Genomic DNA, 57,052 nt, shown 5'->3' with positions numbered 1-57,052 from the left:
CCGCGAACTTCTCGCGCTTCAGCCGCACCTGGATCATGTGCGGGCAGCGGTGGTCGTCGTAATAGAGCTCCTGGCAGTGCATGCAGTAGATGCACTCATTGACGTTGATGTGCCCCTCGGGATGGATCGACTGCACCGGGCATTCCTTGGCGCAGCGTTGGCAGGGAGATCCGCATTCTTCCCAGCGCCGCAGCCATTCGAACGTCCTCAGGCGGCCGGGAATGGCAAGCGCCGCGCCGAGCGGGCACAGATAGCGACAGAAGAAGCGCTCGATGAAGAGGCCGATGACGAGAAGGGCGACGGCGTAGGCGACGAACGGCCAGCTGCGCGAAAACTTCAGGATGATCGCCGTCTTGAACGGTTCGACCTCGGCAAAGCGCTCGGCCATCTCAACGGAGTAGAGCGACAGGCCGAACAGCCCGAGGAAGATGATGTACTTGATCGGCCACAGCCGCTCGTGCAGTCCCCACGGCACCGTGATCTGGGGCACCTTCAGCCATTTGGCGGCCGTGTTGGTGAGCTCCTGGAGCGCGCCAAAGGGACACAGCCAGCCGCAGAACGGACCGCGGCCCCAGAACAGAAGCCCGCCGGCGGTAGCGGCCCACAGAATGAAGATTAGGGGAGCGGCGAGGAAGAACTCCCAGCGGAAGCCGGTCACCAGCGCATTGATGAAGGTGACGACGTTGACGACGGAGAGCTGCGCGTTGGCGTACCAGCCAAGCCAGACCAGAACGACGGCGAGATAGCCTCGTCGCACCCATGTGTACAACACCGGGCGGGCCACCAGCAGGTTCTGGAAGAAGAAGATGCCGGTGAGGGCGGCCAGCATGAATGCAGTGATGCCGATCGAGACCGTGCTCGACCGCCAGATCCGCATCCAGAGCGGCTCGTCTGCCTCCGTGGCCGGTGCGGCCGCAGCGCCTGCTTGCGAGGCCGGAGGCGCCGCACTCTCCGGCACCGTCACCGCGCGCTGCTCGCGACGTATGTAGCTGTCGGGCAGGGCGTAGCCGAGGTCGAAAGTCAGGAATGCCTTGTCGCGGCCGCCGAGGCTCCGCTGCACCAGCAGCTGAACCTGCCACGGCTGCGTCGGATCGAGGGTGAACTCGGGAGGGGTGACGAACAGGCCGATTTCCCTGAACTCGGGCGCGCCGATCGCGTCCACTGCACCAAGGCGTGTATGGTTGCGATCGCGGAAGCGGGTGCTGTTGCCTTCCTGCAGGATCTCGATGCGGTCGAAGATGCCGCCGCGGACATAGGCCGAACCCTTGAAAGAGTAGGGACCGTTGCCTGCGACGATGATCGCCTGCTGACCGGGCTTCAGGCCGTCCTTCAACCGTCGATAGCCGTCTTCGCCGAGCAGGCTGCGGCCGATTGTGGGCGCACTCACGAGCGCGACATAGAGGTCGATGAAGGTGTTGCTGGCCTCACCTGGTTCGGGGTACTGGGCCGCCGCCGCGCTGCCGGACTTTGCAAAGGCGTCGTTGATGTCGCCGATGCTGAGATGAAGCCGGCGTATCGATCCGTCGCCGACGAGACTCTCCCAGTCGCGGACTTCGCTCTGTTCGAGATCGAGCGTCTTGATGACGGGGGGCAAGGCTGCCGAAGCCGCAGCGGCGTCGCCGCCGCCAACGCGACCGCTTCGGATGAGCTTGGACGCCGCGCGGACGATACTGTCGCCCATCACCAGCACGGTGACGGTTGCGCCGCTCACGATATCGACCTGCGGCGGTCTCTCGGCCCCACTTGCGACAGGCTTCATGTCCTTGCCGATCAGACCATTCACGGCCGCGACGATGCGCGCTTCCGGAATGCCGACCAGCACGATCGGCTCCTTGTGATCGACCAGCTTGATGCCGGTGATGACACCCTTCGGGTCGATCCCGGCCAGCAGGTGAATGGGCTTGCCAGAATAGCCGACAGAGTTCGCGAAATCGGAGTTGAGGAAGACAAACCCCTGCAGCTGGTCGCCGCGGTACACCGGCACGATCGGCGGATCGCCTTGCGGGGGACCGAAGCGATCCGCTCCCGGGAAAAAGTCCGCAGGCGCAAGCTTCGGCAGATATGTCGGCAAATCACCGGCGGCGTAGACAGGCGAAATATATGTCAGACACATCAGCAGCAAGCCGGCGAGCGCTAACGCTGCAAGATTCGCGAAGGCGATCTCGTTACCCGGTCGCTTCGACATGTCGATTCAAATGCCATCTGCGCGGCCACCCGGACCGCGCATGCCTTGTGATTCTTCTTCGATGATTTGTCGCCGCTGACGTGCCACACTCATCGCGCACGTCGACCTCTGTCAAGCCGAACCAAGATATTTGTATTTGTGTCCTCGTGGAACCAAATCATCCGTTTGCATCGGGAACCCTCGCCATGCCGCTTTTGCGCACTTCATTGCTCAGCGCTGAGCCTGCTGGTGTATTGGAGTCTCTCGACGAGCTCTTTGCGCTAGCGCATGCAATGGAGCAGGAGGCCGCCGACAAGTACGATTCTCTTGCCGAAGACATGCGCGGGCAGGGCAAGGATGATCTGGCAGTGGTGTTCACACATCTCGCCGCCGCCGAGCGCGAGCACGTGGACAGTGTGACGCAGTGGTCGCAATCGCGCCGCGGCAAACGCCCGGATCCCGCCATGGTGCGCTGGGAGGCGCCGGAAGCGCTCGCCGCGGACGCTGCCGCCGAGGTGAAGACATCACGCTTGATGACGCCGTACCGCGCGCTCGCCATCGCAGTCCGCAACGAGGAGCGCGCCTTCGCCTTCTGGTCCTATCTGGCGGCCTACTCGCATGACCCCGAGGTCAAGAAGGCGTCCGAGGCGATGGCCAAGGAGGAACTCGGCCATGTTGCCACGCTGCGGAAGGAGCGGCGGCGCGCTTATCATCGCGAGCACGAACGGAGCAATGTCGAGACGGCGTTGCCTCAAATCGACGCGCCGCGGCTCGAACGTCGCCTGGTTGCGCAACTCGGCGATATGGAACAACGCCTGAGCGGGCCGGCGGCGGTCCGGATCCGGGACCTCCGCCAACAGACGGTCGAGATGGTCGACGCCGCCGCGGGTGTCGGGGGCTTTCCGGCGTCCATGGAACGCAAAGGCCCATTGGAGATCGCCGAAGCGCTCGTCGACGGCTACCTCGATGCCGCCGAGCGGTCGAACGACGCGGCCCATCTCGAAAGCCTGCAGCAGCTTGCCGAGCGCGCGATCTCAAGACTGGCCTGGCTGCGATCCCTTGCGATGGATTAGCGGCAGCCCGCCGCTCACGGCGGGTTTAGCTGCGCCGTTTAGGCGGCGGCGTTCCGGCCCAGATTCCATCCGCGTCCACCTTCGCCGAAAATCTGGTAGCCGCTATCCGTCACGGCAACCGTATCCTCGAGCTTGATGAAGCCGCGCTTTAGATGCTTCATCGTGGTCTCGATTGAGATCACCATGCCGGCTTCGAGAGGGCGGCGGGCGTCGCTGTCGTCATAGGGAACCGGACCCGTTGCGGTCAGGCGAGGGGCCTCGTGGCTGACGAGGCCCATGCCGTGGGCGAGGAAATCCGTGCAGTCGCGTTGGGTGATCTGCCCAAGCTGGCGTTCGGCCGCAACATAGATGTCGCCGCCCATCGCGCCCGGTCTGACCGCAGCAAAGGCGGCTCGCTGGACCGCCTCGATCTCGGCCAGATAGTCCTTCAACTCGGCATCCGGCTCGCCCAGAACCGCCATGCGCGCGACGTCGCCGATATAGCCGCGATAATTGCCACCGGAATCCAGCGACAACACCTCGCCGTGCTCCCAGCGCTGCGATGACGGGGCCCGATTATGGCTGCTGCCGCATGCAAGCAGGCAATACTCGAAGGTCAGGCCGCGGTTGGCTTCCGCAAGGCGCAACGCATCCGACAATTGCTGTTTGGTCGTACCCCGACCGTGACCACGGATCACTGCCAACATGGATGCAATGACGAGCTCGGACGCCGTCTTCAACTTCGCCAATTCCTCCGCCGATTTGACTGCTCGCAGCCGCTCCAGCACCAACACCGCGTCCTTGAGCTCGGCGCCGGGCAGGGCGTCGGCCAGCACCTTTCCTGCATCCATCGGCATGAACGGCATCTCGACCCCGACCCGCTTCGAGGGCACGCCCGCCTGACGCATTAGCTCTGCGGCGCGCTGGACGGCGTCCGTTGAGCCATTCGATTCGGTCCGGACCAGCGGTACCCAAGGCGGCGCGACGGTGCGCTGGTGGGTTTCCAGCCGGTGCCCGACATAGATCGACTTCTCCGGAGCGCCCTTGGCATAGACCAGCACCGGCAGATAGCGGCTGACGCCCAAGGCATCCATGTAGTCGAAGAAGATCGCCCGTTCGGCCCCCAGCAAGTATTGCACGTTGTGCTTGGAAGTCGCGATCAGGACGTCGAGGCCAGCCGCCTCCATGAGACGGTCAAGCTTGGCGGTATCGAACGGAATGGCGCGCGAGGCGGCACGAGCAACAGTTTCCTGCATGACGGACCTCCGGGTCGCCGCTGATCTGATCTTTCTTGGATTCCTGTCCGCGACCTCCGAGTTAACCGCCGGATGGTCGGTTGGCTCCAGATGTGGGCTGGAAGGAGGGTTCCTAATGGCTCAAGCAGCCGGCCGGTCGATCCACCTCACGCCCAATCCGTAATTCGCATAAGGTATATTATGGAATATCTTTATGTACAATCAGATCAATTATTTACACGAAACTCCTGCCATTTCGCCTTCACTGCCGCCGGCTTTCGGTCCGGGTCTCGAAGCCTGGTCCCGGTCCTCGGCGGCTACTGTGCATGGGGTTGTTTTTCAGATTTTGAATCGGCTCGATCTCTGCGAAGGCTGATATTGCCGTGACCATGGCCGGCTGCAATAAGCAGGACCTCGCGAGATCGCAGATGACCTTCTGGCCTTCCGTCCGTATAGGTTTGCGTCTCAGAACAACAACAAACCTTCCGAGGAAGCAGACCCATGGTCTTTTCGACGCGCTTTTCCCGACGCACGCTTCTCAAGGCCTCCGCCGCGACTGCGGTCCTGGGCGGCCTCAGTGCGCCCCATGTGGCCCGCGCCCAGAGCGCCGAGTTCACCTACAAATACGCCAATAACCTGCCCGACACCCATCCGCTGAACGTCCGCGCCAAGGAGATGGCCGCGGCGATCAAGAGCGAGACCAACGGCAAGTTCGACCTCCAGATCTTCCCGAACAACCAGCTCGGCTCGGATACCGACATGCTGAGCCAGATCCGCTCCGGCGGCGTCGAGTTCTTCACGTTGTCGGGCCTGATTCTGTCCACCCTGGTGCCGGCCGCGTCCATCAACGGCATCGGCTTCGCGTTCCCGGACTACGACACGGTCTGGAAGGCCATGGACGGCGATCTCGGCGGCTTCGTTCGCGGCGAGATCAAGAAGGCCGGCCTCGAGGTCATGGACAAGATCTGGGACAACGGCTTCCGCCAGACCACGTCGTCGACCAAGCCGATCACCGGTCCTGACGACCTCAAGGGCTTCAAGATCCGCGTGCCGGTGTCGCCGCTGTGGACCTCGATGTTCAAGGCGTTCGACGCCGCGCCCGCCTCGATCAATTTCAGCGAGGTCTATTCGGCGCTGCAAACCAAGATCGTCGAAGGCCAGGAGAACCCGCTGGCGATCATTTCGACCGCCAAGCTCTACGAGGTGCAGAAGTACTGCTCGCTGACCAACCACATGTGGGACGGCTTCTGGTTCCTGGCCAACCGCAGAGCCTGGGAAAAGCTGCCGCAGGACGTGCGCACCATCGTCGCCAAGAACATCAACGCCGCCGCGGTCAACGAGCGCGCCGATACCGCCAAGCTCAATGCCAACCTGCAACAGGAGCTCGCGACCAAGGGCCTGACCTTCAATCAGCCTGCGGTGGCGCCCTTCCGCGACAAGCTGCGGTCCGCCGGCTTCTATGCCGAGTGGAAGGGCAAGTATGGCGATCAGGCCTGGGATCTCCTGGAAAAGGCCGTCGGCAAGCTGTCGTAACGCGCGTTGGGGCCATCATGGCTCGTGTCGAGGTCGAGATGATCGCAGTGGTGGGCGAGGCGGCATTTGAGCCCCCTCGCCGACCATCGTTGCTGGCTTCGCTCGAGCGCCTGCTCGGTCTCGTCGTCGAAATCCCCGCCGCGATCCTGGTCGTCGCCGAGATCGTGATCCTGTTTGCCGGCGTGGTCGCGCGCTACGGCCTGCACCGGCCGCTGATCTGGTCGGACGAGCTCGCCTCAATCCTGTTCCTGTGGCTTGCCATGCTGGGTGCGGCGGTTGCGTTCCGCCGCTCCGAGCACATGCGCATGACCGCAATCGTCGCCAGCGCGCGGCCGGCCATGCGGGCCTATCTCGATCTGGTCGCGACCGCTGCGGCCCTGGCGTTCCTGCTCCTGATCGTCTGGCCCGCCTGCGACTACGCCTATGAAGAAAGCTACATCACGACGCCGGCGCTCCAGATCTCCAATATGTGGCGCGCCGCCGCGCTGCCGGCCGGCATCGGGCTGATGGCGGCCTTTGCCTTGCTGCGGCTGCTGCGCGCGGCCGATTGGCGGATGGTCGCGGCGGCCGTCGCCACGGTTGCCGTCGTGATCGGCCTGTTCTGGCTCGCCGAGCCGTCGCTGCGGCCGCTCGGCAATCTCAACCTCGTGATCTTCTTCGTCGGCGTCGCCGGCTTCTGCGTCTTTGCCGGCGTTCCCATTGCGTTCGGCTTCGGCCTGGCGATCTTCGGCTATCTCGCGCTGACCACGCGCACGCCCGTGATGGTCTTGGTCGGGCGGATGGACGAGGGCATGAGTCACCTCATCCTGCTCTCGGTGCCGCTGTTCGTCTTCCTGGGGCTGCTGATCGAGATGACCGGCATGGCGCGGGCCATGGTGGCGTTCCTGGCGAGCCTGCTCGGCCATATCAGGGGCGGCCTGCACTATGTACTGGTCGGCGCCATGTACCTGGTCTCGGGCATATCAGGCGCCAAGGCCGCCGACATGGCGGCCGTCGCGCCCGTGCTGTTTCCGGAGATGAAGCAGCGCGGCGCCAAGCCCGGCGACCTCGTCGCGCTGCTGGCGGCGACCGGCGCCCAGACCGAGACCATTCCGCCGAGCCTCGTGCTGATCACGATCGGCTCGGTCACCGGCGTGTCGATCGCCGCCCTCTTCACCGGCGGCCTTCTGCCCGGCGTCGTGCTCGCCATCACCCTCTGCATGCTGGTGTGGTGGCGCTACCGCCACGAGGACATGAGCCACGTCCGCCGCGCCACGGGTGGCGAGATCGGCAGGACCTTCGTCGTCGCCCTGCCCGCGCTCGCACTGCCCTTCGTGATCCGCTATGCCGTGGTCGAGGGCATCGCGACCGCGACCGAGGTCTCCACCATCGGCATCGTCTATGGTGCCCTGGTCGGCCTCCTCGTCTACCGCCGGTTCGACTGGCGGCGGCTGCTTCCGATGCTGGTCGAGACCGCGGCGCTGTCGGGCGCGATCCTGCTGATCATCGGCACGGCGACCGGCATGGCCTGGGGCCTCACCCAATCCGGGTTCTCGCGCTCGCTGGCCGCGGCCATGACCGGATTGCCCGGGGGAGCTGCGACCTTCATCGCCGTCTCGATCCTGGCCTTCACCATCCTCGGCAGCGTGCTGGAAGGCATTCCGGCGATCGTGCTGTTCGGACCGCTGCTGTTTCCGATCGCCCGGGCTGTCGGCGTGCACGAGGTGCACTACGCCATGGTGATCATCCTCGCCATGGGCATCGGACTATTCGCGCCGCCCTTCGGCGTCGGCTATTATGCCGCCTGCGCCATCGGACGCGTCGACCCGGCCGAGGGTATCCGGCCGATCTGGGGCTATCTGCTGGCGCTGCTGGCGGGATTGATCATCGTCGCGATCTTCCCCTGGATCTCGATCGGATTCCTTTGAGGCGCGGCGGTTTAAGGAGGGTGTCGATGAGCGAGCGGCAGAACCAGTACGATATCGGCCTCGACAAGACTCCCGCCAATTACGTGCCGCTGAGCCCGCTGAGCTTCCTCGCGCGCAGCGCCGCCGTCTATCCCGATCATGTCAGCACGGTCTATGAGGGCCGCAGCTTCAAGTGGGCTGAGACCTATGAGCGCTGCCGGCGGTTTGCGTCCTGGCTCGCGCGCAAGGGCATCGGCGTCGGCGACACCGTCGCTGCGATGCTGCCGAACATCCCGGCGATGAACGAGGCGCATTTCGCCGTGCCCATGACCGGCGCCGTGCTCAACGCGCTGAACATCCGTCTCGATGCGCCGTCGATCGCGTTTCAGCTCGACCATGGCGGCGCGAAGATCATCCTGGTCGACCCCGAGTTCTCGGGTGTCATCACCGACGCGCTGGCGCAGATGACGGGCCCCAAGCCGCTCGTGGTCGACGTCGACGATGCATCGTTCAAAGGCGGCAGCCGCATCGGCGAGATCGAATATGAAGCGGCCGTCGCCGCGGGCGATCCGAACTTCGCCGCGATCACGCCAAACGACGAATGGGACGCGATCGCGCTGAGCTACACCTCGGGCACGACGGGCAATCCCAAGGGCGTCGTCACCCATCATCGCGGCGCCTATCTGAACGCCGTCAGCAACATCCTTGCCGGTGGTCTCGGCCAGCATCCGGTCTATCTCTGGACGCTGCCGATGTTCCATTGCAACGGCTGGTGCTTCCCGTGGACCCTAGCGGCCGCCGCCGGCATCAATGTCTGCCTGCGCAAGGTCGAGCCGAGCAAGATCTTCGAGCTGATCAAGGCGCACGGCGTCACCCATATGTGCGGCGCGCCGATCGTCTACAACACGCTGATCAACGCGCCCGATGCGCCCAAAGGCAGCGGGGCCCGCCGCGTCGTCGGCCTGATTGCCGGCGCCGCGCCGCCGGTCGCCGTGCTGGAAGGCGCCGAAAGCATCGGCATCAAGCTCACTCATGTCTACGGCCTGACCGAAGTCTACGGCCCCGCCTCCGTCTGCGCCGAGCAGCCCGGCTGGGACGAGCTCCCCGCGCCCGAGCGCGCGCGCATGAAGCGCCGGCAGGGCGTGCCCTACCCGCTCGAGGAGAGCGTCACCGTCATCAATCCGCAGACCATGAGGCAAGTGCCGCGCGACGGCGAGACCATCGGCGAGGTCATGTTCCGCGGCAACATCGTGATGAAGGGCTATCTCAAGAACGAGAAGGCGACGAGGGAAGCGTTCGAGGGCGGCTGGTTTCACACCGGCGATCTCGGCGTGCTCGACGAGCACGGCTACGTCATCATCAAGGATCGCTCCAAGGACATCATCATCTCCGGCGGCGAGAACATCTCCTCCGTCGAGGTCGAGGACATTCTCTACAAGCACCCGGCCGTGCTGTTCGCCGCCGTGGTCGCAAAGCCCGATCCGAAATGGGGCGAAGTGCCCTGCGCCTTCGTCGAGCTGAAGGACGGCGCCAGCGCCAGCGAAGCCGACATCATCGCCTTCTGCCGCTCGCACATGAGCGGCTTCAAGACGCCGAAGGCCGTCGTGTTCGGACCGATCCCGAAGACCTCGACCGGCAAAATCCAGAAATTCCTGCTGCGCAACGCGGTCGGATCGGCGAAGGCGATCTCGGCCTGAGCTGATTGCGGAATACCTTCCGCCCGCACACCTGAAGGCGGCGGGCGGAAGGCCTCATCCTCACATCTTCTTGTAGGCGTCGACGATCGCCTGACCGTCGGCGCCGGCCTTCTTGAGCCAGTCGGCCGTGAGCTGCTCGCCGAGCTTCTGGAAGCCGGCCTTCAACGCCGGGCTCGGCGGCTCGACATTCATGCCCTTTGCCTTCAGCTGGTCGAGGTACCAGGTGCTCTTGTCCTGCCAGGCCTTCCAGCCGCGGGTTTCGGCCGTTGCCGCCGCATTGAGGATGGCCTCCTGGGTCGGCTTGTCGAGCGCGTCGAACGCGGCCTTGTTGACGAAGGTGTAGTCCTTGGGAATCCAGGCTTGAACGTCGTAGAAATACTTCAGCGACTCCCAGGCCTTCGCGTCGTAGCCCGTGCCGCCCGACGACATGAAGGAATTGACCACGCCGGTCGCCAGCGCCTGCGGCAGTTCGGCAGCCTGGATCGTGACAGACTGCGCGCCGACCAGCTCGCCGATGCGCGCGGTCCCGACGTTATAGGCGCGCCATTTCAGGCCCTTCATGTCCTCGATCGTCGCGAGCGGCTTGTTGACATAGACGCCTTGCGGCGCCCACGGCACGACAAACAGCAGCTTGAGGCCCTGCGCATCGAGCTTCTTGACGATCGCAGGTTTGGAGGCCTGATACAGCTTCATCGCGTCCGGGAAGCTGGTCGCCAGGAACGGCACGACGTCGATGCCGAACAGTGGATCCTCGTTCTCGTGGATCGAGAGCAGCACTTCGCCCATCTGCGCCTGACCGGTGACCACCGCGCGCTTGATGTCGGGTGCCTTGAACAGCGAGGCGCCGGGATGGACGGTGATCTGCAGCTTGCCCGACGTTGCGGCCTCGACGTCCTTGGCGAAGGCGACGAGGTTCTCGGAGTGCGGATTGTCGGCGGGATAGGCCGCCGGCAGATTCCATTTGGTCTGGGCCAAGGCGGGCGTTGCCGCCAGAATTGCGCAGGCCATCAGGCCCGCACCGATGAAACGAGACTTCATTGACTTCTCCTCCCGGTCAAATTGTGGCTTCGTCAGTCTGGAAAAGCGAGCTTGGGCAGGAACATCACGATTTGCGGATATTCCGTGATGATGAACACGGAGGCGAGCAGCAGCACGAAAAACGGGAAGGCCGCCCGTGCGACGGTGAACGTATCGCGGCCGCTCATGTTCTGGAGCACGAACAGATTGAAGCCGACCGGCGGGGTGATCTGCGCCATCTCGACATGTATGATGAGATAGACGCCGAACCAGACCAGATCGAGGCCGGCCTGCTTGACCATGGGCAGCACGATGACCGCGGTCAGGACGATCATCGAGATGCCGTCGATCAGGCATCCCAGGATGATGTACATGATGCTGAGATAAAGCGCGAGCATCCCCGGTGTGAGCTGCTGCCCCTGCACCCAGGTGGCGAGCGCCGCCGGAATGCCCGTATAGGCCATCGCAGCCGTGGTGTAGGCGGCGCCTGCCAGGATCAGCATGATCATGCAGGTCAGGCGCGTGGCGCTCATGATGCTCTCGAGGAAGTTTTTCCGCGTGAGCGTGCCGCTCCACCAGGCCAGCAGCAATGCGCCGGTGACACCCCAGGCTGCGCATTCGGTTGCGGTCGCAAAGCCAAGCACGAGCGAAAGGAAGACCGCGAAGATCAGCAACAGGCACGGTACGAGCTTGGCGGACTCCTGCAGCTTCCGGCGAAACGGCATCGGCGGATCGCGCGGTGGAATCTTGGTCGGGTTCAGCAGCGACCAGATGATGATGTAGCCGGAATAGAGCGCCATCACCAGCACGCCCGGCAGGAAGCCGCCGAGGAACACCTGCAGCACGGAGACATTGGCCGTGACCGCGTAGACCACCATGGGGATCGAGGGCGGGATCAGGAGACCGAGCGTCCCCGAGCCTGCGAGCGATCCGAGGCTCAGGCCCTTGTCGTAGCCGCGCTTGTCGAGCTCGGGCAGCGCGATCTTGCCGATCGTCGCACAGGTCGCCGCCGAAGAGCCCGACACTGCCGCGAAGATGCCGCAGCCGATCACGTTGACATGAGTGAGGCGCCCGGGCAGCCATTGGACCCAGGGCGACAATCCCCGGAACATCTCTTCCGACAATTTGGTGCGGAAGAGGATCTCCCCCATCCAGATGAACAGCGGCAGCGCGGCCAAGGTCCACGACGAGCTGGCGCTCCAGGTGGTGGTCGCAAGCACCGCGCCGAGCGGCAGGCTCGTGGTCAACGCCATCGCCACGAAGCCGACGAGCCCGAGCGAGACCGCGATCCAGACGCCGCTTCCGAGCAGCACGATCATGACGCCGAGCAGGATGAAGGACAGCTCGATCATGCCGAGATTGGCCATGGTCAACCTCCGCCGCCCTGCGAGATGCGCTCGATGAATTCGTCCGGCGTCTCGTCCGGCGAGCCCTTCTCGTAGCTTGGGCGGCCGCCGCCGACGACATTGACCATTTCGTCGATGAGCGCGATCGACAGGATCGCAAGCCCGCCGGCGAAGCCGAGCTGGGGAATCCAGAGCGGAAGCGCGACCACGCCCTGCGCCATATCGTTGAAGCGCCAGGAATCGTAGGTCATCTGCACGGCAAAGCGGGTGAAATAGAGAATGAAGGCGGTGGCGATACCGAGCGCCACGATCTCAGCAGCCTGCTTGGTTCGCCCGTGCAACCGTTCCAGCAGCAGGCCGACGCGGATCATCTCTCCGCGCTTGAAGGTATGCGCAAGGCCGAGGAAAGCCATCGCGGCCATGCACCACGACGCGAAATCATCGCCGGCCGGAATGTTGATCGCAAATTGGCGTCCGACCGACATGACCATCATGATGGCAAAGATCGCAACCAGGAAGACGCCGGCGGCGTAGCCTGCCCCGAGATAAAGAAGATCCAGCGCGCGCCGCACCAGTCCCCCAGCCGTTACGTCGTCCCCTGCCACGCAATCCCATCCTCACACGGAGGCGTTTCGGCGGGCCCGGCGATCGCATATCGCGCATCGCCGATCCTGCCTCAATATCGCCCTTGGCCAACGCCCTGTCTTTCAGACGTTAGATCAACATGATGGAGCCGACGCAAGCAAGGACTATGCCTGCCGGCGGCGGAATTTCCACCGCGGGTTCAATGCGTCTCCAGGCGCAGCCCGTCAAAGGCGGGCACGACGCCCGCGGGCAGCGATTGCCGGATGACCTCGTAATCGACGTCGGCGGTCATGTTGGTGATGACGGCGCGCTTTGGCTTGAACCGCTCGATCCAGGACAGCGCGTCGTTGATGCTGAAATGGCTGACATGGCTGGTGTAGCGCAGGCCGTCGACGATCCAGAGGTCCAGATTTTTCAGTGCATCCCAGCTCTCGCGCGGGATGTCGTTGAGGTCGGGTGTGTACGCTGCATTTCCGATGCGATAGCCCAGCGCGGGAATGTTGCCATGCTGGACCAGAAAGGCCGTCATCGTCACGGCGCCCCCCTTCCCCAGGATGGTCTGGCTTTCGCCGGCCTCGATCGAATGCCGCGTCAGGATCGGCGGATAGTCGCTGCCCTCCGGCGAGATGAAGCAATAGGAGAAGCGCGACAGGATGTCCTTGGCGGTCGACTGGTTGAAATAGGTCGGGATGCGGCGGCGCATGTGCATCACGACCGATCGCAGATCGTCCATGCCGTGGGTCTGGTCGGCGTGCTCATGCGTCAGGAACACCGCGTCGATGTGATCGACATTGGTCGAGAGCAATTGCTCGCGCAGGTCCGGCGAAGTGTCGATCAGGATGCGCGTGGTGCCGTGCTCGGATTTCCGTTCGACCAGCAGCGAGCAGCGGCGGCGGCGGTTCTTGGGATTGTCGGGATCGCAGGCGCCCCAGCCGAGCGCCGGGCGCGGCACGCCGGCGGAGGAGCCGCAGCCCAGGATCGTCAATGTCAGCGTCATGCGGCTCCCAGTCTCAAGCCTTCACCTTCGAGAACAAGCGGAAGAAGTTTTCGCTGGTCTGGCGCGCGATCTCGTCGACCGACACCCCGCGCGTCTCGGCCAGGACTCTTGCGACCTCCACCACATAGGCCGGTTCGTTGCGTTTGCCGCGGAACTTGCCCGGCGCAAGATAGGGCGAGTCGGTTTCGACCAGGATACGATCGGACGGCAGTTCGGCCGCGAGCGCGCGCAGGGCTTCCGACTTCTTGAAAGTCAGGATGCCCGTGAAACCGATATAGAGCCCGAGCGACACCGCCTTCAATGCCAGCTCGCGCCCGCCCGTGTAGCAATGCAGCACGGCACGGAACGATCCCTTGGCCGCCTCGTCTTCCAGGATGCGGGCGCAGTCCTCGTCGGCTTCGCGGGTGTGGATCACCAGCGGCAGGCCGGTGGCGCGGGCGGCGGCGATGTGGGCACGAAAGCCCCTCGCCTGCGCCTCCGGCGAGCCGTTATCGTAGAAATAGTCGAGCCCGGCCTCGCCGAGCGCGACGACTTTGGGATGCTCCGTCAACGCAACCAGCTCGTCCGGCGCGATGCCGTCCTCCTCATCCGCATGGTGCGGATGGGTGCCGACGGAGCAATAGACGTCGTCGTAGCGTTCGGCGATAGCAAGAAGCTGATGCAGCTTGCGAACCCGAGTCGAGATCGTGACCATGCGCCCGATCCCGGCCGCCCGTGCCCGCGACACGATCCCGTCGAGATCTTCCGCAAAGTCGGGAAAATCCAGATGGCAGTGGCTGTCGACCAGCATCGGCGAATGCCTCTAGGCCGCCGGCTCGATGTAGCGCGGAAACGCCGGCGTCGGAGCCGGCAGCGTCGAGCCCGGCGCGATCCGCTTGGCACCGCCGAGCATGGCGAAGCTGCGCTCTCCCTCGGGGATACCGAGGCTGTCGAGCAGCTTGCTGGAAGCGGCCGGCATCGCCGGCTGAGCCAGGATCGCGATCTGGCGCACGACCTCGGCGGTGACGTAGAGCACCGTCTTCTGCCGGGCCGGATCGGTCTTGGCGAGCGCCCACGGCGCCTCGCCGGCGAAATAGCGGTTGGCCTCCGCGACCACGGCCCAGACGGCGTTGAGCCATTGGTGGATCTGCTGCGTCGCCATGGCTTCGCGTGACGCGGCCACCATGCCGTCGGCCATCGCGAGCATCGCCTTGTCGTTGTCGCTGAACTCACCGGGCTCGGGCAGCACGCCGCCGAGCTGCTTGGCGATCATCGACAGCGAGCGCTGCGCCAAATTGCCGAGATCGTTGGCAAGGTCGGCGTTGATGCGCGCGACGATGGCCTCGTGATTGTAGTTGCCGTCCTGTCCGAACGGCACCTCGCGCAGGAAGAAATAGCGCATCTGGTCGACGCCGTACTGGTCGGCGAGGTTGAAGGGATCGACGACGTTGCCGACCGACTTCGACATCTTCTCGCCCCTGTTGAACAGGAAGCCGTGGGCATAGACCCGCTTCGGCAGCGGGATTCCGGCCGACAACAGGAATGCCGGCCAGTACACGGCGTGGAAACGGATGATGTCCTTGCCGATGATGTGCACGTCGGCCGGCCAGTAGCGCCAGTTCTTGTCGCTCTCGTCGGGGAAGCCGACGCCGGTGATGTAGTTGGTCAGCGCGTCGACCCAGACATACATCACGTGCTCTTCGTCGCCGGGCACCTTCACGCCCCAGTCGAACGTCGTGCGTGAGATCGAGAGATCGCGCAGGCCGCCCTTGACGAAGCTGACCACCTCGTTCTTGCGGGAATCCGGCCCGATGAAATCGGGATGATCCGCATACAGCTTGAGCAGCTTGTCCTGGTACGCCGACAGGCGGAAGAAGTAGCTCTTCTCCTCGACCCATTCGACCGGCGAGCCCTGCGGTCCGAGCCGCACGCCGTCATCGTTCAGGCGCGTCTCGTCCTCGGCGTAATAGGCCTCGTCGCGCACCGAGTACCAGCCGGCATAGGTGTCGGCATAGATGTCGCCGTTCGCCTCCATGCGCCGCCAGATCTCCTGGCTGGAGCGATGATGCTGCTCCTCTGTGGTGCGGATGAAGCGGTCGAACGACACGTTCAGGCGCTCGTCCATTTCCTTGAAGCGGCCGGCGTTGCGGGTCGCGAGCGCGGCGGCGGACATGCCTTCGCCGGCCGCCGTCTGGACCATTTTCTGGCCGTGCTCGTCGGTCCCGGTCAGGAAGAACACGTCCTTGCCGTCGAGCCGCGCAAAACGCGCCAGCACGTCGGTCGCGATCGCCTCATAGGCGTGACCGATATGGGGGCTGCCATTGGGATAGGCGATGGCGGTCGTGATGTAGAAGACGTTGTCGCGCGCGGGGGCGGCAACGGGCGCGGCAGCCTTTGGTGCAGCTGCGGGCGCTGCGGGTTGCTGAGTTGCGGCGGGCTTCGGCGCGCGCGGCGCCTTCGGCTTGGCAGCTTTCGGCGGCGCCACGACGGGAGCCGGCGCCGCGATCGCCGCAGGCGGAATGACCCTGGGCTTCTCGGATACCTTCTTCGCCGGAGCCTTGGTTGGTTTTTTGGCTGGCGTCTTGGCTGCCGTCTTGGCCGCCTTCTTCACCGCCTTCTTGGCGACGACCTGTTTCTTCGCAGCCTTCTTGTTAGCCTTCTTCGACGTCTTCGCTGCGCTCTTCGTCACGCCGGACGTCTTGGTCTTGGCTACCTTCTTGGAAGCTTTGCGCGCACGGGCCTTCGTCGCTTTCTTCGCGGCAGTCTTGACGGCCTTCTTCGCAGCCTTCTTGCCGCTCTTGCGCTTGACGGTCTTCTTAGCTCGCGTTGCCACCACGAATTCCTTTACCGGCTTCTCGAAAATTTGGAAACGAACCTGCGCCTAGCGCGTTGCGTCCGCCAGCCAGCCGAACACCGAGAAAACCAAGGGCTTGCGCTCCAGATTGTAGGTTTCGGTGTCGCGCGCGGCGCGGACGATCTTTTCCCATACCTCGCTTAAGCGCGCAAGGCGCGGCAGGTTCTGGTTCGCATTGGCCTCGTCCGCATACAGGCGTTCGGCGATCCAGCGATCAATGCCGTCGATGAAGGCGGCGAGCGCGACGCGGTCGCTGGTGGGAAGCGAATCGCCGAGCGTGTGCAATTCGCGCGGGTCGACCTGCGGCAGGCGCGCCAGCAGCGCGGCCGTACGCTGCTGGAGCTTCAGCGCATCGCCGCCGAGCAGAGTCAGGGCCCGTGCAACGCTGCCCTCGGAGGCCTCCGCCGCCTCGCGCAGCGCGGGATCGCTCGCATCGAGTTCGGCGGCCGCAGCCGCAGCCTCGATCACGTCGTCGGTTGCGAGCGGCCGCAGGCGCAGCTTGCGGCAGCGCGACTGGATCGTGGCGAGCACGCGCGCCGGCGCGTGGCTCACCAGAAGGAACAGCGATTGCTGCGGCGGCTCTTCGAGAATCTTCAGAAGCGCGTTGGCCGCGTTTGGATTGAGCTCGTCGACGGTGTCGACGATGCAGACCCGCCAGCCTTCGGCCGCCGCCGTCGAGCCGAAGAAGCCGATCGTCTCGCGGGTCTCGTCCACGGTGATCACGGTGCGCATCACGCCGCGATCATTGGCGGTCCGCTCCAGCGACAAGAGGCCGCCATGCGAGCCGGCCGCCACCTGCCGCGCCACGGCGTCATCCGGATCGATCGCAAGGTCTTGGGCGTGCTGCACGGCGGGCGCCAGCGGCTGGCCATGGGCGAGCACGAAGCGCGCCATGCGATAGGCCAGCGTCGCCTTGCCGATCCCTTGCGGCCCGCCGATCAGCCAGGCATGCGGAATCCGCCCGCTGCGATAGGCCGTCAGCAGCGCCGTCTCGGCCTCGCGATGACCGAACAGGCGGCTGGTCTCGCGCGGATGCGGAATGGCGCTTTCGCGCTCGGACTGGCGCGGGCTCATGCTGAAATCACCGAAGCCGGTGTGGGAAGGAGACGATCGCGCAACGCAGCCCAGACCCGGGCCGCGACCGTGTCAGGGTCGGAATTGGCGTCGATCAGCACGCAGCGCGCCGGATCATCCGCAGCGATCTTGCGATAGGCTTCGCGCAGGCCCTGGTGAAAGCTGAGCTGCTCGCTTTCGAACCTATCGGGCGTGCCGTTGCCGCGGCGCGCGGCGGCGCGTTGGAGGCCGATCTCGACCGGCAGGTCGAGGATGATGGTGAGATCCGGCTTGAGATCGCCGATCGTGACCCGCTGCATCGCATTGATCAGGCCTTCAGGCACGCGGCCGAGGCTGCCCTGATAGGCCCGCGTCGAATCGGCGAAGCGGTCGCACAGCACCCAGACACCCTGGTTGAGCGCAGGCAGGATCACGGTGCGGACATGATCGTCGCGCGCGGCGGCAAACAGCAGCGTCTCCGCCTCCGGGCCGAGCAGCCTGCCCATCCCCGACAGCACCAGGTGACGCATGATCTCGGCGCCCGGCGAGCCGCCCGGCTCACGCGTGACGCGGATGCGGAGCTTGGCCGCCTTGAGGCGGTCGGCGAGCTTCTTGATCTGGGTCGACTTGCCGGTGCCCTCGCCGCCTTCAAAGGTGATGAAGCGTCCGCGTCCGGACGGTCGCTGTCCCGCGCTCTCACTCATGATCAGAGCTTCTCGGCGCCTGCGCGGAACATGCCGATCACGAGCTCGCTGGCGCCGTCGAGCGCGCGCCGCACGGTCGAGCCGGTGCCGATCGCTTCGGCCGCATAGACCGGCGTCTCCACCGCGATGTTGCCGCTGCGCCAGACCCTGACCACGCCGACCTTCTGGCCGGCTTCGACCGGCGCCCGCACCGGGCCGCTGTAGACGACGCGCGCGATCAGCTTGTCGCTGCCGTTCTTGTGCACCATCACCTTCACCGGAGTTTTGGCGACGAGCTTGACCGAGCGGCTCTCGCCGCCGAACACCTTGGCGTAGCCGACGGGCTGGTCGGCCGCGATCAGCGTGCGTGTCTCGAAATTGCGAAAACCCCATTCCAGCATCTTCTTGGCTTCGGTGGCGCGATCGTCGGGGTCGTCCAGTCCGTTGACGACGACGATCAGCCGCGTGCCGTTCTGAACGGCCGAGCCGACCATGCCGTAGCCGCCTTCTTTGGTGTAGCCGGTCTTCAGACCGTCGGCGCCTTCCATCGAATTGAGCAGCGGATTGCGGTTGGGCTGGCGGATCTTGTTCCAGGTGAATTCCTTCTCGCCGAACAGTTTGTAGAATTCGGGGAAGTCCAGGATGATGTGCCGGGCGAGCATGCCGAGCTCACGCACCGTCATCTTGTTGGCGGGGTCGGGCAGCCCGTTGGAATTGCCGAAGGTCGACCTGGTCATGCCGAGCTCGCGGGCGCGCTTGGTCATGAAGTCGGCCGCGAAGATCTTCTCGTTGCCGGCCATGGCTTCGGCGAGCGCGATGCAGGCGTCGTTGCCGCTCTGGATGATCGCGCCGCGCAGGAGATCGTCGACCGAGACCTTGCTGTTGATGGCGGCAAACATGGTCGAGCCGCCCGAGGGCGCACCGCCCCGCCGCCAGGCATTCTCGCTGATCCGGTACTCGTCGGTCAGCTTGATGTCGCCCTTCTTGACGGCATTGAAGACGACTTCCGCCGTCATCAGCTTCATCATGCTGGAGGGCGCGCGCAGCTCGTCGGCGTTCTTCTCGAACAGCACGCTGCCGCTCGTGGCTTCGATCAGGATCGCGGTCGGAGCATCGCCGTCGAAGCCGGCATCGTCGGCCTTCTTGGCGCCCTGGACGCTCTGGTTGGCGGCCAGAAGCGCCCCGCTCCAGCCGACGCTTGCCACCAGGATCGTCGCCATCAGGCCGCGCGCCAGCGCTCCGGCGGTGAACCGGGTGCGACGTAGCGAAAGAAGACGACATGCCATGGCCAAGCCCTGAGAGCAGCGTTCTAACAGCTGGAATCGGCGCGAACAACGCGACGTTGGACGCCTGCCCAGAGATTGCACGATTCTCGCCCTACCCCTATCGTGGCACCTCACCTTTGCCGACCAAATCCCTGAAACAAGGCGGAAAAGCGATGTCCTCCACCCGCACGATCAAGGCCAACGGCATCGATCTCTTCATCCGCGAAGCCGGCCAGGGTCCGCTGGTGGTGCTATGCCATGGCTGGCCGGAGCTGTCCTATTCCTGGCGCCACCAGATCCCCGCGCTCGCCGCCGCGGGGTTTCATGTCGTCGCCCCCGACATGCGCGGCTATGGCCAGAGCGCCGCGCCGCCTGACGTGAATGCCTATTCGATCTTCGACACGGTCGGCGACGTGGTCGGCCTGGTGCAGGCGCTCGGCGAGACCAGGGCGATGGTGGTCGGCCACGATTGGGGCGCGCCGGTCGCCTGGCATGCGGCGCTGTTCCGGCCCGACATCTTCACGGCGGTCGCGGGCCTGAGCGTGCCGCCGCCGTTCCGCGGCCGCGGCAAGCCGCTCGACCTGCTCCGCCAGGGCGGCGTCACCAATTTTTACTGGCAGTATTTCCAGGCGCCGGGTGTCGCCGAGGCCGAGCTCGAGCGCGACGTTGCCCGCACCATGCGCATCGTGCTTGGGGGACGTGGCCTGGCCGACCCAACCGCCGCGATGTTCGTGCAGGAGGGCAAGGGCTTTCTCAGCCACGCGACCGCCGAGGAACCGCTGCCCGGCTGGCTCAGCGAGGCGGATCTAGCCTATTTCACCGAGAGCTTCCGCAAGTCCGGCTTTCGCGGCGGGCTGAACTGGTACCGCAACATCGATCGCAATTGGGAGCTGACGGCGCCCTGGCAGGACGCGCAGATCCGTCAGCCTTCGCTGTTCATCGCAGGCTCCAGGGACGCCGTCATCACCGGTCTGATCGGCGCCAAGCGCGTCAACGAGCTCGAACGCGTGCTGCCGAATCTGAAGCAAAAGCTGATCATCGAGGGCGCCGGCCATTGGGTGCAGCAGGAACGGCCCGACGAGGTGAACGCGGCGCTGGTGGCTTTCCTGAGGGAGAGCGCGGGCTAGTAGAGCCCGCGGCCGCTCAGGATGTTGCGCGCCTCGGCGGCACCGTCGGACGCGGTGTCCGTCGCGAAGCGGCCGTCCTCGTCGTAGGACACGGCGCGGGCGTTCTGGAGCGCCCGGCCCCGGCTGCGGCTCGAGGCCGACATCTCCGAGGTCGCATTGAGCGAGGCCATGTCGGCCGAGGTGCTGCCGAGATTATAGGGCCGCCCCTCCGGCATCGGCACGTCGCCGCGAATGGCACCGCGGCTCGCCCCCGGCAATTCCGGCACGAAAGGCTTGGCCGAGGCGACCCGGACCATCGAGGGCGACGGCGCCGGAACGCCGGTGCGCAGGGTCGCCAGAAGCTGGCGGTCGTCGGAGCCTTCGAGTGGCGCCCTGCCGACATATTCGACGCGGACCTTGGCAACACCATTTCCTTTGAATTCAAGGAGTTCGGCGGCCTTGTTCGAGACGTCGATGAGACGGTTGCCGTGATAGGGCCCGCGGTCATTGACGCGGACGATCAGCGACTTGCCGTTCGAGATGTTGGTCACTCGGGCGTAGGACGGCATCGGCAGGGTCGGATGCGCCGCGGTCAGCGAGGTCATGTCGAACACTTCGCCATTGGCGGTCAGGCGGCCGTGGAAATCGTCGCCGTACCAGGACGCCATGCCCTCGGCACGATAGTTGACGTCCTCCTCCGGCACGTAGGTGCGGCCCGCCACGACATAGGGCTTGCCGACGCGGTAGGTGCCGCCGCCCTTCGGAACAGGGTCCCCGAAGGCCACAACCCGGGGGCTCGACGACACGCCGTATTTCGGATCGACGCGGCTGGCGAATTTGTTGGAGGAGGCGCAATTGGCCAGCGCAACGCAGGCTGCGACCGCCGCAACACCACGCGCGGCCCGCAAAACCGAATCTGACCGTCGGATCCCCATTCGCCCCAAATACCACTTTGCCGGAGGCGTACCCAACCCGCTTTGGCTACGGGAAGCGCTCTGTCCGGTCATCTGATCCGAAGCGGCCCACCACCGTCTCGGAAGCGGTAACGATAACGCAACCCGAACACGGCGGAAATGGGGAGCCCACGGCGATCCCGCCGGGATGGTAAACGGGACGTTCGCATTTTTCCGTTGTTCTACGGAACGAGGGCGCCTGCGCTGTGCCACAGCTGGACATTCTGTTGCGCCAAATCCTCACTCCATCCCCATTGTCGCGCCGCTCACGGGAATTCTTTTGACTGTGCAAGGCCGCCCGCGTTCTCTCGGATGCAAGGGCGGGATTTGGAATTTAACGATGATCGAGACGGTTTCGGCACTGATGGGTCTGGTAAGCGCGGGGATCTTCCTGGCCCATGCGTTTGAAGGCTACCGCACGAGGGCCTGACGGCACTCGCGCGGGACGGCAAGCATCACCTCTTTCAAGGCGGCGCGTTCGGACAATTTTAGTCGATCCGATCGAGCATCAAAGACGAGAGCGGCAGGTGTCCCATGCGCAATCATGACCTGGTATCTGACGGCTTCCTGGCATTGACCGCCGGCGGCCTGGTCCTGCTCTGCTCGAGCCTCGTGGCCCTGGCCTTCGCCTGAGGGCCACCCTCTCCTTCCCGCGCACTCAGCGCAGGCCCAGCAGGGAGCGGCGATAGAGGCCGCCGCGGGCCTCGCTCTGGCAGACGAAGCTGCCGTCGAAGCCCTCGCCGTACCGCTTCTGACCCTTGCGGTAGTAGACGCCCTTCCTGAAATCGAGCCAGACCACCTTGTCTTGCGGACAATGACGCTGCGCCTGCGCCTCGTAGCGAAACGGCGTCAGCGGTGTCGCGAAGACCTCCGCGGAGCCGGCGCCCACCATGATCGCGCCGGCGAGCGCCATCCGACCGGTCCATCTGCCGAAGCCGCTTCGCGTCACTCGCCCGCCTTCCCGATCCGCGTCGCCATGCGACGGCCCACGACAACGGTAGCACGAAATGGCGCGCGGAAGGCGCGAGTTGCGCAGCGCTTCCACCGGCGTCTTGTCGGGTTGGAGGAAAGCGGCATCCGGCGCACGCACGCCGCGTGAGAGGCAGCGGATCGCCGTCTATTGCTTGTCTGCTTCGAGCTGCGCGAGCGCCTGATGCAGGCACTCCTGGAGCTTCTGCGCGACCTGCTCACGCGCGACGCCCCTGGCGGCAAGATCGGCCGATACCTTGTCCACCACGTCGTTCATCGTCTGGTTCTGCAAATAGTCCGTCACCAGCGTCGTTGCGTAATTGTCAGCGGCATCGCCGTTCAGGCCAAGTCGGCCTGCGGCCCAGAGGCCGAGCAGCTTGTTGGACCGGGCCGTGGCCCTGAACATGAGTTCTTCGTCGTGGACGAATTTGGCCTCGAAGCCCTGCTCGCGCTTGTCGAACGTGGTCATGGTCAGCTCCATTGCGCTTTCGCTGATGGGAATCGGACTGGCTGGTTGCGAACGTCTCCGCGGTTCAGATTCATCTGAAGCTTCCTCCCGGACGGCAAAGGCCGTCAAGCCACCCGTTGCGCGGCACAACGCGAAAGCGCCCACCGGCAGGAAAGGCCGGCGGGCGCGTCTGGGATCAATTCAGCGATCTGGCTGGATGAGCGCGGATCTGGCTGGATGAGCGCGTTGGCTCAGCTCTTCGCTCAGCCCTTGGCCGCGGCGGCTTCGCGCGCAAGGCGCTCGGCTCTGAGCCGCTCCTTGTTGGCGTAAAACGCCTTCTGCGCCGCTTCATGGTCGCGCATGGCCTTTTCGGCCTCGATCCGGCGTGCCGCATCACGCGCCTGGCGCTGCTCGGGGGTCAGGGGTTTGCGTCGGAAGGAAACGTCCTCAGTCATGGCGACATAACGCGGCTGCGAGGAAAGAGTTCCTCGCCCCCCGTACCCGCCTTCAAACAAAATCCCGAAAAACAACCCCATGCACAGTAGCTATGCCGTTGAAGAACAGAGCTTTTCCATGGGCCCGGGAAGGCCCTTGAGCTCGATCTCGGCGATGACGGGCAGATGGTCCGAGAAGGCTCGCGCCGCCTCGTCGGTCCACACTTTCCGGATCGGGCTGTCGGAGGTCGCATAGATCCGGTCAAGCCGCATCAGGGGGAGACGCGACGGGAAAGTTCGCAGCCGCGTACGGTTCGGGCAGACCTGCGCGAGCACCCGCCGCACCGACTTGACCCAGAACCAGTCGTTGAAATCGCCGAGGACGACGGTCCTCGCTGGCTTGACCAGGTTCACCAGGGCCTGAGCCTGCGCATAGCGCTCGTGGATGCTTAAGCCCAGATGCGTGGCGACCACGCGCACGTCCCCGGCCGGCGTCAGCAGGCTGGTCGCAATGGCTCGGCGCGGCTCGCGCTCCCGATACGACACGTCGACGATCTCCGGCACAGCGGAGAACGGAAAGCGGCTCAGGAGCATCTGACCGTACTCGCCATCCTCGGTGACGATCGACTTGGCGTGAACGCGGTGATCTCCGACGACACTCGCCAGTTTCGCGAACGGATCGTCCGACCTCGACCGCGAATCCACCTCCTGAAGCGCGACGACATCAGGGGACCATTTGCGAAGGATGGAGCAGACACCCTCCAGATCGAATTTCGGATTGAGGTTGAACGTGCCATGCACGTTCCAGGTCATGAAGCGCATCAGCGCCTCCCGGCGAGCCAGGTGGCCAGGAATTGCGCGCCGGCGCAGATGCCGAGCCAGCCCAGGAACGCCAGCACGAGCAGCAACATGCTGCTCCAGGACGCATTGCGGGCGACATCCGCGATCTGAGCTCCCAGAACCGCCATGGCAAGGTTACCTGGCGTCATGCCCAGCGCGGTTCCGATCAGGAAGTCACGCAGAGGCAGCGTGCTCGCGCCGGCCACGACATTCACGATCGAGAACGGTGCGATGGGAATCATCCGGATCACGACGACAGCCAGGATGCCCTTGCCGACAACGCGGTCCTGGATCCGCGCCGCACGCCGTCCGAGCAATTGCTGGAGCCGCTGTCGTCCGAGTGCCCGCCCGATCACGAAAAGGACGAAGGCACTGAGCAGGACACCGGCGCTCGCCGTGACGAAACCCACCCAAGGCCCGAGCGCGGCCGCCGTTGCTGCAATGAGCACCAGCACCGGAAATACCACCAGCCCGCCGACGACAAAAGCCGCGATCGCGAACGGCGGCCCCCAGCCCGACTGCGAATAGGCAGACAGCAAATTCGAGACGCGCCCGGTGTCGGCGAAACCGCTCAAGGACGTGTAGGACCAGGCTATTGCCAAGCCAAAAAGCGCCAAGGCGATCGATACGATCCCGATGATGGTCTTGGTGCTCCACATGCGCGATGCCGCCCGCTCGAGGTGAAGAGGCCGCTCAGGGTCCGCCACCGGCTGAACCATCGTGGCCAGAGTGCTGGTCAGGATCGAGGACTCTACTTGCCGCAGCGCCTTCGCCCGATCGGCTCTCGACACCTCGTCAAGAAGACCAAGAAGGCGATCGTCGTCTTGCCTGACGCTGCGTTCGTCGAGCCCACAGAAGTGCGCGATCAGGCGTCGGCGAACCGAAGCGATGAACTCCCGGTGCTCATCGGATGCGGCTTCAAAGATCAGGTCACATTCGCTATCGGCGCCCATCGACCGATTGTTCAAATTGGCCGATCCGATTCGCAAGATCCGATCGTCGACGATCATGAGCTTGCTGTGCACCATCACGGCAGCCTCCCCCTCCCCGTCGCGCGAGACCGGGTAGACGAAGCGGATTCGATCGGCCACACCCGCCTCGCTGAAGCAATCGATGAAGGCGCCGCGGCCGTTTTGCATGGCCTGGGATTCCAGCCACGAGGAATGCAGTTTCGGAGCGACGACCAGAACCCGCAGCGACGGCACGCGCTTCATCTGCTCCGCCAGCTCACGCGCGATCTTGATGGCGCTGGTGAACTGGTTCTCGATGTAGACGAAGTTCGTCGCGGACCGGATCGCTGCAATCAGCGAGCGTTCGACCTCCCTGATGGTCGAACCCAGGGGGCAAACGACCTCGGTCCTGGCGATGCCCACGGGCATCTGCTCGGCCTCGACCGGCACATGCGACGGCCAGCGCATGCTCTTCAGCGCGCGGCGATCATGCGTCTGTTGGCCTGCTGCACGCCAGCGCTCCTCCGCCAGCTCGAACAGCGAGGCGGCAGCATCCCCGTCGACCAGGCATTGAACATCGTGAAACGGCTTGTATGGCTTACCCTGAGGGTCGCAGCGCAACGGCTGATCGGCGCAATGCTCGCTCGTGTCCCAGCGCCTGATCGTCAGATCGAGCCCGCCGACGAAGGCCAGCGCACCGTCGATGCAGACGATCTTCTGGTGCTGGGCCGAACCGAACGGAAGCGTCGAATCCAGCTCGAACTGGACGCGGCCGTCGGTGTCGGCGGTGAATTTGGCCGCGGAATTCCATTCCCTTTCCGAGGCGTAGAACGAGACGAAGTCCCAGACCAGAATGTTGATCCGCAGGCCCGGCCGGCGGTGCACAAGTGCGCGCAGGAATGGGCCGAGTTGTTCGGGCAGACCGTCATCCGCCCGTCCGGAAGCTCCGACCAGCCTGGTCTCGCTATGGATATCCCACCCGACGATGTAGACGAGATCTTGAGCCTCGAGCAGCGCCTCGCGCAGGGCCGCGAAATAAGCGGCCGCGTCGTTCAAGACCGCCACGCGCCGCGCCTCGCACCGTCGCCAGACGGTGTCGCCGGGAACCAGGGTCGATGAACTCTGAAGCAGGTGGACCTCGCAAATCACGTTCGCGTCTAAACGCGCTGAACACTCAAGGGGTTCCACGCTACAGGGATACGGTTCTGCGTGCGAGGGCCGGAGATAAGGCCCTCGATCAGAGCGCCGACCTTGTGCTCCCCCCGGCACGGGGCGCGGCTTTGCACGGCGCGGCTCCGCAATCGCAATGTCGTGAGACCGCAACATGATTGAGACAGGTCAATACGGGCTGGATCAAGCTCTGGGAACCTGGCGTCGGCAAGCAGATGGAGACGGCCATGTCACAGCAGAGCAGCGTGCACTATTATCTCAATTGGGCCAAGGAGCGGATCGACGAGATGGACGCCGCATTGGCCTCGTTCGAGGTCAAAGCCGGCCAGGCCAAGGCTGAGTCCAAGGTGAAGACGGATCAACTGCTGTCCGACCTGACCAAGCGCCGTGACGAATTTCAGGCGATGCTCAAGACCCAGGCGGAAGCAGGCGAAGCCGCCTGGACGGACGCCAAGGCCGACCTGGAAAAGCAATGGGCCGGATTCGAAGCCCAGATGAAGACCTACTTCGAGGGCGCAGGCAAACAGTTCGAGCAGCAACAGGCCACGTTCAAGGACGTTGCGGCGGCACAGGCCAAGGCCTGGCGCGAAGCCGCGGACAAATTCCGCGAAGCCGCCGGCAAAGTCGCAACAGCCCGCACCGTCGATGTCGATGCCGCGCTCAAGCAGATGAAATCGGATGCATCCGAAGCTGAAGCGCGTCTGCAGAAGCTGAAGCAAGCCGGCAGCGAATCCTGGTCGGTCCTGAGCGCCGCCCTCGCCGAATCCCGCAAGGCGTTCGATCAGGCGAACCAGGCTGCCTGGAACGCGCTGAAGGGTGCCGGTCCAAAGAGCTGAGCCGGTTCGCAAACGCGCCAGCCAAAACGAGGCGGACGGAGGAGCACGCGGGGCCCGGCTGCGAGCCAGGCTTGGCTCACGCGCTCTCTACGGCGCATCCGATCGTCCGTGCCTCAATGAGCAACGTCGAGCCCTTCCATCCAACCAGCTGATTTCGCTGTGACGTTCGGGGTGGTCCCAAAGAAAGGGGGGCGCTGTGCTGGCGGAAGGGGTGTCCTGTCAACCCTACTGTAATCAGCGAGCAATCTACGGTCCTAGCCACGGTAAAGCCGAGCGGCCTCCCGACGTAGTTCGCCCTGCGCGCCGCCACACGCTCACGCACCCCGACGGTCGACCGCTCAAGATCACCTTCGGCGAGATGCGCGGCATGGGCGTTTCGCGGCGTGCTGGTTTATTGCCATTGCGCGCATAACGTCGCTCTTGATGCGGATGGGGGGCCGGACGACATGAGGCTGTCCGATCTGGAGCCATGCTTCGTCTGCCAGGGCTGCCTTCGTCTGCCAGGGCTGCGGATGTCGCGGCGCCGACGTGCGGCCGGACTTCGAGCGGGGGAATCCAAAGCTTGCGATCATAGGCGCGAAAGACGCCGCCCACTGAGGCGGACCGTTTACCGACGACCTTCGTCTCTCGTGAGTGCTGCTAGTCTGTCCAACTGGGTGGCCAAGCCGGCGAAGCTCTTTGCGATGTTCTTCAAAAGGGAGGCCCGCGAGGCTGAAATACCTGGACCTCTGGAAAGTGCTTTGTAGCGCTCTGCTGTTTCTTGGCAGGCTGCGGCGGTAATCATTTCGGGCTCCGTTGCCAAAAAAAACCATAGGTGAGAACCGCTGTCATACTACCCTAAGTGGCTACACGCCAAGATCACAGTTGCGACAACGTTTGGCGCGGCCCAGGCACTCGTCTAGGAACGTGACCCCGTCGCGACGGTTAGCCTCTCACATCTGACGAAGGTACCTCCCAGCGTCCAGACAGCGGCTGGGGCATTTTTTCGTTGGTGCGGCTTTCCTGCTTGAACCGGCGGGCTCAAGCGTGTCCTCCCGAGCCCTATCGCCGCGCCCTCTCGCGAGCAGCATTAAGATCCGCTTTGGTCGCAGGGATTGCTGCTGCATCGGCGGATGGTCGGCTTGGGGGCGGTTCACCAAGGTCTCGTGCCCATCGTGCGCCGGATCGAACCGTCGCGCCGGAGTTGGCGTGATCGGAGCTCGCGCAAGCAGAGACAAGTAGGCCAGCAAGGCCGACCAATACCGCCCGCGTCGTCGCCTGGATGCACATCCTCGTCTAACCGAGATGCTGCCGAATCGATCCCCCGGATCATAAACGGAGATTTGGAAAAGTCGGAAAATGTGACCCGCCAGCAAATGTGGTTGCGTGCGAACATTCTTAAAACCATTGGGGGAGCAGCTTCCCCTCGGCTTGTTTCTATGGTACCATGGTTTATGGCTAAGACACGTGTGGTACCAAAGAAGAAACGAGGCCCGCCGCCGACTGGTAAGGGGATCCAGGTTGGCGAGCGCTGGCATCCTTCCGAGCTTGCGGCGATAGATGCATGGATCGCATCATCGCGCGACAAGACCCTCACCCGAGCGCATGCTATTCGCCGGCTCGTTGCGATTGGCCTTAGGATCAAGATCGAAAGTCAGGGCAAAAGCGAAGACATGAAGGGGCGCCGAGATGCCAAGCAACGCGCTCGCGAACTAGCAGCCGATGCGATCAACGAGATCGCCGATACGGCAGCCAGCCCAGAGGCCCAAGTCAGCCGTAAGCGGCGCCTCGTCAAAGGGCCGGAGGAATTTCAGAGCATTCGACGCGACCGGCCAAACCGGAAGTGATCGGTGGACGCATGGTCGAGGTTACGGGCCTCCATGAGGAACGTCGAGCCCTTCCATCCAACCAGCTGATTTCGCTGTGAAGTTCGGGGTGGTCCCAAAGAAAGGGTGAGGCTGTGCTGGCGGAAGGGGTGGGATTCGAACCCACGGTACCCTTGCGGGCACGCCGGTTTTCAAGACCGGTGCCTTAAACCACTCGGCCACCCTTCCAAGCGCGGAATGGCTGTCGCTTAACGCAGTCGACGGCGCAAGGCAACGCGAAGTTGGGCGCCCTTGCCTCTGGCCCCGTCAGGCCGGGCAATGGCATGTGGGAGTGGTCCCGCCTGTGGCCATCCTTCGAGACGCCCGCCGGCGGCGGGCCCTCAGGATGAGGACCGTGGGCGCGGCCGCAGTTTCAATGAGCGCCGATGCTGCTCAGCCTCATCCAGGGGCTTGAAGGCGACCGGCCTCTCGCATTTGGAAAAAAGCAAACGGCGCCCGTGAGGAGCGCCGCTCGAAACCGTTCGCAGCTGTGTCCGGCTCAGTACCCGCAGGACGCGCAGTTCATCTGCACCGGGGCGTAATAGGAGTAGCCGGGCGAGACCATCTCGACGCGCTGGCGCGTGGCGTATTGCGGCGGGATCTGCTGGTACTGGACGCTGGGCGGCGCGACCATCACGGTCTGCGGCACCATCACGGTGCGGTATTGCGCGGGTGTGCGATGTGCGACGACGGCGCCGGGCGACACCATCACGGTCTCGTCGACGGCGCGGTACTGGGGCGGCACGTATTGCTGCTGATAGCAGGTCTGGCACGGCGGCGGCGTGTAGCAATTGTAGCAGCCGGCGGAGGCTGCGCCCGTCATGGACATCGCGGCGACGGCGGTCGAGAAAACAACAGCAAGAGTACGCGACATCATGTGGTGCCCCAGTTGCCCGAAATGGATTTGCGAAGGTGGCGCATTATACGCCGCAAAATCCAGGGCCGCTGAAGTTCATCAGGGCATCCTTAATGCTAACAGCCGATCATGGCCGGCCGGTAAGAACTCATTGACCACGCCCGTCAACGCGCGACGTGGCGTCTTTCGTTCATCCGCCTCCGATGGCCGAGCTCAATGCCTCGCAGCTCTTTCCAAGAACTCCAGCAGCGAGGGATCGGTCTCCTCGAGTTCGACAAAGCGGCGACGAAGCTCGTCGGCGACATCTGCGGTGGCATCTCGCGACCATCCCTCCGCGGTATTGAAGGCCACGATACGTACCGGATGGAGATATTGGCCTTCGGCGAGATGTCTGAGCAGGGTCGCGCGATTGGCGTCCTCCTCGGCCGTCTCACACCAGGCGCGGCCCAGCCGCCGGCCGAAGTCATCGAGCACGAGATAGACGTCGCGGTCTGTCGTGACTTGCGGCACGAGTGATGGAGCATAACTCATGGCTAACTCCGCTACTGACAATCCGGACCGTTGCGGACGGATTTCGAATATGCCACGGCCTCGGGCCGAATTCGGAAAAATGGATTTCGGCCATTATCCAGAGGATGGCACGATTAAATTATAAATAAAATAAAAATTAATGAGATTTAAATAGCGGGATGTGGACAAATGCATTAGGTTGATGATGCCTGGCGGGCGAGCCCGCTTGTCGGGTGCCCACTTCGCAAACGGCTCTCGCCTCCACCCCCCAATAGCCCACACCCCGGACGGCGGGGGCCGTTTCTTTGCAGACCTCCGGCCCCACACTGTCCTGCAACAGTGCAGCGTCTGCGCTGGCGGATCGCCATCCGCTCCGGAGCAATCGATCCAGCCTTGCGATCCAGCCTTGCGGCGCCGCCGATTAGGCGCCTACCTCAAGCGCCGCTTGACCTCGCGCACCGCGCCTCGCGCGGCGCTGGTGGTGAGTGCGGCGTAGGCCTGCAGCGCAGTCGAGACGTTACGCTTGCGGCCCACTGCCTGCCAGGCGGCATCGCCCTTCGCCTCCTCGGCGGCGCGGCGCCTGGCCAGCTCCTCGTCGGAGACTTCCAGCGTGATGCTGCGGTTCGGGATGTCGATGGCGATGATGTCGCCGGTGCGGACCAGGCCGATATTGCCGCCTTCGGCGGCTTCCGGCGACAAATGGCCGATCGATAGGCCGGACGAGCCGCCGGAGAAGCGGCCGTCGGTGACGAGCGCGCAGGCTTTGCCGAGGCCCATCGATTTCAGATAGCTGGTCGGATAGAGCATCTCCTGCATGCCGGGACCGCCGCGCGGGCCTTCGTAGATGATGACCACGACCTCGCCGGCAACGACCTTGCCACCCAGAATGCCGTCCACCGCCGCGTCCTGGCTTTCGAACACGCGCGCCGGGCCGGAGAATTTGAGGATCGAGGCGTCGACGCCGGCGGTCTTCACGATGCAGCCGTCCTGCGCGAGGTTGCCGTAGAGCACGGCGAGGCCGCCGTCCTTGCTGAAGGCGTGGTCGAGATCGCGCACCACACCCTTCTCGCGATCGGCATCGAGCTCGTCGTAGCGGCGCTCCTGGCTGAAGGCGACCTGGGTCGGGATGCCGCCGGGCGAGGCGCGGAAGAACGTGCGCACCGACTCGCTCTTGGTGCGCTTGATGTCCCAGCGCTCCAGCGCCTCGTTCATGGTCGGCGCGTGCACGGTCGAGACCGAGGTGTCGATCAGGCCGGCGCGATCGAGCTCGCCCAGAATGCCCATGATGCCGCCGGCGCGATGAACGTCCTCGACATGCACGTCGGCGACCGACGGCGCGACCTTGCACAGCACCGGCACGCGGCGCGAGAGCCGGTCGATGTCCTTCATGGTGAAGGCGACCTGCCCTTCATGGGCGGCGGCGAGCAGATGCAGCACGGTGTTGGTCGAGCCGCCCATCGCGATGTCGAGAGTCATGGCGTTCTCGAACGCCTTGAAGTTCGCGATGTTGCGCGGAAGCACGGATGCATCGTCCTGCTCGTAATAGCGGCGGACGAGATCGACGATGGTGTGGCCCGCCTCGACGAACAGGCGCTTGCGGTCGGCATGGGTCGCGACCACCGAACCATTGCCGGGCAGCGCGAGGCCAAGTGCCTCGGTCAGGCAGTTCATGGAATTGGCGGTAAACATGCCCGAGCAGGAGCCGCAGGTCGGGCACGCCGAGCGCTCGATCACCTTGACGTCGTCGTCGCTGACCTTGGAATCCGCGGCGGCCACCATGGCGTCGATGAGGTCGACGGCCTTGGTCTTGCCGGCCAGCTTGACCTTGCCGGCTTCCATCGGGCCGCCCGAGACGAACACGGCGGGGATGTTGAGCCTGAGCGCTGCCATCAGCATGCCGGGGGTGATCTTGTCGCAATTGGAAATGCAGACGAGGCCGTCGGCGCAGTGCGCGTTGGCCATGTACTCGACGCTGTCGGCGATCAGCTCGCGCGACGGCAGGCTGTAGAGCATGCCGTCATGCCCCATGGCGATACCGTCGTCGACCGCGATGGTGTTGAACTCTTTCGCCACGCCGCCGGCCTGCTCGATCTCGCGGGCGACGAGCTGGCCGAGGTCCTTGAGATGGACGTGTCCAGGCACGAACTGGGTGAAGGAATTGACCACCGCGATGATCGGCTTGCCGAAATCGCCGTCCTTCATGCCCGTCGCGCGCCAGAGGCCGCGGGCGCCGGCCATGTTGCGGCCGTGGGTGGTGGTACGGGAGCGATAGGCTGGCATGGCGGTTTCCGTCCTCGGTTTGGGCCGGGGCGGGAAAATCTGGTGCCGCCTCAGGCCTTTGTGGCCGGATAGCGCACGGGGTCGCGGGGCGCAACGGGAACTTGGGCATGACAGGGCTCCCCTGCTCCCGGCGCGGGGTTTTCGTCGTTACGTCCCGTCATTCCTGGGCGATGCGCAGCATCGAACCCGGAATCCATCGGGCGGCACGCGCGCGGCGAAATGGATTCCGGGTTCGCGCCTTTCGGCGCGCCCCGGAATGACGGCGGGGGCGTCGGAGCCCCTATTGCAGCGTCGGATCGAGCCGGTCGCGCAGCCAGTCGCCGATCACGGAGACGGCCAGCGTGGTGATTACGATCGTGGTGGCCGGGGCCAGCATGATCCAGGGCGCCCGGGTCAGATATTCCCGGCCGTAGCCCACCATGTTGCCGAGGCTGGTCATCGGCGGCTGCACGCCGAGGCCCAGGAAGGACAGGCCCGATTCCATCAGGATCACCTCGGGAAAGACCAGCGTGGTCGAGACGATCAGGGTCGAGGCGATGTTGGGCAGGATGTGCCTGAGGTAGATCCGCGGCGGCGTCGCCCCCAGCTGGCGGACCGCGGCGGCATAGCCTTGCGCGTTGGCGGAGATGGCAAGGCCGCGCGCGATGCGCGCGTAGCGCTCCCAGCCGAACAGGCCCATCAAGCCGATCAAGAGCGGCAGCGAATTGCCCAAGAAGGCGAGCACCGCGAGGGCCATGATCAGGAACGGCATGCTGGCCTGGAAGTCGGTCAGCATCAGCACGAGTTGCTCGACGGCGCCGCGGAAATGCGCGGCGAGGAAGCCGAGCATGGTGCCGACGATCGCCGAAATCGCGGTCGCGCCGAAGGCGATCAGCAGCGAGATGCGGATCGAGACGAGAAGCCGCGACAGCACGTCCCGGCCGAGCTCGTCGGTGCCGAGCCAGTGTGCGGCATTGCCGGGCGCCGCCAGCCGGTTGCGCAGGTCGAGCTGGGTGAAGCCGTAGGGCGCGATCTTCTCGGCGAAGGCGGCGATCACGAGCATCGCGACGATCCAGGTAATCGCCAGCGCAACCGAGACCGGGATCGCCGGCAGGCTGATGCGGCGGCTGGTCGTGTCCTTCAACGCGGCGTCGGTCATGCATGCGCTCCCTTGGCGCGCAGGCGCGGATCGAGGAAGCCGTAGAGGAAGTCGACGATCAGGTTTGACGTGACCATGGTCATGGCGACCAACAGCAGGATGCATTGCACGACGGCAAGGTCGCGGTTGGCGACGGCGACGACGAGCAGGCGCCCTACTCCCGGCCAGGCAAACACGCTCTCAACCACCACCGCGCCCGCGATCAGCGTGCCGACCATGAAGCCGAGAATCGTGACGGTCGGGATCGCCGCGTTCGGCAGCGCATGTGACGTCACCACCTTGCGCCACGGCAGGCCCTTGGCCGAGGCGGTGCGGATATAGGGCTGGCCCAGCACCTCCAACATGGCGCTGCGGGTGAAGCGCGCCAGCACGGCGGCGCCCCCTAAGCTCAGCGTCGTGATCGGCAAAATGGCATGGCGCCAGCTGTCCTGCCCGCCCGAGGGCAGCCAGCCGAGCTGCACGGCGAAGACCAGGACCAGGATCAGCGCGAGCACGAAGCTCGGCACGGTGAAGCCCGCGACCGCCGTCGTCATCACGGCACGATCGATGGCGGAGCCCCGGTGCAGCGCGGCGTAGATGCCGGCGGGAACGCCGATCGCGACTTTGAAGAAGAAGGCCGGCAGGGTCAGCGCAAGCGTCGCCGGGATGCGCTCCAGCACCAGCTCGATCGCGGGCCGTCCGTCGCGCATGGAGCGGCCGAGCTCGCCCTTGGCGATGGCGCCGAAATAATCGAGATACTGTAACCAGATGGGATCATCGAGACCCCAGGCCTTGCGGAACGCCGCAAGCACTTCGGGCGGCGCCTCGGGTCCGAGGATCATCAGCGCGGGATCGCCTGACAGCCGCAACACGATGAAGGCGAAGGTGACGACGAGGACGATCGTGAGCGCGGCGCGGCCGATGCGGACGGCGAAATAGCGTCCCATCAGGCCGCATCCCGCGTTTGCGCGCCCGTGACGAGGTGGCAGGCCACCTGACGGTCGCCGCCGACAACCGACAGCGCCGGCACCTCGCTCGCACAGCGCGCAATCGCGCGCGGACAGCGCGGATGGAAGGCGCAGCCTTGCGGCCGCGCCGCCGGGTTCGGCGGATCGCCCGCCAGCACGATGCGGCCCGCACTGCGGCGGCCAGGTGCCGGCGACGCCGAGACCAGTGCCTGCGTGTAAGGATGCTCCGGCCGCGCGAACAGGTCGTCGGCACTGCCGATCTCGACGATGCGGCCGAGATACATCACCGCGACGACATTGCTGATCTGCCGGACGACGCGCAGATCGTGGCTGATGAACAGCAGCGTCAGCGACAGCTCCGCCTGGAGATCGCAGAGCAGGTTCACCACCTGGGACTGGATCGAGACGTCGAGCGCGCTGACCGGCTCGTCGCAGACGAGGAAATCGGGCTTGGTGGCGAGCGCTCGCGCCAGCACGATGCGCTGGCGCTGGCCGCCGGACAGCGCACCGGGATAGCGCGCGCCATGCGCCGGCGTCAGCTCGACTGCGCGCAGCAATTCGCGGACGCGCTCCTCGCGATCCGCGGGCGTGCCGATGCCGTGAATGTCGAGCGGCTCGCGGATTTGAGTTGCGACCGGCAAGCGCCGGTCCAGCGCGCCGAGCGGGTCCTGGAAGATCATCTGCATGCGCGCCCGCTGCGCGCGCCATGCGGCCGTTGCGGGCATCGCCATCGGCTTGCCGTCGAACCGCACCTCGCCGCGATCGGGCGGCTCGAGACCGAGCACGATACGCCCCGTTGTCGATTTGCCCGAACCGGACTCGCCGACGAGACCCAACGTCTGCCCCTTGGCAATCGCGAGCGACACGCCGTCGACGGCGTGTACGGCCGTAGCCCGGCCGAACATGCCCGAGCGCATCGCATAGCTGCGCGAGATCGCGGACACCTCGACGAGCGGCGGGCTCATTCGGCGGCGATCCCAAGCAGCGCGCGGCGGGAGGCCTCGGCGCGGATGCAGGCGACGCGGCGGTCATCCGCGATCGGCGCCAGGCTCGGCGCGGCGAGCCCGCACGACTCGGACGCCAGCGCGCAACGCGGCGCGAAGGCGCATCCACCAGGCATTTTTGCGGGATCGGGCACCGTTCCGGGAATGGCGGTGAGGCGCCGGCGGGGCCCGTCGAGCGGCGGCAGCGCACCGATCAGGCCCTGCGCATAGGGGTGCGCGGGATCGGCGAAGAGCTGGTTGCTGGGAGCTTCCTCGACGATGCGGCCGGCATACATCACCGCGACGCGGTCGCAGTTCTCGGCGACGACGCCGAGATCGTGGCTGATCAGGACCAGCGCCATCCCGAGCTCGCGGCGAACCGTCGAGAGCAGCTCCAGGATCTGCGCCTGGATGGTGGCATCGAGCGCCGTGGTCGGCTCGTCCGCGATCAGGAGGTCCGGATTTCCCGCGAGCGCCATCGCGATCATGATGCGCTGGACCTGGCCGCCGGAAAATTCGTGCGGATAGGCGTCCAGCCGCCGGCCTGCGTCGGGAATGCCGACGAGATCGAGCAGCCGCCGCGCTTCCGCCTTCAAGGCAATACCTTGGAGATTCCGATGCAGCGCCAGCGCTTCGCAGAGCTGCCTGCGGATCGTCAGCACCGGGTTGAGCGAGCTCGCCGGATCCTGGAAGATCATGGCGATACGCCCGCCCCTGACGCGGTCGAGCTCGGTGGCCGGCGCGCCGAGGATCTCGCGCCCCTCGAGGGTCACCTTGCCGGAGACCTGCGCATGCCGCGGCAGGAGGCCGAGTGCGGCGAGCCAGGTCACGGACTTGCCGGAGCCGGACTCGCCGACGAGACCGAGGGCCTCGCCCTTGTGCAGGGTGAGATCGACGCCGCGCAGGACCGGCACGCCGCTGAAGGCGACGCTGAGACCTGCAATGTTGACCAGCGGCGCCACGGCTACGCCTCGAAATTGCCGGCGCGGAAATCCATCGCGAAGGCCGGCGCCGCTTTCCACTTGATCGATTTCGGCTTGGCGGTGAAGGTCGCGTTCTGGTGCAGCACCGTGTAGGCGGGGTCCTCGCGCTCGGCGATCTCCAGCATGCGGCGGAACGCCTTCTTGCGCGCGGCCCGGTCGGTCGAGGTCTCCAGGAATTCCGAGAGCTTGTTCAGCTCGACATTGGTCCACTCGCCGATCTGCTGCTGCTGGCCGTTCGGCCCATGCTGGGCGACCAGCGACGACACCGGGTCGTTGAAGGCGGCCGAGTTCGACCAGTCGCGCACGGCGCGGGTCGGCGCGCGCTCCATGATCTGCGACCAGTTCTCCTTGGTCTCGATCTGCACGTTGAGGCCGACCGATTTCCACATCTCGACCAGCACCTGCGCGGTCGCGACCTGGTTGGTGTAGTAATTGTTGAGCAGGCGGTAGGGAATCGGATCGCCCTTGTAATTGGCCTGCTTGAGCAGATCCTGCGCCAGCTTCGGATCATAGGCCGGCACGTTCCAATCGGCGTTGAACATGTCGCCGTAGAACTCCCATTGCAGGCCCTTCGGCACGCGGGTGCGGCCGGCCCACAGGCTGTCGACGATGGCCTGGCGGTCGATCGCATGGGTGAAGGCGCGCCTGACCAGCGGATTGCCGAGCACGGCGTGGTTCTTGTCGAACACGGTCAGGCGGTGGTTTTGAATCGTGCCGCCCTGCACTTCGAACGCCGAATTCTTCTCGATGCCGGCGATTTGATCCGGCGGGATGTCGCAGGCGAACTGGTATTCGCCCGACAGGAGCCCGTTGATGCGGCTTGCGACCTCGGGCACTTCGAGGAAGCGGATGCGCTTCAGCGGTGGACGGCCGCCCCAATATTCGTCGTGCGCTTCCAGCGTCAGCGACACATCGGGCTTGAGCTCGACGACCTTGTAGGGGCCGGTCGTGACGGGCTTGCGCGCCCAGTCGAGATAGCTCGCGGACTCCTCCCAGGCGCGGCGGTTCATGATGTCGGAGCCGTAGCGCGACAGCCGGCCCTCGATGGTGACGTCGGGCGTCGCGTTGTAGAAGCGCACGGTGTACTTGTCGACAGCATCGACGCGCACGAGATCGGGCCAGATGCGGCGGGCGACGGCCGGCACATCAGGCGGCAACTCCTTGCCTGGCCGCGGCGTCGGGATCTTCTCGAACGCTTTGATCGTGGAGCGGTTCTTGGCCTCGGTCTCGCCGAACATGCGCTCGCGGCTGAAGGTGAAGACGACGTCCTCGGCCGTAAGCTCGTCGCCATTGTGGAACTTGACGCCCTGGCGCAGCTTCACCTCGACGGTCTGGTCGTCGATGCGGCGCCATTCGGTGCCAAGGCCCGGCACGGCTTCCAAATTGCCGCGCCAGTTCTTCGAGATCAGGCCTTCCCAGATCGAGGAGAAGAACACGCGCTCGCCGACATTGGACTGCTCGCGCAGCACGTCGAGCACGTTCGCGTTGGTGACCTTCTGCACGGCGATCGTCACCGACGGACGGTTGTCGCCCTGCGCGATGGCAAAGCGCGGCAGCAGCAATGTGCTCGCGGCCGCGCCGCCGGATTTCAGGATGGTGCGACGGGTAAATTTTCTCATGGCGGTAACCCCTGCCCTGGATGATGCAGCTATTCGGCGAGTCCGAGCGCGGCGAGATGGGCTGCGCCGGCGCGGACGTCGTCGTGATTACGAAGTTCGAGGATCAGGCGCGGGTTGGACGTCAGCCGTCCCAGCGCACGGAACACGGCGACCCAGGGGATGTTGCCCTCGCCCGGGGCCCAGTGCCGGTCGGCAAAGCCGTCGGTGTCCTGCAGATGCACATGCGTCAGCATGTCGCCGGCGGTCTCGACGTAGTAGTCGACCGGCGGCGCGCCGGTGGAGATGTGGGCGTAGTTGGCGTGACCGGTATCGAGCGAGACGCGAACCTTGGCGCTTTCGAGTGCCTTGGCGAGACGAACGCGGTCGCGCGGATCCTTGTCCTCGATGTTCTCGATGACGATCTCGCAGCCGACGGTTTCCGCGCGCGCGATGACCTCGGCGAGCGTCGCCTTGACGCGCTCGACGAGATTGTTGCGATTGTCCGGATAGAGATCGAGATTGTTGTGATCCCAGGTCGTGAACGGCGAATGGATCACCATCTGCGTCGCGCCGAGGAACTCGGCGGCATCCAGCCCCTGAAGCAGGCGCTTGGTCACCGCCTGACGGATCATGGGATCGTGGCTGTCGATCTTGAAGCCCCAGAACGGACCGTGGATGCCGAGCCGGCCGGTATGGCCCGACAGCATCTGCTTGATCTCGCCGGCGGTGCTGCGCCAATCGCTGTCGAGAAGATCGGCGCGGAAGAAATCCTGGATTTCGAGATCGCGCTGCCGCTCCAGAAGCCAGTCGCGATGCGCGGGTATCGACTTGATGGACAATGCGGCGCCCAGCACCGGCTTCGACATGGCTTGCTCCTTGACCTTCAGCGATGACGGGAGCAGCGCTAGACCAGTTCGATGACAGGCCGGTGAAATGCAGGTTTCGCAGCGCCGGGAGATGTGGACATCCTGACCGCGCGCTCCGGATTCAGACGACAGCGATCGCGGCGCCGATGCCGAACGAACACACCGCAACCGTTATCGTGTCCGTAGTGATCCGGAATGGAATCCTAACCAAGCTTCGCGTACATCGCGGGACATCGATCGGCGGCCACTACCACGGGCATCACCCTCTGATCGCGCGCCACGGGGTTGGGGGACCACATGGGGCGGGGGATTGAAGGCTGGGGCAAGGTGACGCGGTCCGGACTCCTAGGCACTCCGGACCTCGACACTTTCTGAGATTGAACGCAAGAACGCGCCGTCCGGTTGGGGCATCCGGGCGGCGCGTTGTCGTTTCAGCGTCGTGTTTCGCTCAGCGCGTCAGCGGTTCGATCGTCACCGTGCAGTCGCCCTGCCCCTGTGTTGCGACCAGGATATTGCCCGCGGCAGCGCCGAGGGCGATCGGCGCGGACGAGCCGCCGCCTTGCATCTGCACAATCACGCTCATGGAATCCCCGCGCGCGGTCGATCCCACGGTTGAGGGTTCTGCCTGGGCGACATTGCCCGACGCGTCACGCCGCATGATCTGGCAGTTCACGTTACTTGCGCCGGCCGCCGCCATGCTCGATGAGGCGGCGCCGCCCATTTGCGCGCGGGCTCGCGACGGATCGCGCGGCACCTGGCTGACGATGCGGTGCGTGCGCGGCTCCACGATGACGACATCGTCATCCGTGGCGAAATATTCGTAGTCGCGATATGCCGGCTCGATCGACACGATCTCGGGCGGAAGCCGGTGGAGACGCACGCGCGGCGGAATCGTCTCGCCGACCCGGATCGAGATGTTCAGATTGCGCTCCGGCTGGGCCAGGCGCGCCCTGCTCACCGTTTCGGAGATCCGCACCTGCTTCTCGGACGTCACCTGGGCCTGCTGATTGACCTGCGTATTGGTCTGGGTGGTCTGGTTGGCTTGATTGGTTTGCGTACCAGAAGGCGCAGTCTGCGCATTGTTGGTCGGAGCCGTCCGGCTCGTGTCCGTCGCGGTGGCTGGCCGGTTGATCTGCTGCGCCGGCTGCTGCTGATCGGCAGCATTGCGCGGCGGCTGGGCCTGGTTCTGCTCTTTCTGGTTGGTCGCAGCCCCAGTCCGCTCGTTCTGCTGGCCGGCGGGACCGGTCTTGGATTTCTCGGTCTCGGCCGTTGATTTCTGCGGCGCAGACTTGTCCTGCTTCGTCTCAGCGCTGCTCTTGCCGTCCCGTCCCGGTTTCGCGCTCTCGGCTTCACGGTTGCGATTACGCGCAGGCTCGCGGGATTCTTGTGCCTGATCGCTGGCCTTCGGCTGGTTACGCTCGGCAGAATTGGCCGGCTGGCGCTTGTCGTCGTTGGCCTCGTGCTTGGCAGCGCCGCCCTTCTCCTCGCGGCCCGCGCCCTGCAGTCGCTCCTGGGCGCCCTGTGCGCGCTCTTGAACACGTTCCTGGGCGCCGCCGCGCTGCGGCGCGGCGCCTTTCGCCGGCTCCTCGGTCCGTTTCGGCTCCTCTCTGCGCTCACCGGGCGCCTGGGCGTAGGCGACGCCGGAAGCAAGCATCAATCCGATAGCCGCAGTCGATAGCATCAAGTGCCTGCGCATAGTCCCTCTCCTCGAAAATTCGCAACAACACAGGCAAACGTACTGTGGGTGCGAAGGTTCCTGAGGAGGAACGAGGGCGATCAAACCGGGCTTACATCGCGTCCTTGAGCGTGAGGCGGGCTGTGAATGTCACACTGGTCTTGCCGACCAGCGCCATGCCTTCGACCTCGGCGCCGCCGGCGGAATAGTCGCCCGAGAATCCGCAGGTGACCTCCCTGCCGCCGAAGGCGAGCGTCCTGCCGACGGCTTCGGTGTGCTGGTTGACGATCATGTCGCCGCGCCACTTGCCGTTCCGGAAGGTGTAGCTGCCGGTGTAATAGAAATAGCTGTCGCCGCCCATGATGCGGCCGTCGCAGAGCACCACGACGCCCCTCGCCTGGCCGCGCTTGCCGTCGCGCATCTCGATGTCGAAGATGTAGAGGCCGTTGACGACCCTGGCCTCCTCCTGTGCTCCATCCACCGTCGACATCCGATCATCCCCCACCGATCCGCCGTCCGATCAGTTCGGCACGTTCCGCTCGAGATCCTCGAGCCAGGCCGCCGCGCTCGAATCCGACGGCGCGCGCCAGTCGCCGCGGGGCGACAACGAGCCGCCCGCCGAGACCTTCGGGCCGTTCGGCATCGCCGAGCGCTTGAACTGGCTGAAGGCGAAGAAGCGGCGCAGGAACACTTCGAGCCAGCGGCGGATCTCCGGCAGATCATACGCCCTGCGCCGGTCGCTCGGGAAGGCCGGCGGCCAGTCGCCCTTGGCCACGTCCTTCCAGGCGTGCTGCGCCATGAAGGCGATCTTCGACGGCCGCATGCCGAAGCGCAGCGTGTAGAACAGGTTGAAGTCCTGCAGCTCGTACGGTCCGACCGACGCTTCCGTGCTCTGCGGCTTCTGGCCGGCCTCCACCGGCACCAGCTCGGGCGAGATTTCGGCCGCCAGGATCGCGCCGAGCGTGCGGTTGACGTCGGCGCTGAACTGCTTGGACGAGATCACCCAGCGGATCAGGTGCTGAATCAGCGTCTTCGGCACGCCGGCATTGACGTTGTAATGCGCCATCTGGTCGCCGACGCCATAGGTGCACCAGCCGAGCGCGAGCTCGGAGAGATCGCCGGTACCGATCACGATGCCGCCGTGATGGTTGGCGAGCCGGAACAGATAATCCGTGCGCAGGCCGGCCTGAACGTTCTCGAAGGTGACGTCGTAGACCTTCTCGCCCCGGCCGAAGGGATGGCCGATGTCCTTCAGCATCTGCGTCGCCGTGGTGCGGATGTCGAGTTCCTGCCAGCTCGTGTGCAGCGCCCGCATGAGCGCCAGCGCATGGGTCTTGCTCTCACTGCCGGTGGCAAAGCCCGGCATGGTGTAGGCCAGGATGTTCTCGCGCGGCAGGCCGAGCAGATCGACCGCCTTGGCGGCCACGATCAGAGCGTGGGTGGAATCGAGCCCGCCCGAGACGCCGATCACGACCCGCTTGGTGCCGGTGGCGCGCATGCGCTGCACGAGGCCGGCAACCTGGATGTTGTAGGCCTCGTAGCAATCCTGCTCGAGCAGGCTTTCGTCGCTCGGTACGAACGGGAAGCGCTCGACCTTGCGCAGGAAGCCGATGTCGGATGCCGGTGGCTTCAACGCGAATGTCACCTTGCGGAAAAACGCCTCGCGCTGCCTGCGGTTGTCGTCGAACGTGCCCATCAGCGCACGCTCCTGCCTCAGCAGGTCGAGATCGATGTCGGCAGTGGTGATCTGGCCGCTCTGCCGGAAGCGCTCGCCCTCGGCCAGCAGCACGCCGTTCTCGTAGATCGAGGTCTGGCCGTCCCAGGACAGATCGGTGGTCGATTCCCCCGCCCCGGCGGCGGAGTAGACATAAGCCGCGAGACAGCGCGCCGATGTCGACTGGCACAGCAGCGCGCGCGAGCGCGCCCGGCCGATCGTGATCGGGCTGCCCGAGAGATTGATCAGCACGCTCGCGCCGGCGAGCGCCAGCTCAGAGGCCGGCGTTACCGGGATCCACATGTCCTCGCAGATCTCGACGCCGATGGTGAGGCCCGGAACGTCCTCGGCCGAGAACAGCAGGTCGACGCCGAACGGCGCATGCAGCCCGCCGAACGCGATCGTTTCCCCGACCATGCCGGCGCCGGAGGCGAAATGCCGGCCCTCGTAGAATTCGCGGTAGGTCGGCAAATAGGTCTTCGGCACCACGCCGAGAACGTTGCCGCGATGTATGACGACGGCGCAATTGTAGATGCGATGGCCAAAGCGCAGCGGCGCGCCGACGATCAGGACCGGCATCAGTGCCGCGGAGGCCTCGACCAGGCCGGCGAGGCCGCGCTCGACCGCATCGAGCAGCGGGTCCTGCTTGACCAGATCCTCGATGGCGTAACCGGACAGGCACAGCTCGGGAAACACGGCGACCGCCACCGACTGCTCGTGGCAGGCGTTGGCTGCCGCCAGCACCGCCTTTGCGTTGGCCGAGGGATCGGCGACATGGGACGTGGTGACACAGGCCGCCACGCGCGCAAATCCGTGGGCGTAGATCGAGTGGAAAGTCATCGAGCGCAGTACCCTTGGTCTCTTCGCTGCCGAAGCCGTCAGCTCCGGATCATATGTAGCCCATCGGCCGGGGCGCGTGCAGGCCATCCGCCGTCATGCATAACGGATTTGCAGGGCCGCCGGTTCGCGCCCGACGAGCTCATGCGCTGCGGGCCAGCACGCCCGACAGGTCGTCGCGCAGCCATTCTGCGATCCGCGGCCAGGCATGCGCGTGGGTGCGCGCCCCCATGAACAGGCCAAGGTGGTTGCTCGGCTCGGAAGCCGCAGCAATGAAGGCCGGCGGCGTGCCGAGGAGACCAGCTGTGGCGAGCGCCTGCGCAGCCGGCACGACGTCGTCGTCGAGCCCGGCGAGCAGGAAAACCGGCGCCTTGACGTCCTTCGGATCGACCGTGCGGCCAAGCGCTTTGAAGCTGCCGCCGGCGATCTGGTTCTCCCGGAAGATCCGGTTGACGACCTCCAGATAATACGCACCCGGCAGATCGAGCGTCTCCGCGTTCCAGTGGTCGAAGCGCGCGAGCAGCGCCGCGCCTTCCTCGTCCGACAGGTCCCTCTGCAACGCCGCCACGATATCATCGCGGTTTGGCGCCTTGGACCACAAGCGGAGCATCTCCCCGCCGCTGACATTGCCGCCACCGCGTGCGACGAGCTGGTCGTACACCATCTCGGGCGCGTTGCGGGTGAGCCGGCACAACGGCGAATCGATCGAGAGGTCGACGGGGGTGCCGACCAGCACCAGCCGCCGCACCTTGGCGGGAAAGCGCGCCGCATAGAGCAGCGACAGCCAACCGCCCTGGCACAGGCCGACCAGATCGACCGGCGCGCCGATCTCGTCGATGGCGACATTGAGATCGCCGAGATAGCTGTCGATCGAGAGATAGCGCATGCTGGGGGTGGCTGAGCGCCAATCGGTGAGATAGATCCGATCGATGCCGCCGTCTTGCAGGGACCCCACCACACTGTGGCCGGGCGCGAAATCGGCGATCAAAGCCCGATGCAGCGCATAGGGCGCGCAGACCAGCACGGGCTGACCTGACCGGCGCTGCGAGCAATCGCGCAGGCGCATCGTCGCAAGCTCGAGCGCAACGCGGTTGGGCGTCGTCCACGCCAGGTTGCTCTCGTTCTGCTCTGCCCGGCCGCGCTCGACCCACCAGAAGCAAGCGTCCATGGCCAGCCGGGCTGCCGTGAACGGCCATAGCAGCGGCTCGTCGGGAGCATGATCCGGTCCGCCTGGCTGTTTGCCGATCTTGTCCACCATGACGAGGTCCTTATAAAAACGCCTCGAGGCTGACGACGGAGACGCCGAGCTCGCGAAAGCTCCGATGGGCCGCGGCCACCGAGCCGTCGAGATCGATGCCGCGGCAGGCGTCCTCGATCACGGCCACCTCCAACCCCGCCTTGCGCGCATCCTCCGCCGAGAAGCGGACGCAGAAGTCCAGCGCGAGACCGGCGACAAAGACAGTCTTCAGCTCACGTTCGCGCAAATAGCCGAGCAGGCCCGTCGCCGTCTTGTGGTCGTTCTCGAACAATGCCGAATAGGAATCGACGCCGCGGCGAAACCCCTTGCGCACCACCAAGCTCGCCCTGACGACGTCGAGATCGCGATGGAATTCGGCGCCCGAGGTGCCCTGCACGCAATGCGCCGGCCAGAGCACCTGGGTGCCATAGTCGAGTTCGATGGTCTGGAACGGCTGCTTGCCCGCATGGTTCGTCGCGAATGAAACGTGGTCGCGCGGATGCCAGTCCTGGGTCAGCACCACATTGGCGAATTTTTGGGCGATTCGGTTGATCGCGGGGACGACCTTCTCACCGCCGGGAACGGCGAGCGCTCCGCCGGTGCAGAAGTCGTTCTGCACGTCGATCGCCAGCAGCACGTCGTGGTCGGAAATCTTCATCGCCAGTCTCATTCCATGTGCCCGGCGCGCCGGCCGCCGGACAGGAGCCCTTAGTGTCGGTCTTCCCGCCCAGCTTCGCAACCGCCGCCACCTTGCGGAGCCTGCGCGAATTGGTCACTACGGGCGCCAGGATGCAACGGTTTGGCCTCGTCCGTGTTGACTAGGCGCACCCGAGGGCGGATTCTCGAAACTGTTCGTGACGGGTGGATGGGGTCGAAGGCGCGGAGGACAGGGTTGCCGAGGCCGGAAGGCGGCGGCGGCCACGAGATCATGAATATCGGCAAGACAGGACAGATTCTTCTCGCCGATATCGGCGGCACCAATGCGCGCTTCGCGCTGAGCCGAAGCGAATTGGGCCAAGGCGATCAATCCGGACCGATCGATTATGTAAAGGTCGCCGACTTCCCGACGGTCCGGGAGGCCATCGCGGACGTCCTGGCGCGCCGGGCCGGTGGCGAGCAGCCGCGAAGGGCCGTGCTGGCCGTGGCGGGTCCTGTCAGCAACAACCGCTGCGTCATGACCAACAGCCCCTGGGTCATTGACGGCAACGAGCTGCAACCGGCTCTGGGCTTCGACAGCGTCCACGTGCTCAACGACTTCGAGGTGGTCGCCTGGTCCCTGCCCGCCTTGCAGCCTGCCGATCTGATCCCGCTCGGCGGCGGCGATGGCCTGCCCGGAGAGCCGTTGCTGGTGGTCGGTCCCGGAACCGGCTTTGGCGTCTCCTGTCTGGTCCAACGCCATGGCGCTCGCCTCGCCGTCGTCACCGAAGCCGGACACGCGACCCTGCCGGCAGAGAATGAGCGCGAGGAACGCGTGATCGCGTGCTTGCGCCGACGCCTCGGCCACGTCTCCATCGAACGCGGCGCGCTCTCGGGTTCCGGGCTGCAAAATCTCTACGAAGCCTTGGCGGAAGTTGACGGCGCTCAGGTGCCGCATCGCGATGCTGCCGGCATCACCAAGGCGGCCCTGGAGGGCAGCTGTCCCGTCAGCCGGGCGACGCTCGAGATGTTTTGCGCCATCCTGGGCTCGGTCGCCGGCAATCTCGCGGTCACGTTCGGCGCCCGCGGCGGCGTCTATGTCGCCGGCGGAATCGTGCCGCGCTTTCCCCAGTTCCTGACGGCCTCCGCGTTCCGGCCGCGCTTCGAAGCCAAGGGCCGGTTCCAGGACTATTTGCGCAACATCCCGACCAGGCTGGTGATCAAGCCCGATGCGAGCTTCGTCGGCCTGAAGATGTTTGCCGACCATAATGTGGATTGAGTTGCGGGAACTCGCCCCGCGCCGTTCCAATATTCACAGGTGATTGCGGCGAGCGCGCGGTTCCACGCAGGATCGTGCTTGCCTCTATGTTCCCGATGCGAAACAATCAGACCGTGTGTGGCGTAGTTGCGGGGGCGTGACATGCGTAAGCAGGATCTGGGTTTCGACTATCACCGCTATCACCGCCTGCTGAGCGAGGCGGACGACGAGGACAAGCGGCTGGCCCTGATCGACCTCCTGATCGAGGAAAAGGCGCGAGACCGGCTGGCCGCGCAGCGCGCCTCGGACCGGGCGGCCATGACGGCCCACACCATTGCCAGGGTGCTGAAGAACGGCCGCAGCTGAGCCGCGGCGTCTTTGTCGTCAGGCGTCTTCATCGTCAACAATGCGGCGCCGTCGCTCAATGAGGCGCCTGGGCCGAGGCTCCAGGAAACATCGAATCGATCATCGCCTTGAGCTGATCCATTGCGATCGGCTTGCGCAGGATCGGCCGGCGCCGGAGCAAGGACGGCAGCAGTTCTGGCCCGTAACCGGTCGCGAACAGAAACGGCTTGCCGCGACGTTCGATCAAGTCGGCGACGGGATCGACGTAGACGCCCATGAGATTGATGTCGAGGATGGCCAGATCGTATTGCGCGGTCATGGCAAACGCGCTCGCGTCCCGAACATTGTCCGCTTCCGCGACGACGTGGTGGCCGAGTTCCACCACCATCTCGGCGATCATCATCCGGATCAACGCCTCGTCTTCGACCAGGAAAACGGAGAGTCCGTCCGCCATCTCAACTCCGCAGTCAGCTTGCGAAGCTAACCATACATCAATTGCGGAGAGGATACACGAATTCGTGGCGGGCGCCGTTAATTCAGAGGCGCCCGATCCGATTCAACTTGATCAATCCAGTCCGCGTTCGTGGCTCAGGCGCACCATCTCCTGGATGAAGACCTGCTTCTGCTTGTCATCGAGGCTCGAATAGAGCGGCTCGGCGGCGTCGGCGACATTGCGCTGGTCGGCGGCGCGGTCGATCAGGAACTGCGCCTCGTTGCGCATCTGCTCGATGATGTCGTCGGGCGGATCACGCTTGGCGCGCGCAACCCGCAAGTTGAGCCGCTCTGCACCATTATGTCCCAGGTAGTGCATCGCGCTCGAAAAGCCGTACCAGTGCTTCTCCTGTTCGGGCGTGAGGTTCAGCTCGGTCTTGATCCGCTCGATATAGGAATCGCTGTTAGCCACGATCTGCTCGGCGGTCTGCTGCGGCGCGCCGGGCTGGGTGAGGACGGTGACGTCCTTATTGTCCTTGCCCTGCGGAGCGTTCTTGGCTTCCTTGCTCGCCTTGGCGCCCTTGCCCCCTTTGGCAGTCTTGGCGTCCTTGTCCTTGGCCGCGCCCTGCTGCTTGGCGTCCTTGCTGGACTCCTTGGCGGCCGGCGGCGGATTGCCGCCATTGTTGTTGCCGACGCCGAGCACGCCGGTGAAGACGCCGACGACGCCGCCGATTGCGCCGCCGAGCACGCCACCGACCGGACCTGCCGCCTTGTTGCCGGCGGCCGCGCCGTCCTGAACGCCTTTGACCAGACCTTGCGCATTGGCTACGGCGGCGGCACCGAGCAGCAGCGCGAGCACGGCCCCGAGCGCGATGCATCGCCGCATGTGAAGCCGCGCTGACGGCACCGGGTTGATCATTCTCGTCTCCATCGTCGATCTCGCTCGCCTGTTGGGCGGCAGCCAACCCGCCCGCCGTAACTCTATCGTTTCCACCGCTTCGCGGTCCAGCCGCAGCCAGGCGCTGTCCACGCCCGAAAAGTCTTTCGCGCGAAGCGGTTATGTTATGAAGGCTCATTCGAAACTGCGGCGTAATTGCGCACGGATTGTTCCCGGCCGGTTCAGACGTAGTGTGCGTCGCAAAAAACAAGCGGTCGCAGCTCACGGCCGCCACAGCACGCCCACCATTCAGGACACAACGTTAGTTCTAGGTGCGAGCCGATCGGGTTTCTCGACAGACGCGATCAATCATGATCTGATCGCGCTACCAATTTGCTGCGGCATCGGTGAATTGCCATCGGGCCGACGGCATCAACAAGAAAATCGAACAACAAGAAACTCGGAAAAAGACGTCTTAGAGGAAACTCCAACAACAACACCCAAGCGAGGAAACGAGATGTCACGCAAGAGACTGACGCGACGTCAATTTGTGGCTGCCACTGCAATGTCCTCCGCGGCGCTGATCGCAGCGCCTTATGTCCGGGGCGCTTACGCCGCCGGCAAGCTCTCGATCGGCTTCTGGGACCATTGGGTGCCAGGCGCCAACAAGGCCTCGACCGACCTCGTCAACGAATGGGCCGCGAAGGAGAAGGTCGAAGTTACCATCGACTACATCCCCAGCCAGGGTAACAAGAATCTGCTGACCATTGCCGCCGAAGCGCAGGCAAAATCCGGCCATGATATCTTCGCGATGCCAACGTGGTGGGCTCATTCCAATGCCGACCAGCTGGAGAACGTTGCCGACCTCATGGGCCCCATCATCGCGGAGAACGGCGAGGTGAACGGCACGGCCAAATATCTCGGCACTGTCGGGACCAAATGGCTCGGCGTTCCCGCCTGCGTCGGCAGTCAAATCAAGGGTCCCTGCTCCCGCATCGATCTGCTGAAGAAGCACGCGGGGATCGACGTCCAGGAGATGTATCCGGCCGGCTCTGAACCAAAGGCCGACAACTGGACACTGGAAACATTCCTGAAGGCTGCCGAAGCCTGTCACAAGGCGGGCGTCCCCTTCGGCATCGGCCTCGGCGAGACCACCGACAATGTCGATACGGCGGGCGCGATCTTCCTGTCGTTCGGCGCCCAGCTCGTCGACGCCAAGGGCAATCTCACCGTCAAGACCGACGCGGTTCGCCAGGCACTCGAGTTCTACAAGAAGCTGATCGGCTTCCTGCCGCCCGATGTCGCAGCCTGGGACGACGCATCCAACAACAAATGGCTGGTCTCCGGCAGGGGTGCGATGATCATGAACCCGCCGAGCGCCTGGGCCGTCGCCAAGCGCGACGCGCCGCAGGTAGCAGAGCAATGCTGGACACACGGATTCCCGGCAGGGCCGAAGGGGCGCTTTGCACCCTACCTGCCGTATTTCTGGAGCATCTGGAACTTCTCCAAGAACAAGGAAGCAGCGAAGAGCCTGCTGGTGGCACTGTCGAAGCCGGCAGCGATCGAAAAGATGGTCACGGCCAGCGGCGGCTACGACTTGCCGGCCTATGAGAAGCTGACAACGCTGAAGGTCTGGCAGGAAGAGGGTCCGCCGAAGGGGACGCTCTATCACTATCCAAATCCCTACAAGCATCAGACGCTGTCAATTGCGGCTTCGCCTGCGCCGCCGAAGATCGCGCAGCAGATCTATGCGCAGGCCACTCTCACCAAGATGTGCTTGCGATATCATCAGGGTGAAGCGATGGAAAAGACGCTCGCCTGGGCCGAAGGCGAATGCGAAGGCTTCATGCGGAGCTAAGCCGGAACGGCTCGCCGCGACGGTCTTAGGCCGCTCGCGGCGGGTCCTCCGTCTCACTTACGTGACGAGAGCCGACAGCTTCGGCTCTCGAACCTTCCAAAAGTCGGGTTTACCGACCAAACCGCGCGAGGAAATGCATCATGGCGGATGTCGCATTGCAGCCAAACAGAGTTGGCGCAGCGCAACCGGCGCGAAAACGCTCCAGTCTGCAAAAGGCGCTCAAACGCAAATCGACCGCGGCGTTCCTGATGACGCTGCCGCTGATCATTCTGATCACGCTTCTGGTGCTTTATCCTGCGTTCTACTCGCTTCATCTGGCGACCCTCAACAAGTCGATGCAGAGATTCGTCGGTCTCGGCAACTTCGAATTCCTGTTCAAGCGCGACACGTTCTGGCTGGTCGTCAAGCAATCCTGCATCTTCGCCATCACCGCCGTTCTGTTCAAAGCGCTGATCGGATTCATCGTCGCGCACTTCGTCCATAACATCCCGGCCAAGGGCCAGCGCAAATGGCGCGGCATGCTGCTGGTGCCCTGGGTCATCCCACCCGCCATGAGCACCCTGGCATGGCTGTGGCTGTTCGATCCCTCCTACTCCGCGTTCAACTATACGCTGTCGTTCTTCGGAATCGGTCCGATCCCGTGGACCGGCGACGCCGCCTGGGCGCGCTTCTCCGTCATTCTGGTCAACGTCTGGTACGGCGCGCCGTTCTTCATGATCATGTATCTGGCGTCCCTGAAATCGGTGCCCGACCAGCTCTACGAAGCCGCAGCCATCGACGGCGCCAACTGGTGGCAGCGGATCTGGTACGTAACGCTGCCGATGATGCGCAACATCATCGCGATCACGACGCTGTTCTCGCTGATCGTGACCTTCGCCAATTTCGACATCGTACGAATCCTGACCGCCGGCGGCCCGCTCGACCACACCCACATCTTCGCCACCTGGGCCTTCAGGATCGGCATCGAAGGAAGCGATATTCCGCTGGGCGCCAGCGTCTCCCTGTTCATGGTGCCAATCCTGGCGATCGCAGCGATATTCATCCTGAGGGACGTCAACAAGCGCGGGAATGAAGCCTGATGAGCTCAGTCACGATAGACAAGGCCGCGCCGACGCGCACGGTCAAGTATGGAAGCATGAGCCGCGACCGCAAATGGGCGCTGCGATGGTCGTACTTCTTTCTGACGCTGTTTGCGATCTTCTCGCTGCTGCCGCCGATTTACATGCTGATCACCTCGCTCAAGAGCAGCGCCGAAATCTCGGCGGCGACCAATCCATGGTGGGTTTTCCACCCGACGCTCGAGAACTATGTCGGCCTCTTGACGTCGAACCAGTTCCTGCGGTTCTTCTGGAATTCCGCGCTGGTTTCGATCTTCGTGGTCACCATCACGATGCTGATCAGCGTGCCTGCGGCATTTGCCCTTGCGCGGATGCGGTTCTGGGGCTCGGCCACGCTGGCGACCGGCGTGTTTCTAACCTACCTGATTCCGGACAGCCTGTTGTTCATTCCGTTGTTCAAGGTGTTCGCCCTGTTCGGCGACTGGACCGGCATCCAGCTCATCAACCGCTGGTACGTGCTGCTCTTCATCTATCCGACGCTGACGGTGCCGTTCTGCACCTGGATCATGATCGGCTACTTCGCCTCGATCCCCAAGGAGCTCGACGAGGCCGCGATCATCGATGGAGCGTCCTGGTTCCAGACGCTGACCCGGATCTTCATTCCGGTGGCGCTGCCGGGGCTGATCGCCGCGACCATCTTCGCCTTTACCGTGTCCTGGGCGCAGTTCCTCTATCCGCTCGTGTTCACCACCTCCACGGACCAGCTCGTGCTGCCGGTCGGCATCATCACGACGCTGATCAAGGGCGACGTCTTCAACTGGGGACAGATCATGACCGGCGCGCTGCTCGGCGCGGCGCCGCCGCTGATCATCTACGCCTTCCTGATGGACTACTACATTGCCGGCCTGACCGCCGGTGCGACAAAGGGTTGATGGCGAGGAGCTGAAGTTCGATGGCTGACGTTGCTTTGCGGAAGGTAGTTAAGCGTTACGACGATGTCGAAGCCGTGCGCGGCATCGATCTCGACATCGCCGACCACGAGTTCATCGTGCTGGTCGGTCCCTCCGGCTGCGGCAAGTCGACGACGCTGCGCATGATCGCAGGTCTCGAGGACATCAGCGACGGCGACATCATGATCGGCGGCGACATCGTCAACGACGTGCCGCCGAAGGACCGCGACATCGCGATGGTGTTCCAGAATTACGCGCTCTACCCGCACATGACGGTCGCGGAGAACATGTCGTTCGGGCTGCGCCTGAAGCACTATCCCAAGGCCGAGATCAAGGCGCGGGTGACGGAGGCCGCCCGCCTGCTCGACATCACCGACCTGATCGACCGCAAGCCGAAGCAGCTCTCCGGCGGCCAGCGCCAGCGCGTCGCGATGGGGCGGGCCATCGTGCGCAATCCGAAGGTCTTCCTGTTCGACGAGCCGCTGTCCAATCTCGACGCGAAACTGCGCGTGCAGATGCGGATCGAGATCAAGAAGGTGCACCAGAAGGTGCGCACCACCACCGTCTACGTCACCCACGACCAGGTCGAGGCGATGACGCTGGCCGACCGCGTCGTGGTGATGAACAAGGGACGGATCGAGCAGATCGGCACGCCGAACGAGCTCTATCACAAGCCGGCGACGCGCTTCGTCGCCGGCTTCATCGGCTCGCCGGCGATGAACTTCATCCCATGCCGGCTCGAGGACGTCGGCGGTACGCTGCAGATCCGCCTCACCGACCGCATCGCCTTCCCGCTGCCGCCGGCCCGGGCCGCGCGCTACAATTCGCTGCCGCGCACCGACAAGCTGCTGCTCGGCCTGCGGCCCGAGCATCTCACGGAGTCGCATGCGCATCTGGAGCCCGGCGTCGAAACCTTCGACACCGTTCTCGACGTCACCGAGCCGATGGGAATGGAGACGCTGGTCTATTTCGGACTCGAGGGCACACCGGTCTGCGGCCGCGTCAATCCCAATGCCGGCGCCAAGGACGGGGCTCCCATGCGTTTGGCGATGGACCTCAACAATATGCACCTGCTAAACGAGGCGACCGGCGCCGTGTTGTGACGCCGGTTCAAGAAACTCGCGCAGGCAGGGGACGATGGCGACCAACAAGAAGAAGATTTTCGTTACGCAAACTTTGTCGCAAGGGGCACGCGCCCTCCTCAACCAGCGGGACGATATCGAGCTCGTCGAGTTTCCGAACCTGATCTCGGCTGGGGATTTCGAGGCCTTGTTGAAGAGCCATGCGCCGGTCCACGGCGTCGCGCTCGGCGCCACCGCCTTCGGCGAGACCGAGCTCGAGGCCGCAAGAGACATGAAGGTGGTGACCCGGATCGGCGTCGGCTACGACGCCGTCGACGTTCCCGCCCTCTCCCGCCGCAAGGTGCCGCTGATGGTTGCGGGCAGCGCAAACTCGCCCTCGGTCGCGGAAGCGGCGCTGTTCATGATGCTGACGCTGGCCAAGCGTGCGCAGGAGCTGCACGCCTGCGTCAAGGACGGCAAATGGGCCGACCGGCTCGGCATGCTGCCGTTCGATCTCTACGGCAAGACCGTGCTGGTGATCGGCTTCGGCCGCATCGGCAGCCGCACCGCCAAGCGCTGCCTGGCGATGGAAATGAAGGTGCAGGTCTACGATCCCTACAAGCCTGCCGCCGAGATCAAGGCTGCCGGCTGCGAGCCCGTCGCCGACCTCGACGCCGCGCTGCCGAACGCCGATTTCGTCACCATCCACTGCCCAAAGACGCAGGAGACAATCGACCTGTTCGATGCGGCGCGGATCGGCCGGATGAAGCCGAGATCCTATCTCATCAACACCGCGCGCGGCGGCATCGTCAAGGAAGCCGCGCTCCACGACGCGCTGGTCTCGGGCAAGCTGGCCGGCGCCGGCATCGACGTGTTCGAGGTGGAGCCGCCGCCGGTCGGCAACGCGCTGTTCGCCCTGCCCAACGTCATCATCGCCCCGCACGTCGCCGGCGTCACGGTCGAGGCGGTCCAGCGCATGAGCGAGCAGACCGCGCGCAACATCCTGAGCGTGCTCGACGGCGATCCGATCCGGCAGAACGTGATCAATCAGGACGTGCTCGGCTGAGCTGAGCTAAGCTGAGCTCTTGGCGGGCGACGGAAGCGCCCGCCTTCGGAACGCCAGGAAGCGTCCCATTTTGGCGCAGATCGGGCCCCAACTCAGCCTTAATCAAGCGCGCCTAATGTTCCCGGCCGCGGCGGCAGTGGGACAGAACTGGCCGGCCGCGCCGAGCTGGAGGATGGAGCCTTGTCAGAGATCGACCCGACCGACCACGCGCTGGCGACCATCGCCAGCATTTTGGAACACCCCGAGCCCGTCCTCGTGGTCCGCCAGACCGAGACCGAAATCGTGTTCGCTGGAGAACGTGAGCATCTGGCTTCCGACGAGCAGGCCGCCATCGACGAGCAGCCGGCTCTCGAACAACACCCTGTCGTCGAAGAGCAGCCGCTGGTGCCGGAGCACACCGATGCCGACGGCTACAGCAAGGTCGGGCCCGGACCGATGGTGGCGATCCGTCTCAAATGGACGGTCCATCGCGGCGACGACGGCCAGTACTACGTCCACGAGACCATCGGCGAACAATCCGCGCCCGTGGTCAGCGGCCCCATGACGAGCGAGGCCGCGGTGCATTTCGTCGACACCCAGGAGGACGAGGCGCATCGGCGCTTCGAGCTGCTTCGCAGCGAGATCGCCGGCCGCAGCTCCCTCGCCGACTACGAGCGCAAGGGCGAAGCCTAAAGCGCGATGCGATTAGGATGAATCGTCATCGCGCTTTAGGTTGTTGTTTGAGCATGATCTTTTCGGAAAACCGCTGCGCACTTTTCCGGATCATGCTTTAGCGCTGCGCCTGGAGTTCTCCGTCCACCTCTCCCCGTCGGGGAGAGGTGCACAACCAGCCTCCGCAACTACTTCCGTCCGAGATAATCCTTTTTCACAAGCTCGACGCCCGCGTGCCGCAACAGATCGTAGGCGGTCGTGACGTGAAAGAAGAACTGGGGGACGCTGAACGTCAGCAGCAGCGTCCGCCCGGTGAAGGGCAGCTCGGTCCCGTTCTTCAGCTTGAAGAAGACATTGCGCTCCGCCGCCGCCTCGATCTCCGCGCGCGGCAGGCTTTCAATGAACTCGATCGAGGTCGCGATGCGCGCCTGGAGCCCGGCCATGTCGTGCTCCAGCGCCGGCAACGCTACGGGCTCGCAGTCTGCCAGCAAGGCCGGCGCGACGACGGCGTGGCGACAGGCTTCGCCCACCTGCTGCGCGAGGTCGTACATGTTCGGCGCAAGGCGCATGCCGAGCAGGACCGCCGGGTTGAACTTGCGGGCCTCCGCATAGGCGACACCCTTGTCGAGCAGCGCGGAGAGGTTACGCAAATACGGCACGAAGAGGCCGACCGAGGCCTCGTACATCGAGATCGTCACGTCGAGATTCCTTTCAATTCCGCCTCGCCAGAAGCTCGCATCTGGTTTAAATCCACGCTGTAAAGAGCTGTACAATGACAGCTTACGCAGGGGTGGAGAAGAGATGATCGTGCGTATCGCATTGGCTTTGGCCGTGGCGTTGTTGGCAAACCTTTCGGCCCAAGCGCAGCAGGCGCCTTCGCGGCTCGACGAGATCGTCAAGCGCGGCACCTTGCGGGTCGGCATGACCGGCGACTACAAGCCCTTCACCTATCTGGACAAGGCGACACAGACATTCAGCGGCTTCGACGTCGATATGGCGGAATCGCTCGGCAAGGCGCTCGGCGTCAAGGTCGAATACGTGGCCACGGCCTGGCCTAAGCTGATGAAGGATTTCGAGGCCGACCAGTTCGACATCGCGATGGGCGGCGTCTCGGTCACGCTCGACCGCCAGAAGAAGGGCTTCTTCTCGACGCCGATCATGCGCGAGGGCAAGACGCCGATCACGCGTTGCGCCGACGTCGGCAAGTACCAGAGCATCGCCGACATCGACAAGAAGGGCACCCGCGTGATCGTCAATCCCGGCGGCACCAACGAGCGCTTCGCGCGCGCTAACATCAAGGACGCTGACATCACCGTCTTCCCCGACAACACCGTGATCTTCGACGAGATCGCCAAGGGCAATGCCGACCTGATGATGACGGACGCCTCCGAGACGCGCTACCAGCAGAAGCAGCATCAAGGCGTGCTCTGCGCGGTGCATCCGGAAAAACCGTTCGATTTCTCCGAGAAGGCCTACTGGCTCCAGCGCGACATGGCGCTGAAGGCCTTCGTCGACCAATGGCTGCACATTTCCATGGAAGACGGCAGCTACAGGAAAATCTACGCCGCCTGGTTCGATTAGAGCGTTGTCGCGCGAGGCAAGGAACCGCTGCCATCAAGAAGACGCGCTAAGGTCAGACCTTGGAATCCCGTTCCGATTCCGTTGGAATGGCGCTTCAGGCCGCGTCCTCATGTCGCTTGCCTCGGCCCAACTTTGGACCGGCCCCTCGCCTATTGAACCCTGAACCGCAGGACGGCGACTCATACCGAGACAGTGATCTAGATCACTTTCTGCAATCGAACCGATGCGTAAGCGTCGGTGCGGGGACCACCTGTTCAGGAGATGGAAATGAGGAAGCTGTTGGCCACGGCCGCATTCTTGTTGGCGAGCACAGCTGCCCAGGCGCAGTACACGTTCGAATATGGCGGACACACCATCCGCATCGACCCCGACCGCGGCACGGTCCAGATCCCCGGCGTGTACGACAACACCGGCCAGACCAAGGCCAAGAAGGCCAAGAAGAACGAAACGGCACCGGGCCAGCAGCCGCCCCAGCAAGCCACGGTCGAGCCGCAAACGCCGGCGGCACCAGTTCCCGCACCTGCCCCAATCGCCCCGCCGCCCGCGGCGGCCCAAGCGCCCGCGGCTCCTCAAGCGCCTGCGGCCGCCCAAGCGCCTGCAGCTGCCCAAGTGCCTGCGCCGGCCTCCGCGGCCGTGGCGCCACCGCCGGCTCCCCCCGCGGCGCCAACCGCCAGCAATGCGCCGGCCGAGACCGCGGTATTGCCGCCGCCCGCGCCGCCGGCCCCCCCTTCGGCTCCGGCGCCGGCCACGCAGCAGGCC

The 57,052-nt window shown here is 64.8% G+C and carries 50 protein-coding genes, 1 tRNA gene and 1 pseudogene (1 of these 52 cut by a window edge); 17 read left to right on the top strand and 35 right to left on the bottom strand.

Translation table 11 applies throughout. The features are described 5' to 3' along the window. Positions 1 to 2,113, bottom strand: partial view of a NosR/NirI family protein gene (locus tag E4K64_RS24745; RefSeq protein WP_235884775.1) — the 5' portion only. Its footprint begins 110 nt before the window's first position; the window shows 2,113 of its 2,223 coding nt (coding positions 1-2,113); its start codon is at positions 2,111 to 2,113; its stop codon lies beyond the left edge, outside the window. Between the two features lie 257 nt (positions 2,114 to 2,370). Here E4K64_RS24745 and E4K64_RS24740 point away from each other — a divergent pair, with 257 nt between their 5' ends. After that, positions 2,371 to 3,237, top strand: a complete 867-nt coding sequence (locus tag E4K64_RS24740) for a ferritin-like domain-containing protein (RefSeq protein ID WP_135165835.1) — start codon at positions 2,371 to 2,373, stop codon at positions 3,235 to 3,237. Positions 3,238 to 3,275: 38 nt separating this feature from the next. Here E4K64_RS24740 and E4K64_RS24735 read toward each other — a convergent pair whose 3' ends face one another. Then, positions 3,276 to 4,472 carry a M24 family metallopeptidase gene (locus tag E4K64_RS24735; RefSeq protein WP_135165834.1) on the bottom strand — a complete coding sequence of 399 codons (1,197 nt, stop codon included), beginning with the start codon at positions 4,470 to 4,472 and terminating at the stop codon, positions 3,276 to 3,278. Positions 4,473 to 4,952: 480 nt separating this feature from the next. Here E4K64_RS24735 and E4K64_RS24730 point away from each other — a divergent pair, with 480 nt between their 5' ends. Genes E4K64_RS24730 through E4K64_RS24720 form a run of 3 tightly spaced genes read left to right on the top strand, consistent with a single transcriptional unit; the run spans position 4,953 to position 9,567 of the window. Next, complete coding sequence (locus tag E4K64_RS24730) at positions 4,953 to 5,984, top strand: TRAP transporter substrate-binding protein (protein ID WP_135165833.1); 1,032 nt, start codon at positions 4,953 to 4,955, stop codon at positions 5,982 to 5,984. Positions 5,985 to 6,001: 17 nt separating this feature from the next. Continuing rightward, on the top strand, positions 6,002 to 7,891 hold the full coding sequence (locus E4K64_RS24725; protein WP_135165832.1) for a TRAP transporter large permease: 1,890 nt from the start codon (positions 6,002 to 6,004) through the stop codon (positions 7,889 to 7,891). 26 nt (positions 7,892 to 7,917) lie between these two features. Continuing rightward, positions 7,918 to 9,567 carry an acyl-CoA synthetase gene (locus tag E4K64_RS24720; protein WP_167772235.1) on the top strand — a complete coding sequence of 550 codons (1,650 nt, stop codon included), beginning with the start codon at positions 7,918 to 7,920 and terminating at the stop codon, positions 9,565 to 9,567. Between the two features lie 60 nt (positions 9,568 to 9,627). Here E4K64_RS24720 and E4K64_RS24715 read toward each other — a convergent pair whose 3' ends face one another. The 9 genes from E4K64_RS24715 to E4K64_RS24675 form a co-directional block, all read right to left on the bottom strand. Further along, positions 9,628 to 10,605, bottom strand: a complete 978-nt coding sequence (locus E4K64_RS24715; protein WP_135165830.1) for a TRAP transporter substrate-binding protein — start codon at positions 10,603 to 10,605, stop codon at positions 9,628 to 9,630. Between the two features lie 32 nt (positions 10,606 to 10,637). After that, a complete protein-coding gene (locus E4K64_RS24710; RefSeq protein WP_135165829.1) occupies positions 10,638 to 11,951 on the bottom strand; it encodes a TRAP transporter large permease in 1,314 nt (437 codons plus the stop codon). 2 nt (positions 11,952 to 11,953) lie between these two features. After that, on the bottom strand, positions 11,954 to 12,535 hold the full coding sequence (locus E4K64_RS24705) for a TRAP transporter small permease (RefSeq protein WP_135165828.1): 582 nt from the start codon (positions 12,533 to 12,535) through the stop codon (positions 11,954 to 11,956). Positions 12,536 to 12,714: 179 nt separating this feature from the next. Then, entirely contained in the window at positions 12,715 to 13,512 is a 798-nt protein-coding gene (locus E4K64_RS24700) for an MBL fold metallo-hydrolase (protein ID WP_135165827.1), read from the bottom strand. Between the two features lie 13 nt (positions 13,513 to 13,525). After that, positions 13,526 to 14,302 (bottom strand): TatD family hydrolase, encoded by a 777-nt coding sequence (locus E4K64_RS24695; RefSeq protein ID WP_135165826.1) that lies wholly within the window; start codon positions 14,300 to 14,302, stop codon positions 13,526 to 13,528. 12 nt (positions 14,303 to 14,314) lie between these two features. Further along, on the bottom strand, positions 14,315 to 16,324 hold the full coding sequence (gene metG / locus E4K64_RS24690; RefSeq protein ID WP_135165825.1) for a methionine--tRNA ligase: 2,010 nt from the start codon (positions 16,322 to 16,324) through the stop codon (positions 14,315 to 14,317). Positions 16,325 to 16,372: 48 nt separating this feature from the next. Next, the gene (locus tag E4K64_RS24685) at positions 16,373 to 17,419 is read right to left on the bottom strand and encodes a DNA polymerase III subunit delta' (protein ID WP_135165824.1); all 1,047 of its coding nucleotides are present in this window, start codon (positions 17,417 to 17,419) and stop codon (positions 16,373 to 16,375) included. After that, positions 17,416 to 18,102: a dTMP kinase gene (gene tmk / locus E4K64_RS24680; protein ID WP_126257653.1), complete on the bottom strand. Its 687-nt coding sequence runs from the start codon at positions 18,100 to 18,102 to the stop codon at positions 17,416 to 17,418. Before tmk ends, E4K64_RS24685 begins: the two co-directional genes overlap by 4 nt. Positions 18,103 to 18,104: 2 nt before the next feature. Further along, entirely contained in the window at positions 18,105 to 19,367 is a 1,263-nt protein-coding gene (locus E4K64_RS24675) for a D-alanyl-D-alanine carboxypeptidase family protein (protein ID WP_167772234.1), read from the bottom strand. 152 nt (positions 19,368 to 19,519) lie between these two features. On the opposite strand from E4K64_RS24675, the gene E4K64_RS24670 reads away from it, so the two are divergent. After that, complete coding sequence (locus tag E4K64_RS24670) at positions 19,520 to 20,473, top strand: alpha/beta fold hydrolase (RefSeq protein ID WP_135165822.1); 954 nt, start codon at positions 19,520 to 19,522, stop codon at positions 20,471 to 20,473. On the opposite strand, the gene E4K64_RS24665 is transcribed toward E4K64_RS24670, so the two are convergent. The 6 genes from E4K64_RS24665 to E4K64_RS24635 form a co-directional block, all read right to left on the bottom strand. Further along, complete coding sequence (locus tag E4K64_RS24665; RefSeq protein ID WP_135165821.1) at positions 20,470 to 21,387, bottom strand: septal ring lytic transglycosylase RlpA family protein; 918 nt, start codon at positions 21,385 to 21,387, stop codon at positions 20,470 to 20,472. The two genes, E4K64_RS24670 and E4K64_RS24665, sit on opposite strands and share 4 nt — an antisense overlap. Before the next feature lie 676 nt (positions 21,388 to 22,063). Beyond that, positions 22,064 to 22,354 (bottom strand): hypothetical protein, encoded by a 291-nt coding sequence (locus E4K64_RS24655; protein ID WP_135165820.1) that lies wholly within the window; start codon positions 22,352 to 22,354, stop codon positions 22,064 to 22,066. Between the two features lie 168 nt (positions 22,355 to 22,522). Further along, the gene (locus E4K64_RS24650; RefSeq protein ID WP_167772233.1) at positions 22,523 to 22,843 is read right to left on the bottom strand and encodes a DUF1476 domain-containing protein; all 321 of its coding nucleotides are present in this window, start codon (positions 22,841 to 22,843) and stop codon (positions 22,523 to 22,525) included. Positions 22,844 to 23,085: 242 nt separating this feature from the next. Beyond that, a complete protein-coding gene (locus tag E4K64_RS24645; protein ID WP_126257812.1) occupies positions 23,086 to 23,277 on the bottom strand; it encodes a hypothetical protein in 192 nt (63 codons plus the stop codon). 90 nt (positions 23,278 to 23,367) lie between these two features. Further along, positions 23,368 to 24,078: an endonuclease/exonuclease/phosphatase family protein gene (locus E4K64_RS24640; protein WP_135165818.1), complete on the bottom strand. Its 711-nt coding sequence runs from the start codon at positions 24,076 to 24,078 to the stop codon at positions 23,368 to 23,370. Continuing rightward, positions 24,078 to 26,234 (bottom strand): VTT domain-containing protein, encoded by a 2,157-nt coding sequence (locus tag E4K64_RS24635; RefSeq protein WP_235884769.1) that lies wholly within the window; start codon positions 26,232 to 26,234, stop codon positions 24,078 to 24,080. Before E4K64_RS24635 ends, E4K64_RS24640 begins: the two co-directional genes overlap by 1 nt. Positions 26,235 to 26,443: 209 nt before the next feature. Between E4K64_RS24635 and E4K64_RS24630 the strand changes: the two genes are divergently transcribed. Beyond that, positions 26,444 to 27,052: a sll1863 family stress response protein gene (locus tag E4K64_RS24630; RefSeq protein ID WP_135165817.1), complete on the top strand. Its 609-nt coding sequence runs from the start codon at positions 26,444 to 26,446 to the stop codon at positions 27,050 to 27,052. A gap of 1,322 nt (positions 27,053 to 28,374) precedes the next feature. Then, complete coding sequence (locus tag E4K64_RS24620) at positions 28,375 to 28,878, top strand: hypothetical protein (protein WP_235884768.1); 504 nt, start codon at positions 28,375 to 28,377, stop codon at positions 28,876 to 28,878. Between the two features lie 117 nt (positions 28,879 to 28,995). On the opposite strand, the gene E4K64_RS24615 is transcribed toward E4K64_RS24620, so the two are convergent. The 15 genes from E4K64_RS24615 to pncA form a co-directional block, all read right to left on the bottom strand. After that, a tRNA-Ser gene (locus tag E4K64_RS24615) sits at positions 28,996 to 29,085 on the bottom strand. A gap of 310 nt (positions 29,086 to 29,395) precedes the next feature. Beyond that, positions 29,396 to 29,719, bottom strand: a complete 324-nt coding sequence (locus E4K64_RS24610) for a hypothetical protein (RefSeq protein WP_126257810.1) — start codon at positions 29,717 to 29,719, stop codon at positions 29,396 to 29,398. A gap of 246 nt (positions 29,720 to 29,965) precedes the next feature. Beyond that, on the bottom strand, positions 29,966 to 30,283 hold the full coding sequence (locus tag E4K64_RS24605) for a hypothetical protein (protein WP_135165816.1): 318 nt from the start codon (positions 30,281 to 30,283) through the stop codon (positions 29,966 to 29,968). Positions 30,284 to 30,691: 408 nt separating this feature from the next. Beyond that, complete coding sequence (ilvD, locus tag E4K64_RS24600) at positions 30,692 to 32,542, bottom strand: dihydroxy-acid dehydratase (protein WP_135165815.1); 1,851 nt, start codon at positions 32,540 to 32,542, stop codon at positions 30,692 to 30,694. Between the two features lie 280 nt (positions 32,543 to 32,822). Further along, positions 32,823 to 33,680, bottom strand: coding sequence for an ABC transporter permease (locus E4K64_RS24595; protein ID WP_135165814.1), 858 nt, complete (start codon positions 33,678 to 33,680; stop codon positions 32,823 to 32,825). After that, the gene (locus E4K64_RS24590; protein ID WP_167772232.1) at positions 33,677 to 34,606 is read right to left on the bottom strand and encodes an ABC transporter permease; all 930 of its coding nucleotides are present in this window, start codon (positions 34,604 to 34,606) and stop codon (positions 33,677 to 33,679) included. Before E4K64_RS24590 ends, E4K64_RS24595 begins: the two co-directional genes overlap by 4 nt. Then, complete coding sequence (locus tag E4K64_RS24585) at positions 34,606 to 35,592, bottom strand: ABC transporter ATP-binding protein (protein ID WP_135165813.1); 987 nt, start codon at positions 35,590 to 35,592, stop codon at positions 34,606 to 34,608. The genes E4K64_RS24590 and E4K64_RS24585 overlap by 1 nt, the downstream gene beginning before the upstream one ends. Beyond that, on the bottom strand, positions 35,589 to 36,572 hold the full coding sequence (locus E4K64_RS24580; protein WP_135165812.1) for an ABC transporter ATP-binding protein: 984 nt from the start codon (positions 36,570 to 36,572) through the stop codon (positions 35,589 to 35,591). The genes E4K64_RS24585 and E4K64_RS24580 overlap by 4 nt, the downstream gene beginning before the upstream one ends. Positions 36,573 to 36,574: 2 nt before the next feature. Continuing rightward, on the bottom strand, positions 36,575 to 38,212 hold the full coding sequence (locus E4K64_RS24575; RefSeq protein WP_135165811.1) for an ABC transporter substrate-binding protein: 1,638 nt from the start codon (positions 38,210 to 38,212) through the stop codon (positions 36,575 to 36,577). 29 nt (positions 38,213 to 38,241) lie between these two features. Next, complete coding sequence (locus E4K64_RS24570) at positions 38,242 to 39,057, bottom strand: sugar phosphate isomerase/epimerase family protein (protein WP_135165810.1); 816 nt, start codon at positions 39,055 to 39,057, stop codon at positions 38,242 to 38,244. Positions 39,058 to 39,505: 448 nt separating this feature from the next. Further along, complete coding sequence (locus E4K64_RS24565; protein ID WP_235884767.1) at positions 39,506 to 40,837, bottom strand: DUF1236 domain-containing protein; 1,332 nt, start codon at positions 40,835 to 40,837, stop codon at positions 39,506 to 39,508. 7 nt (positions 40,838 to 40,844) lie between these two features. Further along, entirely contained in the window at positions 40,845 to 41,222 is a 378-nt protein-coding gene (locus tag E4K64_RS24560) for a GrlR family regulatory protein (RefSeq protein WP_135165809.1), read from the bottom strand. 30 nt (positions 41,223 to 41,252) lie between these two features. After that, positions 41,253 to 43,286 (bottom strand): NAD(+) synthase, encoded by a 2,034-nt coding sequence (locus E4K64_RS24555; RefSeq protein ID WP_135165808.1) that lies wholly within the window; start codon positions 43,284 to 43,286, stop codon positions 41,253 to 41,255. 139 nt (positions 43,287 to 43,425) lie between these two features. Continuing rightward, complete coding sequence (locus E4K64_RS24550) at positions 43,426 to 44,541, bottom strand: alpha/beta fold hydrolase (RefSeq protein WP_135165807.1); 1,116 nt, start codon at positions 44,539 to 44,541, stop codon at positions 43,426 to 43,428. A 10-nt stretch (positions 44,542 to 44,551) separates the two neighbouring features. Continuing rightward, complete coding sequence (gene pncA / locus E4K64_RS24545; RefSeq protein WP_135165806.1) at positions 44,552 to 45,190, bottom strand: bifunctional nicotinamidase/pyrazinamidase; 639 nt, start codon at positions 45,188 to 45,190, stop codon at positions 44,552 to 44,554. Positions 45,191 to 45,448: 258 nt separating this feature from the next. On the opposite strand from pncA, the gene glk reads away from it, so the two are divergent. Both glk and E4K64_RS24535 read left to right on the top strand, forming a co-directional pair. Continuing rightward, a complete protein-coding gene (glk, locus tag E4K64_RS24540) occupies positions 45,449 to 46,435 on the top strand; it encodes a glucokinase (protein WP_135165926.1) in 987 nt (328 codons plus the stop codon). Positions 46,436 to 46,576: 141 nt separating this feature from the next. Then, complete coding sequence (locus E4K64_RS24535; RefSeq protein WP_126257629.1) at positions 46,577 to 46,780, top strand: hypothetical protein; 204 nt, start codon at positions 46,577 to 46,579, stop codon at positions 46,778 to 46,780. A gap of 55 nt (positions 46,781 to 46,835) precedes the next feature. Here E4K64_RS24535 and E4K64_RS24530 read toward each other — a convergent pair whose 3' ends face one another. Further along, complete coding sequence (locus tag E4K64_RS24530; RefSeq protein WP_135165805.1) at positions 46,836 to 47,213, bottom strand: response regulator; 378 nt, start codon at positions 47,211 to 47,213, stop codon at positions 46,836 to 46,838. Positions 47,214 to 47,324: 111 nt separating this feature from the next. Continuing rightward, on the bottom strand, positions 47,325 to 48,110 hold the full coding sequence (locus tag E4K64_RS24525; RefSeq protein ID WP_167772231.1) for a Spy/CpxP family protein refolding chaperone: 786 nt from the start codon (positions 48,108 to 48,110) through the stop codon (positions 47,325 to 47,327). Between the two features lie 475 nt (positions 48,111 to 48,585). On the opposite strand from E4K64_RS24525, the gene E4K64_RS24520 reads away from it, so the two are divergent. The 6 genes from E4K64_RS24520 (at position 48,586) to E4K64_RS40510 (ending at position 54,733) form a co-directional block, all read left to right on the top strand. After that, positions 48,586 to 49,926 (top strand): ABC transporter substrate-binding protein, encoded by a 1,341-nt coding sequence (locus tag E4K64_RS24520; RefSeq protein WP_135165803.1) that lies wholly within the window; start codon positions 48,586 to 48,588, stop codon positions 49,924 to 49,926. 140 nt (positions 49,927 to 50,066) lie between these two features. After that, positions 50,067 to 51,005: a carbohydrate ABC transporter permease gene (locus E4K64_RS24515; protein ID WP_135165802.1), complete on the top strand. Its 939-nt coding sequence runs from the start codon at positions 50,067 to 50,069 to the stop codon at positions 51,003 to 51,005. Continuing rightward, on the top strand, positions 51,005 to 51,916 hold the full coding sequence (locus tag E4K64_RS24510) for a carbohydrate ABC transporter permease (RefSeq protein ID WP_025036339.1): 912 nt from the start codon (positions 51,005 to 51,007) through the stop codon (positions 51,914 to 51,916). The genes E4K64_RS24515 and E4K64_RS24510 overlap by 1 nt, the downstream gene beginning before the upstream one ends. 20 nt (positions 51,917 to 51,936) lie before the next feature. Further along, positions 51,937 to 53,037 carry an ABC transporter ATP-binding protein gene (locus tag E4K64_RS24505; RefSeq protein WP_135165801.1) on the top strand — a complete coding sequence of 367 codons (1,101 nt, stop codon included), beginning with the start codon at positions 51,937 to 51,939 and terminating at the stop codon, positions 53,035 to 53,037. A gap of 34 nt (positions 53,038 to 53,071) precedes the next feature. After that, the gene (locus E4K64_RS24500) at positions 53,072 to 54,061 is read left to right on the top strand and encodes a hydroxyacid dehydrogenase (RefSeq protein ID WP_135165800.1); all 990 of its coding nucleotides are present in this window, start codon (positions 53,072 to 53,074) and stop codon (positions 54,059 to 54,061) included. Between the two features lie 180 nt (positions 54,062 to 54,241). Next, on the top strand, positions 54,242 to 54,733 hold the full coding sequence (locus E4K64_RS40510; RefSeq protein ID WP_167772230.1) for a hypothetical protein: 492 nt from the start codon (positions 54,242 to 54,244) through the stop codon (positions 54,731 to 54,733). 167 nt (positions 54,734 to 54,900) lie between these two features. Here the strand turns inward: E4K64_RS40510 and E4K64_RS24490 are convergent, their stop codons facing one another. Continuing rightward, the gene (locus tag E4K64_RS24490) at positions 54,901 to 55,398 is read right to left on the bottom strand and encodes a DUF1993 domain-containing protein (RefSeq protein ID WP_135165924.1); all 498 of its coding nucleotides are present in this window, start codon (positions 55,396 to 55,398) and stop codon (positions 54,901 to 54,903) included. A 115-nt stretch (positions 55,399 to 55,513) separates the two neighbouring features. On the opposite strand from E4K64_RS24490, the gene E4K64_RS24485 reads away from it, so the two are divergent. Both E4K64_RS24485 and E4K64_RS24480 read left to right on the top strand, forming a co-directional pair. Next, positions 55,514 to 56,293, top strand: a complete 780-nt coding sequence (locus E4K64_RS24485; RefSeq protein ID WP_126257621.1) for a transporter substrate-binding domain-containing protein — start codon at positions 55,514 to 55,516, stop codon at positions 56,291 to 56,293. Positions 56,294 to 56,560: 267 nt separating this feature from the next. Further along, positions 56,561 to 57,052, top strand: a pseudogene (locus E4K64_RS24480) (DUF2147 domain-containing protein); the annotation flags it as partial.

Origin of the sequence: Bradyrhizobium frederickii (assembly GCF_004570865.1) — a bacterium.
In the GTDB taxonomy this organism is placed as follows: Bacteria; Pseudomonadota; Alphaproteobacteria; order Rhizobiales; family Xanthobacteraceae; genus Bradyrhizobium; species Bradyrhizobium frederickii.
The sequence above is the reverse complement of the archived record's forward strand: the minus strand, read 5'-3'. Positions and strand labels throughout refer to the sequence as shown.

What these genes read in the sequence shown, in the direction of transcription:
- E4K64_RS24715 (WP_135165830.1), bottom strand. Translation starts at nt 10,605, where the DNA reads ATGAAGTCTCGTTTCATCGGTGCGGGCCTGATGGCCTGCGCAATTCTG.
- E4K64_RS24740 (WP_135165835.1), top strand. Translation starts at nt 2,371, where the DNA reads ATGCCGCTTTTGCGCACTTCATTGCTCAGCGCTGAGCCTGCTGGTGTA.
- E4K64_RS24550 (WP_135165807.1), bottom strand. Translation starts at nt 44,541, where the DNA reads ATGGTGGACAAGATCGGCAAACAGCCAGGCGGACCGGATCATGCTCCC.
- E4K64_RS24535 (WP_126257629.1), top strand. Translation starts at nt 46,577, where the DNA reads ATGCGTAAGCAGGATCTGGGTTTCGACTATCACCGCTATCACCGCCTG.
- tmk (WP_126257653.1), bottom strand. Translation starts at nt 18,102, where the DNA reads ATGAGTGAGAGCGCGGGACAGCGACCGTCCGGACGCGGACGCTTCATC.
- E4K64_RS24515 (WP_135165802.1), top strand. Translation starts at nt 50,067, where the DNA reads ATGGCGGATGTCGCATTGCAGCCAAACAGAGTTGGCGCAGCGCAACCG.
- E4K64_RS24510 (WP_025036339.1), top strand. Translation starts at nt 51,005, where the DNA reads ATGAGCTCAGTCACGATAGACAAGGCCGCGCCGACGCGCACGGTCAAG.
- E4K64_RS24725 (WP_135165832.1), top strand. Translation starts at nt 6,002, where the DNA reads ATGGCTCGTGTCGAGGTCGAGATGATCGCAGTGGTGGGCGAGGCGGCA.
- E4K64_RS24525 (WP_167772231.1), bottom strand. Translation starts at nt 48,110, where the DNA reads ATGATCAACCCGGTGCCGTCAGCGCGGCTTCACATGCGGCGATGCATC.
- E4K64_RS24520 (WP_135165803.1), top strand. Translation starts at nt 48,586, where the DNA reads ATGTCACGCAAGAGACTGACGCGACGTCAATTTGTGGCTGCCACTGCA.
- E4K64_RS24700 (WP_135165827.1), bottom strand. Translation starts at nt 13,512, where the DNA reads ATGACGCTGACATTGACGATCCTGGGCTGCGGCTCCTCCGCCGGCGTG.
- E4K64_RS24685 (WP_135165824.1), bottom strand. Translation starts at nt 17,419, where the DNA reads ATGAGCCCGCGCCAGTCCGAGCGCGAAAGCGCCATTCCGCATCCGCGC.
- E4K64_RS24640 (WP_135165818.1), bottom strand. Translation starts at nt 24,078, where the DNA reads ATGCGCTTCATGACCTGGAACGTGCATGGCACGTTCAACCTCAATCCG.
- E4K64_RS24530 (WP_135165805.1), bottom strand. Translation starts at nt 47,213, where the DNA reads ATGGCGGACGGACTCTCCGTTTTCCTGGTCGAAGACGAGGCGTTGATC.
- pncA (WP_135165806.1), bottom strand. Translation starts at nt 45,190, where the DNA reads ATGAGACTGGCGATGAAGATTTCCGACCACGACGTGCTGCTGGCGATC.
- E4K64_RS24630 (WP_135165817.1), top strand. Translation starts at nt 26,444, where the DNA reads ATGTCACAGCAGAGCAGCGTGCACTATTATCTCAATTGGGCCAAGGAG.
- E4K64_RS24595 (WP_135165814.1), bottom strand. Translation starts at nt 33,680, where the DNA reads ATGACCGACGCCGCGTTGAAGGACACGACCAGCCGCCGCATCAGCCTG.
- E4K64_RS24675 (WP_167772234.1), bottom strand. Translation starts at nt 19,367, where the DNA reads ATGGCATGTCGTCTTCTTTCGCTACGTCGCACCCGGTTCACCGCCGGA.
- E4K64_RS24500 (WP_135165800.1), top strand. Translation starts at nt 53,072, where the DNA reads ATGGCGACCAACAAGAAGAAGATTTTCGTTACGCAAACTTTGTCGCAA.
- E4K64_RS24710 (WP_135165829.1), bottom strand. Translation starts at nt 11,951, where the DNA reads ATGGCCAATCTCGGCATGATCGAGCTGTCCTTCATCCTGCTCGGCGTC.
- E4K64_RS24560 (WP_135165809.1), bottom strand. Translation starts at nt 41,222, where the DNA reads ATGTCGACGGTGGATGGAGCACAGGAGGAGGCCAGGGTCGTCAACGGC.
- E4K64_RS24575 (WP_135165811.1), bottom strand. Translation starts at nt 38,212, where the DNA reads ATGAGAAAATTTACCCGTCGCACCATCCTGAAATCCGGCGGCGCGGCC.
- E4K64_RS24720 (WP_167772235.1), top strand. Translation starts at nt 7,918, where the DNA reads ATGAGCGAGCGGCAGAACCAGTACGATATCGGCCTCGACAAGACTCCC.
- E4K64_RS24650 (WP_167772233.1), bottom strand. Translation starts at nt 22,843, where the DNA reads ATGACCACGTTCGACAAGCGCGAGCAGGGCTTCGAGGCCAAATTCGTC.
- E4K64_RS24645 (WP_126257812.1), bottom strand. Translation starts at nt 23,277, where the DNA reads ATGACTGAGGACGTTTCCTTCCGACGCAAACCCCTGACCCCCGAGCAG.
- E4K64_RS24555 (WP_135165808.1), bottom strand. Translation starts at nt 43,286, where the DNA reads ATGACTTTCCACTCGATCTACGCCCACGGATTTGCGCGCGTGGCGGCC.
- E4K64_RS24730 (WP_135165833.1), top strand. Translation starts at nt 4,953, where the DNA reads ATGGTCTTTTCGACGCGCTTTTCCCGACGCACGCTTCTCAAGGCCTCC.
- E4K64_RS24695 (WP_135165826.1), bottom strand. Translation starts at nt 14,302, where the DNA reads ATGCTGGTCGACAGCCACTGCCATCTGGATTTTCCCGACTTTGCGGAA.
- E4K64_RS24490 (WP_135165924.1), bottom strand. Translation starts at nt 55,398, where the DNA reads ATGTACGAGGCCTCGGTCGGCCTCTTCGTGCCGTATTTGCGTAACCTC.
- E4K64_RS24670 (WP_135165822.1), top strand. Translation starts at nt 19,520, where the DNA reads ATGTCCTCCACCCGCACGATCAAGGCCAACGGCATCGATCTCTTCATC.
- ilvD (WP_135165815.1), bottom strand. Translation starts at nt 32,542, where the DNA reads ATGCCAGCCTATCGCTCCCGTACCACCACCCACGGCCGCAACATGGCC.
- E4K64_RS24585 (WP_135165813.1), bottom strand. Translation starts at nt 35,592, where the DNA reads ATGAGCCCGCCGCTCGTCGAGGTGTCCGCGATCTCGCGCAGCTATGCG.
- E4K64_RS24735 (WP_135165834.1), bottom strand. Translation starts at nt 4,472, where the DNA reads ATGCAGGAAACTGTTGCTCGTGCCGCCTCGCGCGCCATTCCGTTCGAT.
- E4K64_RS24605 (WP_135165816.1), bottom strand. Translation starts at nt 30,283, where the DNA reads ATGAGTTATGCTCCATCACTCGTGCCGCAAGTCACGACAGACCGCGAC.
- E4K64_RS24485 (WP_126257621.1), top strand. Translation starts at nt 55,514, where the DNA reads ATGATCGTGCGTATCGCATTGGCTTTGGCCGTGGCGTTGTTGGCAAAC.
- E4K64_RS24590 (WP_167772232.1), bottom strand. Translation starts at nt 34,606, where the DNA reads ATGGGACGCTATTTCGCCGTCCGCATCGGCCGCGCCGCGCTCACGATC.
- E4K64_RS24505 (WP_135165801.1), top strand. Translation starts at nt 51,937, where the DNA reads ATGGCTGACGTTGCTTTGCGGAAGGTAGTTAAGCGTTACGACGATGTC.
- glk (WP_135165926.1), top strand. Translation starts at nt 45,449, where the DNA reads ATGAATATCGGCAAGACAGGACAGATTCTTCTCGCCGATATCGGCGGC.
- E4K64_RS24610 (WP_126257810.1), bottom strand. Translation starts at nt 29,719, where the DNA reads ATGACGGGCGCAGCCTCCGCCGGCTGCTACAATTGCTACACGCCGCCG.
- E4K64_RS24570 (WP_135165810.1), bottom strand. Translation starts at nt 39,057, where the DNA reads ATGTCGAAGCCGGTGCTGGGCGCCGCATTGTCCATCAAGTCGATACCC.
- E4K64_RS24665 (WP_135165821.1), bottom strand. Translation starts at nt 21,387, where the DNA reads ATGGGGATCCGACGGTCAGATTCGGTTTTGCGGGCCGCGCGTGGTGTT.